Origin of the sequence: Rhizobium hidalgonense, assembly GCF_002914525.1 — a bacterium.
In the GTDB taxonomy this organism is placed as follows: domain Bacteria; phylum Pseudomonadota; class Alphaproteobacteria; order Rhizobiales; family Rhizobiaceae; genus Rhizobium; species Rhizobium hidalgonense.
Genome location: NZ_LODW01000063.1, coordinates 1 through 57,671 on the forward strand (window position 1 = coordinate 1; position 57,671 = coordinate 57,671).

Here is a 57,671-nt window from a genome sequence, read left to right on the forward strand (position 1 = left end):
TACGCTGAAACAGCTTCAGGATTCCGGTTATCGGATAACCAGCGTCCTCTGGGTGCAAGGAGAGGCGGACCTCGTTCTGGGCACCACTGCGGAGGCCTATCGGCAACGTTTCATGTCGATGGTTGGCACGCTGCGTCAGCACGGCGTCGAGGCACCCGTTTACATTTCGACCGCATCGAAATGCCTGGAACCGAGCAACGGCGGCTTCAAGGAGCATATTCCAGACAATCCAATCGTGCGGGCGCAGCTGGCCCTGTCAAAAAACGGCCACGGTATCCGAGAGGGGGTAAATTCTGACGCGTTGCTCGATCGGGATGACCGCTACGACGATTGCCATATCGGCGGCACTGGCGCGGAGAAAGTGTCGCGGGCCTGGCTGAACCTTCTGCGCGGGGGTAGCCGCCTGGAAGCCTCGCGATAGTCTTGCCTGAACCGGTTTCGCACCTTCGCACGCTTCGGCCCCATCCGCTATTCGGCACCTTCGGTTGTGATTGGTGTCACCTCGCTCTCCGACGGGGGGTGGACGGTGGCGAAGATGACGTCATTCAGCGCGCCAGTCTATCCGCCAGCAGACGCGGACGACTGAAAAGAAAGCGAGAACCCCGCCTGCTGACCTCGGCCGCGATTACCGTCGAATCAACCGCTGATGACGTCAACCCTCCGGAGGCGACACAAACCGGCCGGCATCGAATGGTCCTGCGGCGGCGACCGGAATGGCAGGCCCACCCGAGGTCGCGACAGTCGCCTGACGATGAACCGTGCGGGGCGAGACGCGAGGCGCGCTGAACCCGATCGCCTCGCCGGGGGAATGCAGCGCCCATTTTATCAGCGCCGCCTCGGACGTCGATCCCAAGAAGCCCGCTTCTTCCCAGGACGCAGTCATCGGCAGCGAGGCGATCATATCTGCGCCCCGCTCGGACCGCTCCTGTGCAGCAGCGAGGGGATGAAAACGGGCGTGAGCCGGCAATGCCGGCGGCCGTCGTTCCGGAAGCGCCTCGATCGGGCCGATCGACGCAGTCACCAGGGAGTCGTCCGCGCCCGCGTCTTGCGCAAGGGCGACCGGGCGCATCGCCGGTATCGGAATCGGCAAGGATGAAAGCTCGGGAGCGGAGCGTTTGTCGTCCCGCTCGGGCGCGCCGGTCTGCAGCTCTAGCGCATTCAATGCTCGGCTTTTCGGCGCAGGCAGAAGCGCCGTCACAAGTTTATTGTCTGTGGTGTCGCCGCCCGATCTGGTCGATGCACTCGCGTCCTCGTCTTCTCCAGCGCTGCTGGCGATCTGGATCGCGGCGCCACCGCTGCGTTTCTTGTAGTTCGCAACCGCCTGATTGTATCCCGGCAGCGGCCGGCCATCGGCCGGAAGATGCATCGTCTGCCCATTCGGGAATATGCGCGCGAGTTCCTGCCGCGACATGCGCGGCCAGGCCCGGACGTTGCCGACGTCGAGATGCACGAAGGGCGATCCCGAGGTCGGATAGTATCCGACACCGCCGACCTGCAACTGCATGGCCGTTGCCCGCAGCGTCGCAAGCTTCACGCCGGGAACGTAGAAATCCATCGCCTTGCCCAGCATGTGCTGGCTTTTCTTGGCGACACCGGTGCTGCGCGAGCGGTTGCGCAGCATGTTGTTGGTGGTAGGGGAACGATAGGCGGAGACGATATGGATATAATCCTTGCCGCCGCTGCGCTTATACACCTCCCAGACCAGGTCGAGCAGCCGGGGATCCATCCGCGTCGGCTCGTTCCGTCGCCAGTCGCGTAGAAACCGATTGATCTGGGCAAGACCCTTTGGATCGAACTTTCCGTCCCGCTTATAGGTAATCGTGGCCCTCTCGCCGGTATGGGTAAAGAACAGCTTCAGGGCCCGATCTTCCGCTGAGGCAAATGATGCAGAACCGACAAGTGCCGGCAGCGCAAACAGAGCCGGCAGAATGGTCTTAGCGACGAACCGTTCCGCACGCGACAGGAGGGTGGTTATTCCGCCCAAGGCTCCGCCCGACAAACCTTGCAGTGAATACTTCAACACGAACAAACCCGTCCTACACCAGACACTCGACGACGGGCGGGAACTCCGCATCCATCAGGCTCAGTAAAGCCAGCTTATGGTCAACAAATTGCTAACAAGCAGATGCGGGGGCTCGGTGAGAAGAGGATTGGAGCCAGTCTAGGCAGAAGCGGCCTTGCACCCACCCGTCATACGCTAAGCACAAATCGGCCTTTCCGCCGGTCAACCGGCAGGACGCTGGCCGAACGTGCCGGATGCGACAAAGTCGGGAAACGACTGTAGTGCGCCGGGAAGTACACATTAAGGAGAATTGACAGCGGTCCGAATTGCGGCTTTCCTAAATCAACCAGGCATGCGGTAGGGCAATCACGCTTGAGCAAACTCGCGAAGTACAGACACCGTCGAAAGCGGCAAGCATTTGAGCTTCAGGGCGGGCAATGCGGTATTTGCGAGGCCCCTATGGTTTTTCCTGGATTTCATAATAAGGATCGCAAACGCAATAGGCTCGCCACGGTCGCAAACTTAGCCACATGGGATCACATCAAGCCCGCAAGCCAAGGCGGAAACAGTTGCCTCGAAAATCTTCATCTTGTTTGTTTCGCCTGCAATCAGGAGCGTCGGACCAAGAAGGCCAAGCCGACCTGGCTGTCTACCAAAGCTAGATTGATGCGAGCTTTGGCGACTAGCGCCGCGACGTGCGTATAGCATGTGAAGTATGGCCCTCGCAGGAGCCGGAGCACCCCCAGCGGCGGACAAATCGACCCTCGCAAGCGCTGATGAGGACAAGAAGGCGCTAACGTGAGCTTACTCGAGCAGTGTGATGCCGCGATGTTTGACATATATCGTTGGGCCAAGGAGGAGGCGGGCTAAAACGCCTCTATGCTCTTGCAAATGCTGACCGCAGAAAGAGCTCGGCCACGGCGAAGCAGCTCCTCAACGCTTAAAAGCTGACGGCTAATCGTTCATTCGCTAGTCGGCGAGCACGAAGTTGACGAGACGCCCGGGGACGACAATTTCCTTCAGCACGGTCTTCCCCTTGAGCCTCGCCGCAACGTCAGCTTCTCTCGCAGCCAGCGCCACGAGTTCGCCATCGCTGATCGTCGGAGCGGCCTGAATCCTTCCCCGCAGCTTGCCGTTCACCTGGACGATAATTTCGCGGATACCATCGTCGGCGAGAGTGGGGTCGTATGTCGGCCAGGGTTCATGCGACAGACTTTGCGGATGCCCCAGCATTCGCCAGAGTTCCTCGGCAATGTGAGGCGCGAATGGTGCCAGCAGCAGAACGAAGGATTCGACTGCTGGCCGTGGCTTGATGTCCAGACCCGTCAATGCGTTTGACAGCTCCATCAGCTTGGAGATCGCCGTGTTGAAACGCAGGGCCTCGATGTCGTTGCCGACAGCCTTGATCGTTTTGTGAAGAACGCGCGCGATCTCTCGAGACGGCTCCGCGTCCAGAATCTTGCTCGACAACGTGCCATCCTCTCCAATTGCGATCCGCCATACGCGATGGAGGAAGCGGCTGACCCCGGCCACGCCGGACATTTGCCACGGCTTGGCAACGTCCAATGGTCCCATGAAGAGTTCATACAGACGCATGGCGTCGGCGCCGTATCGTTCGACAACCTCGTCAGGATTGACGACATTGAGCCTCGACTTCGACATCTTCTCGACCTGGCGCTCGACCTCGATTTCTCCGACATACCAGCGGCCGTCGCGCTCGGCCGCGTCCTCCGGGCGATAGTACCTTCCAGCCGCATCCTTGTAGCTGAAGGCCAGGATCATTCCCTGGTTAAACAGCTTGCGGAACGGTTCTTTGGACGTCACGACGCCGATGTCGAACAGGACTTTGTGCCAGAAGCGCGCGTAGAGCAGATGCAGCACCGCATGCTCGGCTCCTCCGACGTACAGGTCGACGGGCAGCCAGTATTTCTCCTTCTCGGGATCGATCGGCGCGGTCACGTTCCGAGGATCGGCAAAACGCAGGTAATACCAGCACGATCCCGCCCATTGGGGCATCGTGTTGGTTTCCCGCAGAGCTTCCATGCCGGACTTTGGATCGACTGTTCGAACCCAATCGCCCGCCCGTGCCAGCGGCGGCTCCCCGTCCGGCGTTGGTCTATATTCGTCCAGTTCGGGAGGCAGCAATGGCAGGGCGTCTTCCGGCAGGGGCACGATACTGCCGTCGGCGGCATGCAGAATAGGAAAGGGTTCTCCCCAGTATCTCTGCCGCGAGAACAGCCAGTCGCGCAGCTTGTACTCGATGCGCTCCACCCCAACGCCGTGCTCGGTCATCCACGAGATCGCTGCCGTTCTTGCCGTCTTCGTCTCCATTCCATCCATGAACCCGGAGTTGATCATCGAGCCTTCGCCCGTCCACGCGGCAGGCGGCACTTCGCCGGAGAGGGAGCCAGATGCCGACACGACTTCGACGACCGGCAGCCCGAACTCCTCAGCGAAATCGCGGTCGCGGTCGTCATGGGCGGGAACGGCCATGATTGCCCCTGTGCCGTAGTTCATCAGTGCGTAGTCAGCGATCCATACCGGAATCCGCGAACCATTCGCTGGGTTGATCGCAAACGCTCCGGTGAATACTCCGCTTTTCCGGGCTTGCGACTTCTCTATTGCGCTCATTGCCGCCGCGCGGACGCGGAGAGCGTCGACCTCTTCGCGTTGATCCACGGAAGCGATGGCATCGATAGCGGGGTGCTCGGGGGACAGGACGATATACGTCGCGCCGAAGATCGTTTCCGGACGCGTGGTGTAAATTGTCAGGGAACTCTCTCTATCCTCGACGGCGAAAGTCACTTCAGCGCCTTCCGATCTTCCAATCCAGTTGCGCTGCATCGCCTTGATGCCTTCCGGCCAGTCCAGCTCGTCCAGATCCGCGAGCAGACGGTCGGCATAGGCGGTGATTTTCAGCATCCACTGACGCATCGTGCGACGTTCCACCAGGTCTCCGGTTTCCACGTAGCGTCCGTCCTTCACTTCCTCGTTAGCGAGGACCGTACCTTGTGCTGGGCACCAGTTGACGGCAACGTCTGCCTGGTAGGCCAAGCCAGCCTTGTACATTTGCAGGAAGATCCATTGCGTCCATCGAACGAACTCGGGATCGGTGGTCGAAATCTCCCGGCTCCAATCGTAGGAAAAGCCCAGACGCCGGACCTGCTTCCTGAAATTCGAGATGTTGCTCCGCGTGGTGATCGCTGGATGGATGCCCGTCCGCAAGGCATACCGCTCGGCGGGCAGCCCGTAGGCATCCCACCCCATGGGATGCAGGACATTGCAGCCCATCATGCGCTTGTAGCGAGCCACCACGTCGGTCGCGGTATAGCCTTCGGGATGGCCTACATGCAGGCCGTCGCCGGACGGATAGGGAAACATATCAAGGACATAATATTTCGGGCGGCTTGTGTCGTCCTCGGTTTTGAACGTCTGGCTTTCTTCCCAGTATCGTTGCCATCGCGGCTCGATCGTCTTGGGGTCATATGGCATTGCGAATTCCCTTCTGTCTATTCGGACGGGTCCGGGCGGGGCCGGAAGCTGAATTTCTGACCGAAGAGGAATGGCAACAAAAAAACCCGCCTCTTCGGCGGGTTGCTGCATCTTAGAAACGCAAGCGCGTGCTAACCCACCATCGGAATGATGGCGAGTAGGAGCTGTGAGTTGGTGCGCGCAGCGTTCATGTCTTTTTTGATGCCACGGAACCGCTTTCCTGTCCAGACGCCGGCGGCGCGGTCAGTTTGACAATATGTTGATGGATTACGTCGAGCGCGTTCCTCACGAATTCTTTCGCCATGAAGGCACGATGCCGGGCGAGGACGCCTCTGAACGCCTTTTCAGGGGCCGTCGTAATCGTGGGAGGCATCGTCCTCGTAATCGAAGTCGCCTTCGATCTCGATGCCTGGCGGTCGTTGCCGCCCGTGCCTCATCTTGAGGATGACGACCTCGTCCTCGCCGACCTCATAGTCGACAAGGTAAGCGGAGCCTTTTCACGTCGTCAAGGAACTGCCGCGCCGCTCCTGGATGCTGCGCCTTGAGATATCTGCCTTCTGTCGTGATATATTCTCGTGCGTCGGGAGAGACCGTGACCTTCACGCCGCCGCGCCTTTGACGATACCTTCAAGCTCGTCGATGACATCGTCGAGATCATGTCCGTTTCCAGCTTCGAGGTCTCGCCGGGCGCGGTCGATTTCGATGATCTCCCTTCCTTCGGCGGCGAGATACGACTTCAGCGCCCGGACGAACACCCAGCTCCGGGTGCGGCCGCAGATTTCCGCAATTTCTTCGATCTCCGCAAGGACATCGGTTGGAAGGCGCATGGTGATCGGATCCGAAAGCTCTCGATTTGCCACGTCTTTTCACTCCTTTTGTAATACGAGAGTAAGCCATCGGGCGTCGATCGTCAAACTCGTTCCAGCTCTCCAGATCCACGCGGAGTCCAGCGCGCGTCGAAGCTACCGCGATCATATCGCGAATGTCCGCACTTATTAGCGATGGAGAGTAGGAGAAGTGGCGCACCCGACAGGATTCGAACCTGTGACCTTTGGAATCGGAATCCAACACTCTATCCAGCTGAGCTACGGGTGCATGCCGAAGGCGGTTTGAATCGCCTGTCCGATGGGTGGTTCTTAGCCTAGCTTGCAGCCGGCTTCAATCGCGAATTTCTTAGAAATACCGATGCTTGCGGTTTGGCACGGGTTTTTATCCGTCAGCCTGTGTGAACGGATAAAAAACTCCGCCGGCCTTGCGGGCGGCGGAGCTTGGTTGTCTGGGGCAGGGCCCCTGCGGCGCTCAGATCTGCATGGCGCCGGGGCCGGGGATGGCTTTCGGCGGCACCTTGCCGAGGATGATCATCCCCAGCACCTCATCCTTGGTCACGTCCTCGGTGCGGGCGTGGCCCACGAGCTGGCCGTTCTTCATCACCGAGACGCGGTCGGCGAGGTCGAAGACGTCGTGGATGTCGTGGCTAATGAGGAAGATGCCGATGCCTTCCTTCTTCAGCTGCTTGATCAGCTCGCCCACCTGTGCCGTCTCCTGGGGCCCAAGGGCCGCCGTCGGCTCGTCCATGATCAGAATGCGGGCGTTGAAGAGGATGGCGCGGGCGATCGCCACCGATTGCCGCTGGCCGCCGGAAAGCGCCTTGACCGGCTCCTTGAAGCGCTTGAAGTTGGGGTTGAGCCGCCCCATCACCTCGCGCGCCGAGGCTTCCATCGCCACGTCGTCGAGCGTGCCCCAACGGGTTTTCAGCTCGCGGCCGAGATAGAGGTTGGCGGCGGCGTCGACATTGTCGGCGACGGCAAGCGTCTGGTAGATCGTCTCGATCCCGTATTTCTTGGCATCGCGCGGATTGCGGATGTCGGCCGGCTCGCCATTGATCAGGATCTCGCCGCCATCGCGCTTGTAGGCGCCGGAGAGAATCTTGATCAGCGTCGATTTGCCGGCGCCGTTGTGGCCGAGCAGGGCCACCACTTCGCCGGGGTAAAGATCGACCGAGGCGTTGTCGACGGCGTGAATGCCGCCGAAGGAGATCGAGATGTTTTTCAGTTCCACGAGGGGAGTGCGTTGATCAGCCATATCTTTAGCTCCTCTCACTTGGCACGGGCGCGGTAGACGGTGTCGAGCCAGACCGCCACGACAAGGACGGTGCCGACGACGACGCTCTGCAGCGGTGTGTCGACATGCGCCAGCACCATGCCCGATTGCAGCGACTGCATGACGAGCGCGCCGAGCATGGCGCCGGCGATGGTGCCGGTGCCGCCTGCCAGCGACGTTCCGCCGATCACGGCGGCGGCGATGGTGTAGAGCTCGTCGAGCGTGCCCTGCGAGTTGGTCGCGGCGTTGAGGCGGGCGGTGGAAATCGCCGCTGCGATCGCGGCCAAAATGCCCATCAGCGCGAAGATGCGCACCGTCACCCAGCGGGTCTTGATGCCGGCGAGTTCGGCCGCTTCAGGGTTGCCGCCGATCGCGAAGACATAGCGGCCGAAGCGCAGCCTTGTGGCGATGAAGGTCATGATGATGCCGACGACGATGGCGATGAGCACCGGCACGGCGATGCCGTAGGGAATATCGAGGCCGGTTTCCGGCCAGGGGATATTGTTGGTCTCGGCATATTTCTTGGCGATGTTGATCGGCCAGTAATAGCTGTTGGCGATCGAGACGGCCCCGAGGATCAGGAAGCAGCTGAGGATGGCGAGGAAATATTCCGCCCAGAGCGGCCGGCGCGGAAAGCCGAAGCGGCGGCGCTGATGACGCGAGCCGATGATGCTGGCGATGACGAAGAGGCAAGCGGCGATGCCGACCACCCAGCTCCAGGTGGCGCCGATCGAGCCCTCGGCGCCGCCGCCCATGATGCGGAAAGTCTGGTCCATCGGGGCAACCGTCTGGCCGCTGGTGACGAGCCAGGTCGCACCGCGCCAGACGAGCAGGCCGCCGAGGGTGACGATGAAGGAGGGAACGTTGAGGAAGGCGATGATCATGCCCTGGAAGGTGCCGATCAGCGCGCCGGCAATGATGCCGATGAGCAGCGTGATCACCCAGGTGAACGGGCTGTCGAAGCCGATATATTCCGGCAGGATCTTCGCCTGGGTCACGCCCATGATCATGCCGCAGAGGCCGAGCACGGATCCGACCGAAAGGTCGATGTTGCGGGTGACGATGATCAGCACCATGCCCGTCGTCATGATCGCGATATCGGTCGTCTGGACCGAGAGGTTCCAGAGATTGCGCGGGGTCAGGAACAGGCCGCCGGTGATGATGTGGAAGCCGATCCAGATGATGACCAGCGCGCCGATCATGCCGAGCAGCCGCGTGTCGATCTCGGTCGCCCGGAAGAAGCGGGTGACCGGGCTGGCGTCCGCCGTTCGCGGTCCGCTCGATGTTGTGGATTTTACCATTTCGGCCATGGGTTTGCCGTTCCCCCATTCTTGTTTGGACGGACGCGCCGGCGTGCGAAGGGCTGCCAATGGCGTCATTAGTCTGTTCTTCAACTGACCATCGCAACGCTTCCGGAAGCCGGTCGCGTGGCGACGCGACGCTCTTCCGGCAGGGAATGCAAGTCCGCGATGGTGCGGCGAGGCGGAGAAAACTGCATCTTTGGAATTCTCATCCGCATGCGGCGCCGCAGCGGTGTTCCGCTGCGGCGCCGGTTATTCTAGTTCAACGCTGGCTTACTTGCAGGCAGCGACGGTGTCGGCCTTGACGCCCTGGCAGGCTTCAGCCTTGGAGATCCAGCCGGCGTCGATGACGACGTTGAGGTTTTCCTTGGTGATCGCCAGCGGCTTCAGGAAGACCGACTGCATTTCCACGCCCTTCGGGCCGCCCTTGAAGGCCTGAGCGCCGTCGACCTTGCTCATGTCCTTGCCGCCGGCGAGGTCGAGAGCGATTTCAGCGGCGCGCTTGCCGAGTTCGCGGCTGTCCTTCCAGACGGAAACCGTCTGCGTGCCGAGCGCGATGCGGTTCAGCGCCGCCTTGTCGCCGTCCTGGCCGGAAACCGGAACGGAGCCGGCGAGGCCCTGGGCGTCGAGCGCTGCGATCGCGCCGCCGGCCGTGCCGTCGTTGGAGGCGACGACGGCGTCAACCTTGTTGTTGTTGGCGGTCAGGAACTGCTCCATGTTGCGCTGGGCGTTCTCCGGCAGCCAGCCGTCGGTATAGGCTTCGCCGACATTCTTGATCTTGCCGGCGTCGATCGCAGCCTTCAGCACTTCCTGCTGGCCGGAGAACAGGAAGTCGGCATTCGGGTCGGAAGACGAACCCTTGATGAAGACGTAATTGCCTTCCGGCTTGGCCTTGAAGACGCCCTCGGCCTGCAGGCGGCCGACTTCCTTGTTGTCGAAGGTGATGTAGAAGGCAGCCGGATTTTCGATCAGGCGGTCGTAACCGACGACCGGGATGCCTTCGGCAGCGGCCTTTTCGATCGCCGGGCCGATAGCGTCGGAATCCTGGGCAAGAATGATCAGTGCGTTGGCGCCCTGCGAGATCAGCGATTCGACGTCGGTCAGCTGCTTGGCGGCCGAGGACTGCGCGTCAGCGGAAATATACTTGGCGCCCTTGGCTTCGAGAGCCTTCTTGATGGCGGCTTCGTCGGTCTTCCAGCGTTCTTCCTGGAAGTTCGACCAGGAAACGCCGACGACGAGATCGGCAGCCATGGCCGCGGTATGCACGGAAACGAGAATGGCCGCGCCTGCCATCAATTTCAAAATAGACTTCATAATGTCCTCCCGAGTGAGTTGCGACCGGCCCAGCCCATGCTTCCTCCGGCCACCGCGAAAAGCTGTCGAGGAAAATTCGGATTATTTTCTCGACAGTCGAGAAATTTGATGTCAGAGATTTTTTCGGCTGTCAACACTGGGCCGCCAGCTTATTTTCCTTGCGGAACGGCGGTCGGCGATGCAGTGGAAGCGAGGACGGAACAAGCATTGGGAAGAGGGCGGCTTTCATGCTGACCAAGTCGAGCACGGAGCTGGTCCGGCAGAGAAACAGCGTGCTCGTGCTGTCCGTGCTGCGCCGCCACGGTCAGCTGGCGCATACCGAGATGTCGGACTTCACCGGCCTTTCCTCGGCCACCATTTCGGCGATCACGGCCGATCTGGAACGCGCCCATATCATCGAAAAATCCGAGCAGCAGGCGGCAAGCGGCCGCGGCCGGCCACGCGTTCTTTTGCGCCAGCGCCGCGATTGCGGCTACTTGATCGTCGTCATCATCTCGTCGGATGCGGTGCAATATTCGCTGGTGGATTATGCCGGCAAGCTGATCGACCGCTTCAGCGAGGAGCGCTCGCAGGATCCCTCAGGGGCCGCCCGCTTTGTTCAGGCGGTGCGCGCCGGGCTGTCGCGCATTCTCGATCGCTCCAGAATCTCCCAGGAAAAGGTGCTGCTGATCTCGATCAGCAGCAAGGGTCTGGTCAATTCCACCGAGCCGGTGCTTGTCTGGTCGCCGATCTTCGGCAGCGACCAGATCGATTTCGAATCGGTGCTGCGGCCGGAATGGCAGGCCAAGGTCATCCTCGACAACGAGACGCTGTTGGTCGCCGCCGCCCTCGGGGCGCGTGAGGAGATCGCCAAGGGCGCCGATTTCCGCTCGCTGGCGGCGCTATCGCTCGGCCACAGCATCGGCCTTGGCATCGTCCGGCGCGGCAATCAGACCGGTCAGGAGATCGCGGCGCCCAATTTCGGCCACATGCTGCACATGGCGGGTGGCGGCCTCTGCCGCTGCGGCACCCGCGGCTGCATCGAGGCCTATGCCGGCTTCTACGCCATCCTGCGCAGCGCCTTCGAAGTGCCGCTCGATACCATCCCCGCCAAGTTCGTGCCGGTGTCGGAGTTGGACAAGATCGCCGCCAAAGCCCGCCAAGGTCACCGCACCTCCGCCTTCGCCTTCCGCCAGGCCGGCCTGGCGCTCGGCAACGGCCTGTCGCGCATGCTCAGCCTCACCGAACGCATGCCCATCGCCATCACCGGCCCCGGCACGCGCTACTACGACCTGCTGCGCCAGGGCATCGAAGAAGGCCTGGGCCAGTCCCATATCGTCCGCATGGAAGGCATGCCCGAAATCCGCGTCGTCCCCGACGAACCGATCCTCGTCTTCGAAGGCCATCTCAACCGGGCGCTGTCGGTGATCGACCAGGATATCGTGCTCTCAGGCGGGCAGGGCGGGGATTAGGGAGAAATCCTGCTGGCGCTTCGGCGTTGATGGCTGCCCCTCACCCTAACCCTCTCCCCGTAAGAACGGGGCGAGGGGACGTGCCCTGCGAGATGTGCGAGGGACGGAAAGGTCGCTGCATATCCCCTTCGCCCCGTATTTACGGGGAGGAGGTGGCGGCAGCCGGACGAGGGGCAGCACCGTCACAAATCGGCCAGCCCTGAGACAAGGCCAAGCACAGCCAAACGCAAATGGCCGGGCAAAGCCCGGCCATCTCACAGTCCACTCGGCAGAGACCTCTCAGCCGATCTTGACCAGCTTGCCTTCCCTAACCGACTGAACCGCGGCATCGGCAAGCGCCAGCGCTGCCAGGCCATCGGCGCCGGAGGGGGAAATCTTCGTGCCTTTTTCAATGGCGGCGATGAAGGCGGCTATTTCGTTGGCATAGGCTTCCGTGTAGCGGGTCATGAAGAAGTCATGCAGCGGCGGGCGGGTGTAGCCGTCGCCGTTGGCCACTTCGATCGAGACCGGGCGCTGGTTTTCGGCTGCCGCCATGCCCTTGGCGCCGTGCACCTCGATGCGCTGGTCGTAGCCATAGGTGGCGCGGCGGGAGTTTGAAATGACGGCCTGCTTGCCGGATTTGGTCTGCAGGATCACCGAGACGCTGTCATAATCGCCGGCTTCGCCGATCGCCTTGTCCACAAGCACGGCGGCGGTCGCCAGCACAGAGACCGGCTCTTCGCCGAGCAGGAAGCGGGCCATGTCGAAGTCGTGGATGGTCATGTCGCGGAAGATGCCGCCCGAGCGCTTGATGTAATCGACCGGCGGGGCGCCGGGGTCGCGCGAGGTGATCGTCACCATCTCGACATCACCGATCTTGCCGTCGTCGATCACCTTGCGCACCGCCATGAAATGCGGGTCGAAGCGGCGGTTGAATCCGACCATCAGCTTGGCGCCGGTCTCTTCCACCACCTTGATGCAGGCCTTGACGCGGGCGACATCGAGATCGATCGGCTTTTCGCAGAAGATCGCTTTGCCGGCGCGGGCGAAGCGCTCGATCAGGTCGGCATGAGTGTCCGTCGGCGTGCAGATCACGACTGCGTCGATATCTCCAGCGGCCTCGATCGCCTCGATGGTGCGGACTTCGCAGCCATAGGCTGATGCAATCGCCTCGGCCGCTTGCGGAAAGGCATCGGCGACCGCAACCAGCTTCGCATTGGCGTCGCCGCTGACGGCTTTCGCATGAACCTTGCCGATGCGGCCGGCGCCGAGAAGACCAAATCTCACTGTCATCGTAAACCTCCCTTGAATTCGGAACAAATGAACCGAATTGCCAAAAATCTGGAATTTTCATTCCACCATCTCTGCGCCGCGTCAAGCCCGCGGCTCTTTCACATTTGCAAGATTCGAACTAAAGACAAGCGCGGCGCAGGCCGAAGGCAAGCGGCGCGTACTAAAGGCACGTGCGACATATCCGACCGCGGAGCAGGAATGCAACTCATCGATCCGAATCATCCGGCATACCAGCGCCTTTGGGTGCGCATTGCCATCGTTGCTGTCTGCTTCGGCTGGGCCGGGGTCGAGCTCGTCACCGGCGATCCGTTCTGGGCGGTGCTGGCGGGGGGCGCGGGCGCCTATTCCTTCTATATGCTGTTCTTGACTTTCAAGCCGAAGCCGCCGGTCGCCGCGGCAGCAGCCGAGGCCGACGCCGCGGAAGAGAGTGACGCCGAGGAGACGTCTGCGGAGAAGCCTTCCAAGGACGGGCAGGCGGAATAATCAGCGCAACCGCCGCAGCGCCTCATCGATCAGCAGATTGGCCAGCATCATGCGCTTGGTCGCATTGTCGCGAAAGGGCAGGGCGACGCTATCGGGGTGATTGGCGCGGGCGAAGGCGCGGCGCTTTTCGCTGAGCGTCAGCGGTGTGTCGGCCGCCGAGATCGCCAGTTCGGCGGCAACTTCTTGCGGCGTCGTGCGGGTGAGATGATCCGGCATGACGGGCTCGGGCGGAAGCGCCGGCCCGGGTTGCTCGACGCCGGCGGGTTCGTGTTCCAGATTGTCGAAATAGGCCTGGCCGACGCGCTGCGAGGCGACCGAAACACCCTCCAAGACGTCGAAGGCAAGCCCGGTGCCGAGACCGGAGACGCGATGGCCGGCCGGCGCTTCGACCTCTTCGGCCGTCTCGTCCTCCGCCTTCAGCCGCTCGAGGACTGATTGAAATACCGACTGTCCGAACAGCATCCGCGTTCCTCAAGAGCATTGCGTTTTCTTCGAAACACCGACGTGCTCTAATTTTTCCTCGCAATTTCCGGACGCAAAAACCGCCGCGTCTTGTGCTGGAATTGCTCCGGCGTGCATTAAAGATGGGCAAGATGGCGCCGGGCTTGCGGATTTAATCGTTGGAGCATCATGTCGCCCGAAAACCGCTGACACTTTTCGGCATCATGCTCTCTAGCCCGCCTGCTTCAGGCTCTCCTCCAGAATGATGTCGTAGAGCAGCCTGGCGCTCGGCGGCAGGGCCCGTTCTCTGGCGGTGATCAGGCTGTAGGGTTTGACGTTGATGTCGAAATCGATCGGCAGCATGCGCACGTCGGAAGCCTTGGCGCTTTGGCTCGCCAGGAATTGGGCGACGTCGGTCGCGACAGGAGCGATCGCGTCGGTTCCGCAGACGATGGCGCAGGTCAGAAGCAGCGACGAGGTGTTGACGATATTTTCCGGCAGCGCCACGCCGCGCGACAGGAAAATATCCTCGATCGTCCGGCGCAGCAGCGTGCCCGGCGGCTGGAACACCCAGTCGTAATCCCTGATGTCGGAAAGGCTGCTGGTCTTTTTCTTTTTTAGCAGCGGATGGCGGTTGCGCACGATCAGGCAGGCGCGCTCGATGCCGATCTCCTTCACCTCGAACAGGCGCGGGTTGAGGTCGTCGGGGATGCGGCTGATGATGAAGTCGTGGCGGGCGGCGAGCAGCTCGCGGGCCAGCACATTGCTGGTCTCCACCTGGATGTTGATCTCGATGCCGGGATAGGCCTTGCGCACCCTGTTGATCGCCGGCACGACGAGGCTCATCGCCGGCGCCGTCACCGCGCCGATGAAGACCGGGCCGCCCTTGCCACTTTTCAATTCGCCGATCTCGCGGCTCGCCTCGCGCAGCTCCAGCAGGATCTTTCGCGCCCGCCTGGCGAGCGCCGCGCCGAAGGTGGTCAGCACCACGCCGCGGGCGACGCGCTCATAGAGCGTGGTCTTGGTGATCGATTCCATTTCGGACAGCATGCGCGACGCGGCGGGCTGCGAGATGTTCAGAACTTCCGCGGCAGCGGAAATTTGTCCGCTATCTTCGATTGCGACGATCATCCGCAGGTGATTCAGCTTAAGTCCTGCACGCAGAAGGCCGTCGTCGCCGAAACTATCGCTGTGGATATCGACGTGATCCATCGAAATTGGCTCTGAAACGATCGTCATGGTTGCAGCCTCCTCGCTGCGCTCCATCAAAAGTAATACTTTTTAACGATATACCAAAATTGTTATGCACTTTACCAGTTATTCTATTTGACAGTTATAGGAATCCATACCAGTTTGCCGCCGTGTGCTGGTTGGCACTCAACACGTGTGAGATCGTGGAGGAGACCTACTTCGTTTCTCACCATCTGAAGTAACTATCCAATACGGAACCTGCCACAGTTTCGGGGCGGGCGGTTTTTTCGTCCGCTGCACTATTAACAAGGGAGAGAGAAATGAAGTCCATTATCTCATTGATGGCTGCGGCTGCCTTCGGCGTCGCTTCGTTCGTTGCGCCGGCAATGGCTGCCGACAAGGGCACCGTCGGCATTGCAATGCCGACCAAGGCTTCGGCTCGCTGGATCGACGACGGCAACAACATCGTCAAGCAGCTCGAAGCTGCCGGTTACGCCACTGACCTGCAGTATGGCGACGACGATATTCCGAACCAGCTTTCGCAGATCGAAAACATGGTCACCAAGGGTGCCAAGGTTCTCGTCATCGCTTCGATCGACGGCACGACGCTTTCCGACGTTCTGCAGAAGGCTCATGACGCCGGCATCAAGGTCATCGCTTATGACCGTCTGATCCGCGATTCGGGCAATGTCGATTACTACGCGACCTTCGACAACTTCCAGGTCGGCGTTCTTCAGGCTAACTCCATCGTCGACGGCCTCGGCCTCAAGGATGGCAAGGGCCCGTTCAACATCGAACTGTTCGGCGGTTCGCCGGACGATAACAACGCCTTCTTCTTCTATGATGGCGCAATGTCGGTCCTGCAGCCCTACATCGACTCGGGCAAGCTGGTCGTGAAGTCCGGCCAGACCGGCATGGACAAGGTCGGCACGCTGCGTTGGGATCCGGCAACGGCCCAGGCCCGCATGGACAACCTGCTTTCGGCTAACTACACCGACGCCAAGGTCGACGCCGTTCTGTCGCCTTACGACGGTCTGTCGATCGGTATCATCTCCTCGCTGAAGGGCGTTGGTTACGGTACGGCTGCCCAGCCGCTGCCGATCGTCACCGGTCAGGACGCTGAAATCCCGTCGGTCAAGTCGATCATCGCTGGCGAACAGCACTCGACGATCTTCAAGGACACGCGCGAACTCGCCAAGGTCACCGTTGCCATGGTCGATGCCGTCATGTCCGGCAAGGAGCCTGAGGTCAACGACACCAAGACCTACGACAACGGCGTCAAGGTCGTTCCGTCCTATCTGCTGAAGCCGGTTGCCGTCGACAAGACCAACTACAAGCAGATCCTCGTCGACAGCGGTTACTACTCTGAAGACAAGCTGAAGTAAGACGTTAAGCAAGAGGCCGGAGCCCGCGCTTGCGGGTTCCGGCCTTCGATTTTATGATCGCCAAGCCGCTTGGCGGCGCAAGGCGCTGGAACTTTGACTATGGACAACACCATCCTCGAAATGCGGAGCATCACCAAGACGTTTCCGGGCGTCAAGGCGCTGGAGAACGTGAACCTCAAGGTTCGCAAGGGTGAAATTCACGCGTTGGTCGGCGAAAACGGAGCCGGCAAATCGACCCTGATGAAAGTCCTATCGGGCGTCTATCCCACCGGAAGTTATGACGGCGACATCGTCTATGAAGGCGAGACGCGCAACTTCAAGGTCCTGAAGGATTCCGAAGAAATCGGCATCGTCATCATCCACCAGGAACTGGCATTGGTGCCGTTGCTGTCGATCGGCGAAAACATCTTCCTCGGCAACGAGAATGCCAAGAGCGGCGTCATCAGCTGGGACGAGACGTTCAACCGCACCAAGCAGCTGCTCAAGAAGGTCGGCCTATCCGAATCTCCGAACACGCTGGTGACCGACATCGGCGTCGGCAAGCAACAGCTCGTCGAGATCGCCAAGGCGCTGTCGAAGAGCGTCAAGCTGCTCATCCTCGACGAGCCGACGGCTTCGCTCAACGAACGCGATTCCGACGCGTTGCTGACGCTGCTCATGGAATTCCGCAAGCAGGGCATCACCTCGATCATCATTTCCCATAAGCTGAACGAGATCCGCAAGGTCGCCGACCAGATCACCGTCCTGCGCGACGGCATGACGGTCAAGACGCTCGACTGTCATGCCGACGAGATCAGCGAAGACATCATCATCCGCAACATGGTCGGCCGCGATCTCGAGGACCGCTATCCCCCGCGTTCGGTGCCGATCGGCGAAACCATTCTCGAAGTGAAGAACTGGAACGCCTATCACCAGCAACACCGCGACCGTCAGGTCCTGCACAATATCAACGTCACCGTCCGCAAGGGCGAGGTCGTTGGTATCGCCGGGCTGATGGGGGCAGGGCGCACCGAATTCGCCATGAGCTTGTTCGGCAAGGCCTATGGCCACAAGATTTCGGGCGAGGCGCTGATGCACGGCAAGCCGGTCGACGTCAGCACGGTGCGCAAGGCGATCGACGCCGGTCTCGCCTACGTCACCGAAGACCGCAAGCAGCTCGGCCTGGTGCTCAACGACACGATCCTGCACAACACGACGCTGGTCAATCTGAAGGCGGTATCGAACGCCTCTGTTATCGACAGCGTCAAGGAATCCAGGGTTGCGACCGACTATCGGTCGAAGCTGCGCATCCGTTCCTCCAGTATCTTCCAGGAGACGGTCAATTTGTCCGGCGGCAACCAGCAGAAGGTGGTGCTGTCGAAGTGGCTGTTCTCCAATCCCGATATTTTGATCCTCGACGAGCCGACGCGCGGCATCGATGTTGGCGCAAAATACGAAATCTATACTATCATCAACCAGCTTGCCGCCGATGGAAAGGGCGTTCTGATGATCTCGTCGGAAATGCCTGAACTGCTTGGCACATGTGACCGCATCTACGTCATGAACGAAGGACGCATCGTCGCGGAACTGCCGAAGGGAGAAGCAAGCCAGGAAACCATCATGCGCGCTATCATGCGCTCAGGGGAGAAGAAACAATGACGCCGATCAATCAACCCATCGCTGAGCAGGGGCGTGTCGTCTCCATCGGAGACTACGTTCGCGGCAACATCCGCGAATACGGCATGTTTATCGCGCTCATCGCGATCATGGTGTTCTTCCAGATTTCGACCGGCGGTGTTCTCTTCAGGCCGCTCAACCTGACAAACATCATTCTGCAGAACTCGTTCATCGTCATCATGGCGCTGGGCATGCTGCTCATCATCGTCGCCGGCCATATCGATCTTTCGGTCGGCTCGGTCGTCGGTTTCATCGGCGCCATCGCCGGCGTGATGACGGTGCAATGGCACGTCAATTATGTCGTCGCAGGCGTCGTGTGTCTTGCCATGGGCGCGCTTGTCGGCGGCATCCAGGGATATTTCGTCGCCTATCACAAGATCCCGGCCTTCATCGTCACGCTGGCCGGCATGCTGGTCTTCCGTGGCCTGACGCTGTTCGTGATGACGGCATCAGGGACCGGCACCAGCATTGGTCCTTTCCCGCCGGAATTCCAGCTGATCAGCATCGGCTTCCTGCCGAACCTGTTCGACATGGGCGGCATCAACTCGACCTCGATCATCCTGACCGTCGTCGGTGCCGTCACCCTCTTCTATCTGGCGTGGCGCAAGCGCCTGTCGAACGAGAAGCATGGCAATGACGTCGAGCCGATGGGCTTCTTCCTCGCCCAGAACATTATTGTCTCGCTCGCCATCCTGGGGCTCGGCTACCAGCTGTCGATCTATCGCGGCTTCCCGAACGTGCTGGTCGTCATGCTCGTTCTCGTCGCAGCCTACGCTTTCATTACCCGCCGCACGACGGTTGGCCGGCGCATCTACGCCATGGGCGGCAATGAGAAGGCGACCAAGCTTTCCGGTATCAACACCGAGCGGCTGACCTTCCTGACCTTCGCGAACATGGGCCTGCTGGCTGGCCTCGCCGGCCTCATCGTTGCGCTGCGCCTCAACTCGGCGACGGCCAAGGGCGGTTTCGGCCTCGAGCTCGACGTCATCGCCGCCTGCTTCATCGGCGGCGCGTCGGCCCAGGGCGGCGTCGGCAAGGTGACGGGTGCGGTGATCGGCGCGCTTATCATGGGCATCATGAACAATGGCATGTCGATCCACGGTCTCGGCACCGACTCGCAGCAGATGGTCAAGGGTGCGGTGCTTCTCGCTGCCGTGTTCTTCGACGTCTACAACAAGAACAAGGGCTGAGCGCCTCAAGCGCAGCCCGGGCATTCGCAGTCATAAGAATGATCAACTCCGGCTCCCGAGGGAGCCGGACAGGCGGAGCTTTTTGTTAAGTCTCCGCCGGAACGAGAAGGATCAAAGTCGTGCTTATTTCCCAGATCAAAGGTGCCAACGGAGAGATCGTCGTCGCCGTGCGCGAGCAGGGCGGGGCGGCCAGGTCGGTGAAGAATGCCGGCAGCGTCTATGCGCTGGCGATGGAAGCCGCCGACGGCGGCAAGTCGCTTGCCGCTGTTATCGAGGCGCATGGTTACGGTGATGCCGTCGATCTCGATAAGGTCTATGCGGAAGGCCGCTTCCTGCCGCCGATCACCCATCCCGACGCCGCCCACCTGCATCTGACCGGCACCGGTCTGACGCATCTGGGTTCGGCCGCCACCCGCGATTCCATGCACAAGAAGACCAGCGAGGCGGCCGAGGAAACGCTGACCGACTCGATGAAGATGTTCAAGATGGGCCTCGAGAACGGCAAGCCGAAAACCGGCGAAAAGGGCGTGCAGCCGGAATGGTTCTACAAGGGCAACGGCTACGGCACGGCTGCCCCCGGCGCGCCGCTGGTCTCGCCTTCCTTCGCGCTCGACGGCGGCGAAGAGCCTGAAATGGCCGGCATTTACGTCATCGCCAAGGACGGCTCGCCGTTCCGCATCGGCTTTGCCCTGTCGAACGAGTTTTCGGACCACGTCACCGAACGGATCAACTATCTCTATCTGGCCCACTCGAAACTGCGCCCGGCCGCCTATGGTCCGGAAATCCGCATAGGCGCCGCACCCGACGATATTCGCGGCACCTCGCGCATCAAGCGCGGCGACAAGGTGATCTTCGAAAAGCCCTTCCTGTCGGGCGAAGCGAACATGTCGCACACCTTCGCCAACCTCGAATATCACCATTTCAAATACGGCATCTTCCGCGTTCCGGGGGATGTGCATGTCCATATGTTCGGCACGGCGACACTGTCCTTTGCCGACGGGATCAAGGCGGAAGAGGGCGATGTCTTCGAGATCGAAGTCGCCGAATTCGGCCTGGCGTTGCGCAATCCGTTGAAGGTCGCCGCCGAGGAAGAGATCGCCGTCAGGCAGCTCTGATTTTTGAGATCCGGCCGCCTTGGCGGCCGGATCATGATGTAAACGGTAAAGGAGGCTTGTTCAGCCCATGACCATTTATCAAAACCTGATCGCCGGCGAATGGGTCGGCACGAACGCGACGAAGAACATCAACCCGTCCGACACGAACGAAGTCGTCGGCCTCTATGCCGACGGCAGCGCCGAAGACACGAAGAACGCCATCGCCGCCGCCAAGGCGGCCTTCCCGGCCTGGTCGCGCTCGGGCATCTGGGAACGCCACGTCATCCTGAAGAAGGCCGGCGACGAGATCATGGCGCGCAAGGACGAGCTCGGCGCGCTGCTTGCCCGCGAGGAAGGCAAGACGCTGCCTGAGGCGACCGGCGAAGTCATCCGCGCCTCGCAGATTTTCGAATTCTTCGCAGGCGAAGCCCTGCGTCTGGCCGGCGAGGTCATCCCGTCGGTCCGCCCGAACATCGGCGTCGAAATCACCCGCGAAGGCCTCGGCGTCATCGGCATCATCACGCCGTGGAACTTCCCGATCGCGATCCCCGCCTGGAAGATCGCCCCGGCGCTCTGCTACGGCAACACCGTGGTCTTCAAGCCGGCCGAACTGGTGCCGGCCTGTTCGTGGGCGATCGTCGATATCCTCAACCGCGCCGGCCTGCCCAAGGGCGTGTTGAACCTCGTCATGGGCAAGGGCTCGGTCGTCGGCCAGGCCATGCTCGAAAGCCCGGACGTTCACGGCATCACCTTCACCGGTTCCACCGGCACCGGCCGGCGCGTCGCCGCCGCCTCCATCGAGCATAACCGCAAGTTCCAGCTGGAGATGGGCGGCAAGAACCCGATGGTCGTGCTCGATGATGCCGACCTCAACGTCGCCGTGGAGGCCGCCGCCAATTCCGGTTTCTTCTCGACCGGCCAGCGCTGCACGGCCTCGTCGCGCCTGATCGTCACCGAAGGCATCCACGACAAGTTCGTCGCAGCCCTCACCGACAAGCTGAAGACGCTGGTCGTCGACAATGCGCTGAAAGCCGGCACTCATATCGGTCCTGTGGTCGACGAGCGTCAGCTGAAGACCGATACTGATTATATCGAGATCGGCAAAAAAGAAGGCGCCAAACTTACCTTCGGCGGCGAGGTCATCTCCCGCGAAACGCCCGGCTTCTACCTGCAGCCGACGCTGTTTACCGAAGCGACCAACCAGATGCGCATTTCGCGCGAGGAGATCTTCGGGCCGGTGGTCTCGGTGATCCGCGCCAAGGATTACGACGAGGCGCTGGCCATCGCCAACGACACGCCGTTCGGCCTTTCGGCCGGCATCGCCACGACCAGCCTGAAACATGCGACGCATTTCAAGCGCAATTCCGAAGCCGGCATGGTGATGGTCAATCTGCCGACGGCAGGTGTGGATTTCCACGTGCCGTTCGGCGGCCGGAAGGGTTCGTCCTACGGTCCGCGCGAGCAGGGCAAATACGCCGCCGAATTCTACACAACCGTCAAGACCGCCTACACGCTGGCTTAAACAAAGTGTGATGACCCGGATCGTACGAGGCGGTCCGGGAATATGCTGAAGGACAGAGACGATGAAAAAGAAAGCCGAATGGCCGCGCAGGCTGAGGTCGCAGGAATGGTACGGGGGCACGAGCCGCGACGTGATCTATCACCGCGGCTGGCTTAAGAACCAGGGTTATCCGCACGACCTGTTCGACGGCCGGCCGGTGATCGGCATCCTCAACACTTGGTCGGATATGACGCCGTGCAACGGTCATCTCAGAGAGCTCGCCGAGAAGGTGAAGGCGGGCGTCTGGGAGGCCGGCGGCTTCCCGCTCGAGGTGCCGGTTTTCTCGGCATCGGAAAACACCTTCCGCCCGACCGCGATGATGTACCGCAACCTCGCCGCGCTGGCGGTGGAAGAGGCGATCCGCGGCCAGCCGATGGATGGCTGCGTGCTGCTCGTCGGCTGCGACAAGACCACGCCGTCGTTGCTGATGGGCGCCGCTTCCTGCGACCTGCCGTCGATCGTCGTCACCGGCGGGCCGATGCTGAACGGCTATTTCCGCGGCGAACGCGTCGGCTCCGGCACGCATCTGTGGAAGTTCTCCGAAATGGTAAAGGCCGGCGAGATGACGCAGGCCGAATTCCTCGAAGCGGAAGCCTCGATGAGCCGTTCGTCCGGCACGTGCAACACCATGGGCACGGCCTCCACCATGGCCTCCATGGCCGAAGCGCTCGGCATGGCGCTGTCCGGCAATGCCGCGATCCCGGGCGTCGATTCCCGCCGCAAGGTTATGGCCCAGCTCACCGGCCGTCGCATCGTCCAGATGGTCAAGGACGACCTGAAGCCCTCCGAGATCATGACGAAACAGGCTTTCGAGAACGCCATCCGCACCAATGCGGCGATCGGCGGATCGACCAACGCGGTTATCCATCTGCTCGCCATTGCCGGCCGCGTCGGCATCGATCTGTCGCTCGACGATTGGGACCGCTGTGGCCGCGATGTTCCCACCATCGTCAACCTGATGCCGTCGGGCAAATACCTGATGGAAGAGTTCTTCTATGCCGGCGGCCTGCCTGTCGTGCTGAAGCGCCTCGGCGAAGCGGGCCTGCTGCACAAGGATGCGCTGACGGTCTCCGGCGAAACGGTCTGGGACGAGGTCAAGGACGTCGTCAACTGGAACGAGGACGTCATCCTGCCGGCTGAAAAGGCGCTGACATCTTCGGGCGGCATCGTCGTGCTGCGTGGCAATCTGGCGCCGAAAGGCGCGGTGCTGAAGCCGTCGGCTGCCTCGCCGCATCTCTTGGTGCATAAGGGCAGGGCAGTCGTGTTCGAGGACATCGACGACTACAAGGCGAAGATCAACGACGACAATCTCGACATCGACGAAACCTGCATCATGGTCATGAAAAACTGTGGGCCGAAGGGCTATCCGGGCATGGCCGAAGTGGGCAACATGGGACTGCCGCCGAAGGTGTTGAAGAAGGGAATCCTCGACATGGTGCGTATATCAGACGCCCGCATGTCCGGAACGGCCTATGGCACCGTCGTGCTGCACACCTCGCCGGAAGCGGCGGTCGGCGGCCCGCTGGCGGTTGTCAAAAACGGCGACATGATCGAGCTCGATGTGCCGAACCGTCGTCTGCATCTCGACATATCAGACGAGGAACTGGCGCGGCGTCTCGCCGAATGGCAGCCGAACCATGACCTGCCGAAATCCGGTTATGCCTTCCTGCATCAGCAGCATGTCGAAGGCGCCGATACCGGCGCCGACCTCGACTTCCTCAAGGGATGTCGCGGAAACGCGGTCGGCAAGGACAGCCACTGAAGCGAGATTTCGGCGAAAGGCTTCTCGATCGGCTTGAGATCTGGGGCGTATCGCCGAAGAATGAATATCCGGGCGCCATCCCTGCCGATGGCGCCCGGATATCGTTGCCGCAAAACGCTGCACGGTTTTGCGCGACCTGCCTTAGCTGGTTATCCGCGGTGCGCTGACGATCTTCAGGAACAGGGCCTCCATGGCCTCTTCAATGCCGTCGGTTGGACTGACCGCAAAATAGAAGCCGGGGGTGGCGCACTCTTCCATTTTCGTGGCGATCTTGCTCTCGAAAGGCTTTACCCAATCGTTGTAAAAGCCGTTGTCGGGCAAGGGCAAATAGGTCGTATAGAGGACGGCGACTTTGATGCCGCGGTCTTTGAGCTTCTTGCAATAATTGGTGTCAATGGGTTCGATGCAGCGTCCGCCGTTTGTTCCCTTGGGGCTGGTGCATCCAGCCGGCTTGTAGCTATCCCCAACACCGTCAGCGACAAAAAACACGATCTTCTGGCGGTCGGCATTGCTGGTGCCCGCGCCGATAGTGCCCTTGATTTCGCCTTCAACACCTTCCAACGCTTTGTCAAAGCTCGTCTGCTGGTCGTTATAGTAGTTCTGAAAGGGAATGCTCATAAGATTGATCATGTCGGTGGCGACCGCCACGGCGCCAAGATCATAGTCCAGGTCGGAAACCTTGAAGAGCTTTGCGTTTTTGGCGTCCTGGGCAGTCTTGCCGAACGTGTATGCGGCGACCCGGAATTGGTTCGGCATGGACTGCGTGTCCTTTGCCTTGGCCATCAAGGCTTTGATGGCGGCGGCCACTACGTCGATACGAATGGTCACGTTGTTCTCGCGCGCGACATTGTAGTAGCTCTTCTTATCCTCCACGCCTTTTTCAGAAACAATGTGGCATGCGAACGCGCAGTTTTTATCTTTGCCGCCATCGTGGCCATTGGCGGTTGCTTTTTTCATGGCGGTGATGTCGTCAGTGGTGGCCGCAACACCCATTGATGGGGTGTTATCCAACAGCATGAAGAAATCCATGTAGGACGGGGTGTCATACTGCGCTGTTGCCGTCCCGGAAACGGGGATCTGCGGAAATCCCAACACCTGCATGAATGTCGTCGGCATCTGGGCGCTAAAGGATACGGTCGAGGTGAGAGTAGCGCCCTTTTTTTGAACGCTGATGTCGACAGCAACGGGAACGTCGCCCTGTTTTTTGGACATCTGCGAAAAGAAGATCTTCTGGGCTTCGGATTTTCCGAGCGTGAGCGATCCGTCGCCTGACATCGCGGCGGCTTGCGTTGCCGCATCTGAAGTCTGCGAAATGGATCCCACCGCGGCGGCGTCCGCAGCGGCGTACAATTCGGTCCGAAGCGATAGGGCAGTGCCAAAATCAATGGCCGTACCCGCAGCACCTAGCAGGGGTATGACGAGTAGCGCCGTCATAATTCCGAAATTACCGGATCGGTCAAAAATAAAACGATGCAACATATAAGGCCGCTCTTCCCGGTAGCCGTGTTCGTGGCTGCGTCGCAACCAAATAGCTAGAAGGGATCACTAGCAGGGGAGCATAAACCAAACGAAAACACGTATGGTTGCGTTCTCATTAAATCGCATTCCGGGTGAGGCTGAAGCCCGGGACTCCGGCGCTTCCGCGCGAGATGATGTCGGCGCCTCCGCGATCGAGCTCTCGCAACGAGGACATCCTTGACCCGCCCCTGAGAAACATAAGATAGAAATAATAGGCAGGTTTATTGATGAGGCCAGCAATCTTGTTTTCCCAGTGGGATATCGACGTGCAGAACATGCAGCCGACAAGGTCACTGGAATCCAGAATCTATTCCGTCTATGCCGGCTCGGCAATTCCTCCTATCCCGAAGCCAAACGCCAGTCTGCTTCGCCTTCCGCCGCCGGTCAGCTCTGGCTCTGGCTTTGCATCTGTCCGCCGTCCTCGACCTTTACGGTGACTGACAGCGTTTCGCCCGGCGTGCCGATGCGCATGCCTGAAATCGGGGCGGCGTCGCGGTAGCAGAGACCGGAGGCGATCCTGATGTAACGCACATCCGGGCAGATCTCGTTGGCTGGGTCGAAACCGACCCAGCCGAGGCCGGGAATATGGGCTTCGGCCCAGGCATGGGTCGCCGCCTGTTCGACCTTTTCCTCCATCATCAGATAGCCCGAGACATAACGGGCCGGCACCTGCAGGGCGCGGGCGGCGGCAATGAAGATGTGGGCATGGTCCTGGCAGACGCCGCTCTTCTTCTCCAGCGCCTGTTCGGCCGTCGTCTCGGTGTTGCTGGTGCCCGGTCTATAGGCGACCGACTCATGGATTGCCGCCATCAGCGCATGCATGCGGGCGAGCTCGTTGTCGCCGCCGATGCCCTTGATCAGTTCCTTGACCAGCTTGCCGCTCCTGGTCAGCGTTGTCTCCCGCAGGAAGAGCCAGAGCGGGCAGAAGCCGGTATGCGGGCCGGTGACGCCGTTATTGTCCGCCGTCTCGACCTCGCCTTCGGCCAGAATGCGCGTCACATGCTGGGCGCCTTCCAGCGAGACCAGATTGACGTGGTTGCCATACTGATCGTCATATTCCACCTCGGGGATAGCGCCCTCGACGTTCAGCGACCAGCTGAGCACTTTCTGGACGGCTGAGGTCGGCGGCGTCAGCCGCAGCCGTTGCAGCGAGAATTGCGCCGGTTCGTCGTAGCGGTATTCGGTGAGGTGGCTGATCTTCAGTCTCATGTTCTGATCCGCTTAAACGTAGAACCGGTAGCCGTCGGAAATTTCGGCGCCGAGCTGATTGTTGCGCGAGACGAAATCCTCAAGGAATTCATGCAGGCCTTGATCCATGATGTCGCGGATCGCCCGCGTCTGCAGTGTGGTACGGATCGCATCGGCCGTATCGTGGGCAGGCAGTCGCGCCTCATAATCCTGGGCGAGATAGCCAAGATTACTGACGATCTTCTCGTAACAATAGGCAAGCGAGCGCGGCATTTGGACGTTCAGCGTCAGGAAGTCGGCGATGTTCATCGCCCGGTATTCGCCGTCATAGGCCCAGCTATAGGCACGGTGGGCGGAAACCGAACGCAGGATCGATTCCCACTGGACGTTGTCGAGCGAGGAGCCGACCGCCGAGACTGAAGGCAGCAGGACGTAATATTTCACGTCAAGGATGCGGCTCGTATTGTCGGCCCGCTCGATGAAGGTGCCGATGCGGGCAAAATTATAGAGTTCGTTGCGCAGCGTCGAGCCATGAAAGGCGCCGCGGATGAGGCCGGCGCGACGCTTGATGGCGTCGATCACCTCCGGCATTTCGGCCGGCTTCACGCGCTTTTCGAGCAGCGACTTCAGGTCGATCCAGCATTCGTTGGTCGCTTCCCAGGTTTCCCGCGTCAGCGCCGTGCGCACCATGCGGGCGTTGTTGCGGCCGGACTCGATGCAGGACATGACGCTCGACGGGTTGGCCCGATCGCGCAGCAGATAGTCGATTGCCTCGGCATTGGTTAGCTTCGTATGGCTTTCGTCATAGGCCTCGCGCACGCCGGCACTTTGCAGCACGCCATCCCAGTTGTCGTCGCCGGCGCTGCTGCGGGTCAGCGACATGCGCAGTCCGGCATCGACCAGGCGGGCGATATTTTCGGCGCGCTCGATGTAGCGGAACATCCAATAGAGGCCGTTTGCAGTTCTTCCGAGCATCAGTCCTCCAATACCCAGGTGTCTTTGGTGCCGCCGCCCTGACTGGAATTGACCACCAGCGAGCCCTGCTTCAACGCGACGCGGGTGAGCCCGCCCGGAATGATCTGAACCTTGTCCGACACGAGCACATAGGGGCGAAGGTCGACATGGCGTGGCGCAATGCCCTTGTTGACGAGGATCGGCACGGTGGAGAGCGACAGCGTCGGCTGGGCGATATAGTTGTTCGGCTTGGCCTTCAGCTTCTCGGCGAAATCGGCGCGCTCCTTCTTCGATGCGGTCGGTCCCACAAGCATGCCGTAGCCGCCGGAGCCGTGTACTTCCTTGACGACCAGCTCTTCGAGGTGCTCGAGCACGTATTTCAGGCTTGATGGTTCCGAACAGCGCCAGGTCGGCACGTTTTCGAGCAGCGCCTTGCTGCCGGTGTAGAATTCGACGATCTCCGGCATATAGGAATAGATCGCCTTGTCGTCGCAAATGCCGGTGCCCGGCGCGTTGGCGATCGTGATATTGCCGGAGCGGTAGACATCCATGATGCCGGGGATGCCGAGCGCCGAATCGGCCCTGAAGGTCAGCGGATCGAGGAAATCGTCGTCGACGCGGCGATAGAGCACGTCGATCGCCTCGTAACCGCGGGTCGTGCGCATCTTCACCTTGCCGTCGATCACGCGCAGATCCGAGCCCTCGACCAGTTCGACGCCCATCATGTCGGCAAGGAAGGAATGCTCGTAATAGGCCGAATTGTAGATGCCTGGGGTGAGCACCGCGACGCGCGGCTTGCCGGCGCAGCCGGGAGGCGCGAGCGAAGCGAGGCTCTGGCGCAAGAGATAGGGATAGTCCTCTACGCGCTGCACCTTGTTCTTGTGGAACAGCTCCGGGAACATCTGCATCATGGTTTCCCGGTTTTCCAGCATGTAGCTGACGCCGGAAGGCGTGCGGGCATTATCCTCCAGCACGTAGAATTGATCCTCGCCGGTGCGCACGATATCGGTGCCGACGATATGGGTGTAGACGCCGCCGGGCGGGCGGAAGCCGATCATCTCTGGGATGAAGGTAACGTTGTTTTCGATCAGTTCGCGCGGCACGCGGCCGGCGCGGATGATCTCCTGCTTATGATAGATATCATCGAGAAAGGCGTTGAGTGCGATCACCCGCTGCTCGATGCCCTGGGCAAGCTTGCGCCATTCACGAGCGGAGATGATGCGGGGAATGATGTCGAAAGGAATGAGCTTTTCGGAGCTGTCGGCATGGCCGTAAACTGCGAAGGTGATGCCGGTCTTCCGGAAAATATTCTCCGCATCGCGGGACTTGGCAATCAGATGCGACCGGTCTTGACTGTTGTACCACTCAAAATATTTTTCATATGGCGGGCGAGGACTTTCGTCCCCGGTAATCATTTCGTCAAATGCCAAAGGTGCGGCTCCCCTTTTTTGTTCATTTGAATACAACGCAAATTGCAATGCAAGAACCATGCGCAGTTCGAGGAAAAGATTTTGCGTTGCGGGAAAAGGGGAGGATGCGGGCGTTTGAAGTGGTGCGGCGCAGTGGTTGTTCCGCAATGGCTGCGCAAAATGTGGGCAGGTGATGGTTTTTCGGTCGGTCGCGATGGTTAGGCTGGCGGAACCGCACACATCCTGTGACGAGGAGGGGGGCACACGGCGCGCCCGTTCTGCACTCGTCACAGGAACCGCGCCGGTTCCACTCGTCGCTCGTACCCACCCATCAGCTAAATTTCAAATAAGCATCAATGCTTCGCCTTTGACTGCGACTGCCGGGTGCGGCTATCAGCACGGCGAAACCTCCTCTTCCCGAGCAGCCTTATGTCCCTCGATCGCCTTGCCCCCGCTCTCTTCGTCCTACTCTGGTCCACGGGCTGGGTGGTGGCGAAATATGCGGCGCTGCATTCCGAGCCCTTCACCTTTCTTTCAATACGCTATGGGCTGTCGGCGCTCGCTTTCCTGGCGCTTTGCCTGGTGGCGCGGGCGCAATGGCCGAAGAGCCGGGCGACGGCGCTGCGTGCCGTCTATTCCGGCTTCTTCCTTCACGGTTTTTATCTCGCCGGCCTCTGGTGGGCGATCGCCAATGGCGTGCCGGCCGGCATATCGGGCATCATCGCCGCGCTGCAGCCGCTGATGACGGCGATGGCGGCGCCTTTTCTCGTCGGCGAGCGGTTGCAGCAGACACAGAAATTCGGCCTTGGCCTCGGCTTCATCGGCATTGCCATCGCCATTTCGCCGAAGCTGTTCGATTCGGCGACTGCCGATCTCACCCATGCCGCTCTGCCGCTGGCGATCAACCTTATCGCCATGGGTTCCGTCACCTACGGCACGCTCTATCAGAAGAAACACCTGCAATCCGGCGACCTCCGGACCATCGCGACGCTGCAATATATCGGCGCACTGATCCTCACTTTGCCGCTGTCGCTGATCTTCGAACACCAGTATTTCGACGGTACCGCGCGGGCCTATGGCGCGCTCGTCTGGTCGGTCTTCGGCCTGTCGATGGGTGGTGTCGGGCTGCTGCTTTATCTGATCCGCCGGGGGCAGGTCTCTCGCGCCGCTTCGCTCATCTACCTGATGCCGCCAGCCGTCGCGCTCGAAGCTTTCATCGCCTTCGGGGAGCCGCTGACCCTGCCTTTGATTCTGGGGACGGTGGTGGTGGTGACGGGCGTCTATCTGACCAACCGTAGGACAGTCGAGCGTAGGCCTGCCGAGGCGTAAGAAAAGGCCGGGACATGCCCGGCCTTTCCGATTTTCAGTCAACTGAGACTCACGCGCGTTCGCGACGCTGGCCACCGCCATTGCGGGCGCCGGAGCCGCCACGGCGATTGCCGCCGTTGCCGTCGCGGCGTGGTTCGCCGCCCTGGGCCTGTTGCGGGCCGCGGTCCTCGCCGTGCTTGCGGGCCGGACGGCCGTGGGCATGGCGGCCGTTGCCGCGGTGATGGCCGCTCGGCTCGCCATTGGCATGGTGGCCATTGGGGCCGTTATGGGCAGGACGCTGAGGCTTCGCCGAGGGGCGGAAGTCGGAGGTCGAGACCAGATCGTTGTCGGGGCCGAGATTCGGGGCGGCTTCGCCGCGGCGCTGGCCGCGGAAATCCTCATTGCGAGCCGTGCGTTCGGGCCGCGGACGGCGCTCTTGGCGGTTGCCGCGATGCTCGGAGCGACCTTCGCCGCCGCGGCCTTCGCCACCGCGACCCTCGCCGCCGCGACCCTGGCCGTTGCCGCGATTGCGGTTGTTGCCATTGCCGTTGGCGCGGCGCGGGCCGGCGGCGCCGATATGTGCCGGCGCTTCGCCGCTGGCGACCGTAATGTCGATGCCCATCAGGCGCTCGATGTCACGCAGCAGCCTGGCTTCGTCAGGAGCGCAGAACGCAATCGCGATGCCGTCGCGGCCGGCGCGCGCCGTGCGGCCGATGCGATGGACATAGGCGTCCGGCACTTCGGGCAGGTCGTAGTTGTATACGTGGCTGACGGCCGGAATGTCGATGCCGCGGGCGGCGACATCGGTGGCAATCAGCGTCTTGATGCTGCCATCACGAAAGGCTTTCAGCGCCCGCTCGCGCTGACCCTGGCTCTTGTTACCGTGGATGGAGGCGACGGAATAGCCGATATTCTCGAGATGCTTCATCAGCTTCTCGGCACCGTGCTTGGTGCGCAGGAAGACGATGGCGCGGCCGTCCGGGTTTTCGGTCAGCGACTTGCGGAGCAGTTCCGTCTTGTCGTTCTTGCCGCCGACGAAATGCACATACTGCTCGACCTTGTCGGCAGCCTTGCCGGGTGGCGTGACTTCGACCGTAACGGGATCGACCAGATACTCGCCGGCGAGATCGGCGATCGACTTCGGCATGGTGGCCGAAAACAGCATGGTCTGGCGCTTTTTCGGCACCAGCTTTGCGATCTTGCGCAGATCGTGCACGAAGCCGAGGTCGAGCATCTGATCGGCTTCGTCAAGCACGAGATAACGCACTGTCGTCAGCGTAATCGCACGACGGTTGACGAGGTCGAGTAGTCGGCCGGGCGTGGCGACCAGGACATCGGTGCCTTTTTCGAGCTGAAGCTGCTGCTTGTTGATCGAGACGCCGCCGACGACGACGTTGACGCGCAGATGCGACTTGCGGATAAACTTCTTCAGGTTTTCGGCGATCTGGTTCACCAGCTCGCGGGTCGGCGCGAGGATGAGGGTCCGCGTCGTGCGGTTGTCGGGACGGCGTTCGTCGGCGAGCAGCTTTTCGATGAGCGGCAGGCCAAAGGCGGCAGTCTTGCCGGTGCCGGTCTGCGCAAGGCCGATCAGGTCGCGGCCTTCAAGCAGGAGGGGAATGGCCTGTTCCTGGATCGGCGTCGGCGTTTCGATGCCGAGCTGGAACAAGGTGGCGACGATCGGCTTGGAGACACCAAGCGATTCAAAATTAGTCAAGGCATAACCTTTCGGGGCGCCACAACGACTAGCGCCGGAACGCACCATGCGATCCGGTTTCATTCTGGCGTCAAGAACCCCGCGTGAAGTGGGAACTTGCAAGTTGGAAAAAGCTTTCCAGCGCTTCTGGCCGCTCATTGGGAGTGCGGCGCTCTATCGAAATGCGCTTTTGTCCCTTCTTCCTGCGTTTCGTATTTTCTAGCAGGGGCACGCTCACGCGGCGGCCGGAAGGGTGAAAGCTGAGCCGCATTTGGGCTAGTTCGCTGGAAAAGTCAAGTGCAGTGCACAAAAAGCATTAGCTTCGTTCGGGCGAGGGCATTCTCAGGACGAAACTTTCCGATGCGCTTTCCGCGCCGTTGATCAGGATGGCGATGCGGTGTTCGCCGGGATAATAGCGCCGTGTCGTGATCGGGCGCATGGCGTGGCGGCGCTCGATTGCGTGGCTCTGCCCGGGTGCCAGTGTAACCGTCTTGCATTTGAAGACCTTGGGCGAAAGAGAGCCGTCGGCCTTCACGTGGTGGATGGCATAGTCGATCATCAGCGAGTGCGCGGTCTCGCCGGCATTCGTGACGCGGATTTCGAAATCCAGCCCCTCGCCGAACATCACCTCACCATTGAGGAGGCGCAACTCGCATGCAAGTGACGCGGCCGCACCGAAACCGAAATTGGCAAGCGCCCTCGCATGGCCTTTCTTCAGGAGAGTGCGAGAGGCATGTTTCAACAGCCGGCGGCGCTCGGCGGACGCGCCCACGATGTGGTCGGCGATGAAGGCGGCGACTAGGTCCGGATGATCTTTGGCGATATCGTTCAGGCTGTTGGCGACCGAGCGGCGCACATAATCCTCCGGATCATCCATCAGCGCGGTCAGGATCGGCAAGATCGGCGCCGGGTCCTTCACCAGCTGCGGCAGGCGTATGGCCCAGGGCAGGCGCGGCCGCGTTCCCTCGCTTGCCAGCCGGCGCACATGATAGTCGGGATCGTCGACCCAGGTGGAGATGGTGGCGAGCGCACGCTGCTGGTCGCGATGGATGAATTGCCGGATGCCGAATTCCGCGGTGAAATGCGGCGTCAGCGCCTTGAGGAGATCGAGGCCGAGATCGAAATGATCGGGGCCGTGGGCGGCAATGAACTGGTTGACCGGCAGCAGCATCCAGCCGGAAAGTCCGGGCTTGCCATCGGCGGGCAGGCTCGCCCTCAGGATGGCGGCGGCGTCGGTAAAATCATCAGGAAGCGTGGCGAACAGGGCGTCGCGGATCAAGGCGGAGCGCTCCATCAGTTCCAGTGCCCCGAGGCCATCGGTTGCCAGCGCCACAAAACGGCTTCTGTCGTAGAAGGGTGCGTTGGCCGCGATGCGATCGGCGATGTCGGCGATCAGCGCTTCATGCAACAGGTTCTTGAGCGGTTCCGGCATGCTGCCCTCTCTCCATTCTTCAGCGTGCCGGCGCTGTCGATTTCCTTGGAATGAGTGTCGGAGCCGATATTCGGATGCGGTCGTCGTCTGAATCGTCACCCGCAAGAAGATCTAGGGCGTTTGAGGCAATTTGCTCGAACGGCACACGCAACGTCGTGAGTGGTGTGGGGAGGTGACTAACGATCGGAATGTCGTTGTAACCGACGATCGAGATGTCCTGCGGCACGGAAAGGCCAAGTTTCGTCAGCCCCGACAAGGCGCCGATGGCGGTATTGTCGTTGACGGTGAAAATAGCGGTGGGGCGTGGGCTGAGGTTCATCAGAGTCTCGACGGCGACCGCGCCGGACTCGATGCCGAATGTCGAGGGGATGATGTAGGCGGGAGTCGCAGACAGCCCCGCTTCTTCCAGTGCCTGCTTGAAGCCCTCCACGCGGCCTCGCGAGCTGGAGGCATAGGATGGGCCGGCAATGACGCCGATCCTGCGATGGCCGAGATCAAGGAGGTGGCGGGCCGCCAGATAGCCGCCCAGCCTGTCATCGCCGACCGACGAGAGGCTGTGGCCATCGGTCCGTAGTGCCAGCACGTAGGGAATGCCGCGTTTGGCCAGGTCGTCCGGAAAGTCATCGTCTTCCCGTGCCGTCGAAAGGATCAGTCCGTCGACGCCGCGTTTCAGAAGAGACTCGGCCGCCAGCCGGTCCGCCTTCGGTTTGTCGTCTGTGGTGGCGACGATCGCGAAGCGCCCGGTACGGCTGCAAGCCTTGGCGAGCGCTTCATAAAGCATTGCCATGACCGTGTCGGTGAGCCTCGGCACGATCACTCCGATGGTCATGGTGTTGCCGCGCCGGAGGCTCGCTGCAGAAACGTCCCGGACATATCCAAGCTCTTTGGCTACTTTGCGCACACGGCGCGCGGTTTCGCTGTCGGAGCGCGGAAGCCGCTCATCCAGAATGCGGGAAACAGTGGACTTGGAGACGCCGGCTGCGGCGGCCACGCTGTGAATGGTGATCCGCGGCTGACCGAAAATCTCATCTGCTTTTGAATTCATTGAACCTTTTCCGTTCGAGTCGGCAATCGACGTCCATTTCCGAAGATGCACCAAAAAAGACATTGACTCCAGGGAATTCAAGAACGATAGTGGGAACGTTCCCGCTAACGATCCTAATGGCGATTGCGGTGAACGTCGAACGCATAAGGAGGAGACCAAGATGCAACCGATGGATTTGCGCGGGCTGAGCCCGGCCCCCGTTACCGCTTTCATCCGAGATGGCGAAGTCGATCACAAAGCCAACGCAAAAATCGCCAAATGGCTGGTTTCGATAGAGGGCGTCAAAAGCCTCGTCATCCTCGGCCATGCCGGCGAAGGCACGTTCCTCACCGAAGAGGAGCGCCTTGCTCTCATTCACACTTATGTCGATGCGGTTGACGGTGCTGTACCGATCATTGCCGGAATTACCGGTGAAGGCACGAAAGTCGCTGCTGAAGAGGCCAAGAAGTGCAAAGCCGCAGGTGCTACCGGCGCACTCGTCTATCCCAACCACGGCTGGCTGCGTTTCGGCTTTCAGAAGGGGGCGCCCCAGGATCGTTATAAGGCGATCTGGCAGGAGTCTGGCCTCCAGTGCATCCTGTTCCAGTATCCCGATGCCACCAAGGCGTCCTACGATCTCGATACGCAGCTGGCAATCGCCACCCAGGAAGGCGTCGTTGCCACCAAGAACGGCGTGCGCAACATGAAGCGCTGGTACGTCGAAATTCCCGAACTGAAGAAGGCCAATCCAAATCTGCAGGTCCTGAGCTGCCACGACGAATGGCTGCTGCCGACCATGTTCGACGTCGACGGCTTGCTCGTCGGTTATGGCAATATCGCGCCCGAGTTGCTGATCGACCTGATCAAGGCCGGCAAGGCGCAAGACTATCCCGAAGCGCGCAAGATCTTCGAGCGCCTTCTCCCGGTGACGCGTGCCGTCTATCACCGCGGCTCCCACATGGAAGGCACCGTGGCCTTGAAACTCGGCCTTGTGCACCGCGGTATCCTTGATCACGCGACGATCCGCGAGCCGCTGAAAAATCTTGGGGAAAAGGCCGAAGCGGAGATCTTTGCTGCCTTCGGCGCCGCCGGTATTGGTCGCGTTGACCAATTCCTGGCTGCCGAGTGACCGATTTGCCGCCCCTGCACATGTCGCAGGGGCGCATTCAGATGGGGAGCAGGGAACCCATGGGAGCCCGCAGATGCCGGCACGGCAGCGGGCAAGCTTGAACGTCTGTGAGGCACCGGCGTCAGCGGCCCTGGAGCCCATTGCCCTGATAGGACGAACCGACACGCAGCAGTAACCATCAAGCAGGAGCGCGCCTGGCCGGGAGAGTGGTAGGCTACGGGGCGAGAAGGAGGAACCAATGAATGTCATGCAGCCTATGCAGGCTGACACGGCGAATGTCGCTGATCGTCAGGCCGAAATCAGCGCTCGTCTGGAGCGCCTTCCCATCACCCGCGAGGTCTTCTGGGCGCGCAACATTGTCGGCGCCGCAACATTCTTCGACGGCTACACCGTCATTGCCATCGCTTATGCCATGCCCGTCCTCGTACGCGAGTGGGGCCTGAACCCCGCGCAGACCGGCATGATCCTGTCAATGGGCTATCTGGGACAATTGATCGGTGCGATCCTGTTCGGCTGGCTCGCCGAGAAGGTCGGCCGGCTGAAGGTTCTTTTGTTCACCATCCTGATCTTCGTCAGCATGGATGTCGCATGCCTGTTCGCGGCCGGGGCCGGCATGATGATGGCCTTCCGTTTCGTCCAAGGAATCGGCACCGGCGGCGAGGTCCCCGTCGCCAGCGCCTATATCAACGAGTTGATCGGGTCCAAGGGACGCGGCAAGTTCTTTCTCCTCTATGAGGTCATGTTCCTTCTGGGCCTCGTTGGCGCCGGGCTGATCGGCTACTTCATGGTACCGGTTTACGGCTGGAAGGCGATGTTCGTCGTCGGCCTCGTTCCCGCAATCCTCATGATCCCGTTGCGCTGGTTCCTGAAGGAGTCGCCGCGTTGGCTAGCCGCAAACGGCCGCTACGAAGAAGCAAATGCTATTGTTACCCGCATGGAGGAAAGTGCCCAGGCAGCCGGCAGGGAACTACCGGAACCGAAGCGCGTGCAGATATCGGCCCATCGCAAGTCTGACTGGCGTGAGCTCTTCCAGGGCATTTACCTGAAGCGGACGCTCTCCATCTGGGCGATGTGGCTCACGGCCTATACAGTGGCCAATGGGACGATCACCTGGCTGCCGACGCTATACCGTCAGGTCTTCAACCTCCCGCTTCAAACGAGCATCCTCTATGGGTTCTTGACTTCGCTCGGAGGCGTGATCGCCGCCGTCATCTGCGCGCTGCTCATCGACAGGGTGGGGCGCAAGCGCTGGTACACTGGCGCCCTGCTTCTCGCTCCCTTGCCGCTTCTGGCTCTCGCGTGGCTCGGAGCAACTTCCGCCTTGCAGGTTCTGATCCTTGGCGGCCTTGCTTACGCCATCGTTCAGACCGTCACCTTCTCACTTTATCTCTATTCGGCGGAGATCTATCCCACCCGTCTTAGGGCGATTGGGACGGGAGCCGGCAGCTCCTGGCTTCGCCTGGGATCTTCGCTCGGACCGATCATCGTGGGCACGCTGATGTCTTCCTTAGGCATCCAGTATGTCTTCGCGACCTTCGCCGCCATTCTGATCGTCGGCGCCATCGTCACGATGTTGTTTGCCGTAGAAACCAAAGGCCGGGTTCTGGAGGAGCTTTCCCCGTAACAGATGGAGTTCTGGTCGGAAGCATCGATCTGGCGGGTCAATGCCCGTCGGATCAATTGGTCGTAGTCGGCGGCCCGGCGCCGCCGGGAGGTCAAGCGGCGCCGGTGGCGGCTTTATTTATTCCGGGCAAACTTTGACGCGGTAGGGGTTACCCCAATCGTCGTGCCGCCATTCGATATGGCAATAGGACGGCCGGTAGTAGGTCCGGTAGACCGGATAGGGGCGATAAACGGGGTAGGCAGGATAAACAGGGTAGGCGGGGCGGGTGGCTTCGGACAGCAGGGCGCCGCCGACGACGCCGGCGGCAAGGCCGCCCCAGAAGGCATCGCGCGGACGGGCATCGGCGGTGGTGGCGGTGGCGAGCGAGGCGCCGGCAAAGGTCAGCGCGATCAGGCCCGTCGCCATGGTCTTATGAAGAACGGACATATGCTATTTCCTTTCTAGACTGGCTTCCATAAAGCCAGGTTCAGACTCCGCCCGGATCGCGGCGGCGCGATGGCCGCGCAAGTGCTTCCCGCATTAAATTTTCGTCATGATTTCAACAGATACCGGCGTGCCCGGCATGTGGGATTGCCTGTCATGGCAATGTTCATTCAGTCTCGTGGAGGCCCGGGCTGCCAATGTGACGTATCTTCTGCGTGTTGAGCCGGCCCGTAAAATTTCCCTGCTGAAATTTATGGTTAAAACCTTGTTAAAAGCCTTGGCCTTATAGTCTTTGTAGTTGATATTTCATTCATTGCGGGAGCGACCATTTCTTGAAATCAGCCGGGGACATTCTGGAATTGGCTTGCCGCCGGATCGCCGATCTGGACACCCCGGCCTATGTCAAGAACAGCGAACTGCGCTATGTCGCCGTCAACGAGGCCTATGCAGATTTCCTCGGCCGCGAGATTTCCGATTTCATCGGCAGGCGCAGCCGCGAACTCTTCGACCGTCCCGAGGAAGAGGAGCGCGAGGACAAGGAGCGCCGCGCGCTGGTGTTCGGCACCGAGGAAAACGCCATCTGTTTCGATGCCGCGGGCCTCGGCCATGAGCGCATCCAGATCGAAAGCTTCTCGCCATCGCCGGAGCGGATCTATGTGCTCGGCATCTTTGAGGCCCGCGAGCGCCGCGCCGTTACCAATAAGGAGACCGCCGACAGCTCTCGGACTGTAAACGATTTCGGAATTGCCGCCGATTTCGCCCAGCTGCGCGCGGCGCTGGAAAAACTCGATCATCCGATCGGCATCTTTGCCGATGACGGCCGGCAGCTGGTCGTCAATGCCGCTTATCGCGACGGTGGAAGACCTGCGCCCGCCGGCGATTCGGCCTGGGGTGAGAGCGTCAACGAACTGGACGTTCTACGCACCGTGCTCGAGGACCTGCCGGTTGCAGTCTTCGTGCGCGACGACAGGCATCGCCTGGTCTACGCCAACAAATATTACGACACCTTCAGCGGCCATAGCCGTTCCGAAGTCCTGGGACTGACCGAATATGAAATGTTCGGGCGGGAAGGTGGTGAAGCGATCTACCAGGAAAACCTGCTGGCGTTGAAGCACGGCACGTCGGTTGAGATCGAGAGCGAAATGCCGAGCAAGAGCGGCCACCTCTATCCCGTCATCTCACGTGTCAACCGCGTCATGACGACGGATGGGCGAACCTATGTGGTCGGCTCCTTTTCCGATATTTCGGCGCTCAAGGAGCGCGAGAAGGCGCTGATCGCGTCGCGCAAGCAGGAAGAAGTGCTGCATCGGGATATCGAGAGCATCCTGCGTTCGCTGCCGGTCGGCGTGCTGATCCTCGATAACGATCACCAGATTCTCTACGTCAACGACGAATTCTACAGCATCTGGGAGCTGCCGCTCGACGATCCCTTCGACGGCCGCCCCTTCATCGACGTCATTCGCCGCAATTTGGAGCTCGGACGTTACGACGGCACGCAGACGCCGGAGGAGATCTACTCCTTCCGCAAGCATCTGTTCGAGGCCGAAGTGCCCGAGCCGATCGAGCTCGGTTGGGCGGGCGGCAAATCCGTCATCTTCGACAGCCGCCGCATCTCCAAGGACCGTATCCTGCTCACCTATGCCGACATTTCGGCAGTGCGCGAGCGGGAAAAGGAAATCCACGAAACCCGCGCAGCGCTCGAGCGGGTCGGCGAGATGATGCGCGATGCGACGCATGCGATGTCGCAAGGTCTTGCCATCGTCCAGGACGGCATCATCAAGATGTCCAACGAGGCAATGGCCAATATCCTGCAGATCCCGCCCGCCTATATCGAAGCCGGGCAGGGCTGGCTCGGCATGTTCGAATTCTGTGCGGCGCGCGGCGATTTCCACGACGCGGCGGCCGAGATCCTGCAGGGCTGGCGCGACAATATTGCCGCCAGGCTGCCGATTTCCACCGTCTTCCATGTCGGCGGCGAGCGCTGGGTGAACATGGATGCGACGATCAGCGCGGGACAGCATTGGGTAGCGCTATTCACCGACGTGACCGAGCTCAAGAGACGCGAGGAGGAGTTGCGCCATCTCTTGTCGCGCGCCGAAGCCGCCGACCGCGCCAAATCCGAATTCCTCGCCAATATGAGCCACGAGATCCGCACGCCGATGAACGGCGTGCTTGGCATGGCGGAGCTGCTTGCCAAGACCAACCTCGACACGCGGCAGAAGACTTTCGTCGACATCATCGTCAAATCGGGCAATGCGCTGCTGACGATTATCAACGACATCCTCGACTTTTCGAAGATCGATGCCGGGCAGATGAAACTGCGCAAAGCCGCCTTCGATATCACCGAAGCGGTGGAGGACGTGGCGACGCTGCTCTCCTCGCATGCCGCCGAGAAGAATATCGAACTGTTGGTGCGGGCAGCACCGGATCTGCCCGCCGCCGTGATCGGCGATGCCGGGCGTTTTCGCCAGATCGTCACCAATCTCGTCGGCAATGCCGTCAAGTTCACCGAGCGCGGGCATGTCTTCGTCGATGTCGGCTTCCAGGCGGCTGCGGGCGGCGAGATCATGGCGAGCATTCGCATCGAGGATACCGGTATCGGCATCCCCAGTGAAAAGCTCGAATCTGTCTTCGACAAGTTCTCGCAGGTCGATGCCTCCTCGACCCGGCGGCATGAGGGAACGGGCCTCGGGCTGGCGATCACCGCCGGGCTCGTCGACCTTTTCGGCGGTTATCTCAACGTCGAGAGTGAATGGGGCAAGGGCTCGGTCTTCACCGTCAACCTGCCGTTTGCGGTGGCTGCGGCCCGGCTCGAGCCGAAGCCGCTGCCGATCAACGTGCAGGGGGCGCGCATTCTCGTCGTCGACGACAATGACGTGAACCGGCGCATCTTGACCGAACAGCTTTCGCTCTGGGGATTCGACGGCGTTGCCGCCGAGGGGGGCGGCACAGGTCTTGCGATCCTGGAGGCGGCGGCCGATCTCGGTATCACCGTCGATGCCGTCGTGCTCGACTATCACATGCCTGATATGAACGGCGCCGACGTCGCGCGCCGGCTGCGTGCCGATCGCCGCTTTGCCGAGCTGCCGATCATTTTCCTGACGTCGATGGATATTTCGGGGACGGAAAAGGAATTCGCGGCGCTGAACGGCCAAGCGCATCTGATGAAACCGGCGCGCGCCAACGTGCTGCGCAATACCGTCGTCGAAGTGGTGCGCGCCAGCCGCGTCAAGCAGGCTTCGGAAGCCGAGATTGCCCGGCTGCAGGCGCAAGCGGCCGCACCCGTACCGCCTCCTGCGCCTGCGCCGCAGCAGCGGGCGGCCGAATTCGTCGATGTGCTGGTCGCCGAAGACAATGAGGTCAACCAGATCGTCTTCACCCAGATCCTGCAGGGAACCGGCCTTTCCTTCCTCGTCGTCGCAAATGGCGAGGAGGCGGTCGCCGCCTGGGAGCGGCATACGCCGCGCATCATCATGATGGACGTGTCGATGCCCGTCATGAACGGCCATCAGGCGACCCAGACGATCCGCGAACGGGAAAAGGGACAGGGGCACCGCGTGCCGATCATCGGCGTCACCGCCCATGCGCTCGAAAGCGATCGCGAGCTCTGCCTCGACGCCGGCATGGACGACTATATGTCGAAGCCGATCAGCCCGGAATTGCTGGAAGAAAAGATCCGGCAGTGGCTCGGCAAGGACGAACAGCAGCCGGGGCGTACGAGCTACTGATTGGGGATAATTCGGCAGCGATGGTGGTGTCGAGCGTCAGCGCTTTGTGCCGCAGAGCATTTCGCGTTTGCCGGCAAAGCCCTGGCGGCGCTCGACGGCAAAACCCGCGGCGATGAGATTGCGGCGCACGAAGCCGGCCGCGGCATAAGTGGCGAAGGTTCCGCCCGTCACAGTCTTTTCGGCGACCTGTCGCATCAGTTCCTCCGACCACATGTCGCTGTTGCGCGATGGGGCAAAACCGTCGAGATACCAGGCGTCGAAGCCGGGCCTTGCGGCTGCAACGCCCTCAAGTGCTCGGCCGCAGACGACGCTGAGCCTGGTCTGGGCGTCGAGATCAAGCGAGACGGTATCGGCAGGCGTTTGCGGCCAGGCTGCTGTTAGCGCCTCGCGCTCGGCATCGATCTCCGGCCAGTGCGAGAGCGCCCGGCCGATTTCTTCGCCGCGCATCGGGTGGAGTTCGAAAGAGATGAAATGCAGATGCTGGCCAGCCGCGCGGTGCAGCTTCCATTGCCGCCAGGTCTCGGCGAAGTTCAGGCCGGTGCCGAAGCCGAGTTCACCGATGACGAATTTATGCCGGCCGTTCCAGCGTTCGGATAAACCGTTGCCGGCGAGAAATACGTGGCTGCATTCCAGCCGCCCATCGGTCTGGCAGTAAAAATGATCGCCAAAGGCGGTGGAATAGGGCATATCGCCGTCGCGCCATTCGAGTGGCTGCGGCGCGCCCGCGCCAATCTGATCGGGGTTCACGTCTGTCATGGGAAAAGCCGATAATCCTCAGCCGGTCTCAGGTCAATCATCCTCAGGACTGCTGATCGTCGGCGGCGGCATCATGGGCCTCTGGGCAGCCGTTCATGCCGAGCGCCGCGGCATCGATACCTTGATTGCGGATGCCGGCAGATTCGGCGGTGGAGCGAGCGGCGGCCTGCTCGGCGCGCTGATGCCGCATATGCCTGACCGGTGGTCCGAGAAGAAGCAGTTTCAGTTCGATGCATTGGTATCGCTCGAAGCCGAAATCGCCATGCTTGAAACGGCGACCGGGCTTTCCGCCGGCTATCGCCGTTCGGGCCGACTGATCCCGCTGCCGAAGCCGCATCTCAACAAAATCGCACGCGGCCATTGCGAGGACGCCGAACGCCATTGGCAAGCCGGCGACCGCCACTTCCACTGGCATGTGCTCGACGGCCCGCCGGTCAGCGGCTGGATCGACCCCTCTGCCGGCGAGAGCGGCTTCGTGCACGACACGCTCGCCGGTCGTGTTGCGCCCCGCTCGCTGATTGCGGCGCTCGTCGCCTTCCTGAGGCAGGCAAAACATGTGCGTATTCTGGAACATGCATCGGTTGTCGGCCTTGATCCCGATCGCGGCATGGCCGAGATAAACGGTGAAAGCATTGGGTTCGGGCATTGCATCCTGGCGGCCGGCCATCAGTCCTTTCCGTTGCTGCAGGGCCTGACGCCGGGGCTGAAGCGACCGCTCGGCCAGCCGGTCAAGGGACAGGCGGCGTTGCTGAAAGCCGACCTCGACCCGGCGCTGCCGACGATCTTTCTCGACGGGCTCTATGTCGTTGCGCACGAGGGCGGGCATGTGGCGGTCGGCAGCACCAGCGAGAACCGTTTCGACGATCCCACGTCGACCGATGCCCAGCTCGAGACACTGATCGAGATGGCGCGCTGCATCGTGCCAATCCTTCTCGACGCGCCTGTTGTCGAGCGCTGGGCCGGGCTTCGCCCGAAGGCGATCGACCGCGATCCGATGATCGGCCGCCATCCCGATCACCAACGCCTGATCGCACTGACCGGCGGCTTCAAGGTCAGCTTCGGGCTCGCCCATCGGCTGGCAGAGGCGGCGGTTTGTATCGCCAGCGATGCAGATTGCGGATTTTTGCTGCCGGAGAGCTTCGCGATATCAGGCCATATCGCGGCGGCTTCACGTTAAACGTGAATTCGTTGCAGCTTCGTTTCGTTATTCTGTCATGCAAATCACCTATTTGCTTGCGCATCGACAGCGCCTGAAATTACTGGCGCTGCTTTTCCTGATGGAGGAAATCGCATGCGCTATGCCATTTGCTTCACGCCTCCGGCGAGCGACCCGCTATCGCTCATGGCCGCCCATTGGCTTGGCCGAAACGCATTTTCAGGTGATATGCTGGAGCCTCCGGCAGTTCGTGGTCTGGGCATTCATGAGATCGCCTTCCATACGGCCGTGCCGCGACGCTATGGATTTCACGGCGTTTTGAAGGCACCGTTCCACCTGTCGTCGGATCTGTCCGAATCGCAACTCCTGCGCGATCTCATGCGTTTTTCCGGAACGGTCCTTCCCTTCCAGATTCCGCGCCTCGAAGTCGCCCGGCTCGGCAATTTCTACGGTCTGTTGCCGCACGTTCCCTGCGAGCAGATCCAATATCTCGCCTCGGTGATCGTGCAGGAATTCGACCGTTTCCGCGCGCCGCTCAGCGAGGCCGACATCGAACGCAGCGATCCGGATGGTTTGTCGGCGGCGCAGTTCTCAAACCTGCATCGCTGGGGCAATCCTTACGTTATGGAGGAGTTCCGCTTCCATATGCCGGTGACCGGCCCGGTCAACGCGATCGACATGCCGCGCATCGAGCCGGCGCTGCGGACGATTTTCGAGCCCGTGCTCAGGGAACCGGTCATGGTTTCGAATGTCGCGCTGATGATCGAGGAAGGCACCGGCGGACCTTTCCGGGTTCATTCGCTGCATCCCATGGGCAAGGTCAGCGCCCGCAAGATCGCTTGACTTCAGATGAGCTAACTTATTGCGCACAAAGGATAAAATTCCGCTGCGCAGTTTCCGTCTCGACATTCCGGCTGCGGATGCTACCGTTCTCCGTCTTTTCAGAAGGTGATTTGATGGTATCCGAGACTTATCCGCGCAATCTGGTCGGCTATGGGCGCCAGACGCCCGATCCGAAATGGCCGGGCGAGGCGCGCATCGCCGTGCAATTCGTCATCAACTACGAGGAGGGCGGCGAAAGCTGCATCCTCGAAGGCGACCCGGCCTCCGAAAACCTGCTGTCGGAGATCGTTGGCGCGGCCGCCTGGCCGGGGCAGCGCAACCTCAACATGGAATCGATCTATGAATATGGTTCGCGCGCCGGTTTCTGGCGGCTCTGGCGGATGTTCACCGGTCTCAAGGTGCAGGCGACCGTCTATGGCGTGACACTGGCGATGGCCCGCAATCCCGAGGCGGTCGCCGCTATGAAGGAAGCCGGTTGGGAAATCGCCAGCCACGGTTACCGCTGGCTGGAATACAAGGATTTTCCCGAAGAACTGGAACGCAAGCACATCCTCGAAGCTGTGCGTCTGCATACCGAACTCACCGGCGAGCGGCCCTATGGCATGTATCAGGGCAAGCCTTCCGACAATACGCTGCGGCTGGTGCAGGAGGAGGGCGGCTTTCTCTACTCCTCCGATTCCTATGCCGACGACCTGCCTTTCTGGGTCAAGGGCGTCGACGGGAAGCCTTTCCTGATCATTCCCTATACGCTGGAAACCAACGACATGCGTTTTGCCACGCCGCAGGGTTTCAACACCGGCGATCAGTTCTTCACCTATCTCAAGGACGCCTTCGATACGCTTTACGACGAAGGCAAGGACGGCAGCCCGAAGATGATGTCGATCGGCCTGCACTGCCGTCTCGTCGGGCGCCCCGGCCGGGCGGCAGCGCTGAAACGCTTCATCGAATATGTGCTGAAGCACGACAAGGTCTGGATCCCGCGCCGCATCGAGATTGCCGAGCACTGGCACAAGCACCATCAGCCGGACGCGATCTGATGCTATCGCGCGAGGATTTCGTTTCCCGCTTCGGCGGCGTCTTCGAACATTCGCCTTTCATCGCCGAGCGCGCCTATGACGCCGGCAGCGTGATCGAGCCGCTAACGGCATCAGGCGTGCATGCGGCGCTTGCCGCGGTCTTCCGCGCGGCAAGCCGGGAGGAACGCCTCGGTGTGCTTCGAGCCCACCCCGACCTTGCCGGGCGTCTTGCCATATCCGGCGAACTCACCGAGGACAGCCGCAGGGAACAGTCCGGCGCCGGTCTCGACCGCTTGAGCCCCGCCGAGCATGCCCGCTTCACCGAACTCAATTCGGCCTATGTCGAAAAATATGGCTTTCCCTTCATCATCGCCGTCAAAGGACTCGGCAAGGAGGATATCCTGGAAGCTTTCGAAACACGGATCGGCAATGGCCGGGACGAAGAATTTTCAACCGCGACCGCGCAGGTCGAAAAGATCGCGCTGCTGCGTCTGACCTCGATGCTGCCGGAGGCGCAATGAAGGAGAGGCGTGCCATCGACTATCTCAATGACATGCAAAAGGCGGCATCCGAAGCGCTGTCCTTCATCGGCGGAATGGATGAGGCGGCTTTCGCCGAGGACCAGCTCACTTTCAAGGCCGTGGCCTTCTGCCACTTCACCATCGGTGCTGCGGCATCCCGTCTACTGGTGACGCATCCCGAATTTGCCACCGAGCATCCCGGCCTGCCTTGGACGAAGATCTGCGGCACGGGCAATCGCATCCTCGACGATGTCTTCGATCTCGATCCCGCGGATATCTGGGAGGCGACCTATCGGACGCTGCCGGAGCTTCTTCGCGAGATCGATGCCGTCCGTAACTGGCATGCCCAAGGTGAGTGAGGCCATGCCCAAATTTCTCGACATACGCCCGCTCACCAGCTCCGCCTTCGCTCCCTTCGGCGAGGTGATCGAAGCCGATCCGGCCTCGATGCGGCTCATCAATGGCGGCACGACCGAACGGTTTCACGCGCTGGCCGCAGCGGAGGCGGCGGGCGAGGGCGCCCGCGTCATCATCAGCCTGTTTCGCGGCCAGCCGCGTTATTTCCCCTATGACGTCGACATGATGGAGCGCCATCCTTTCGGCAGCCAGAGTTTCTCGCCGGTTTCCGGCCATCCATTTCTCGTCGTCGTCTCCGAGGACGAGAGCGGACGCCCGGGCAGGCCGCAGGTGTTTCTGGCGCGTGGGGACCAGGGGGTGAACTACCGCCGTAACATCTGGCATCATCCGCTGATGGCGCTCGGGCAGGTCTCCGATTTCCTGGTCGTCGACCGTGACGGGCCTGATAATAATCTGGAGGAATTCTTCTTCGAAACCCCCTTCATCATCAGAGAGCCAGCCCTATGACCGGACTGACCACGCATGTTCTTGATACCGCCCTTGGCAAGCCGGCCGAACGGCTCAGGATCGATCTTTTTCAGCTCGACGGCGAGGTCCGCAGACATCTGAATACGGTCGAGACCAATGCCGACGGCCGGGTCGACGGCGGCCCTATTCTCGTCGGGGAAAATTTCCACGTCGGAACCTACGAACTTGTCTTCCACGCCGGCGATTATCTGCGCCGCACCGGCACGCCACTGCCGCATCCGGCCTTCCTCGATCTCGTGCCGATCCGCTTCGGCATTGCCGATGTCGCGGCGCATTACCATGTGCCGCTGCTGCTTTCGCCCTACGGCTACTCCACCTATCGAGGCAGTTAACGATGCGTTTTGCCGCGATCGCCGACATTCACGGCAACCATCTGGCGCTTGAAGCGGTGCTTGCGGATATTCAGGCGCAGGGCCTCGAGGAGATCGTCAATCTCGGCGATTTCTTCAGCGGCCCGCTGGAGGCCGCCCGGACGGCCGATATGCTGATGCCGCTTGGTCTGACCTCGGTCCGCGGCAATCACGACCGCTATCTGATCGAGCAGGATCCGGCCGCCATGCATGCCTCGGATGCGGTCGCCTACGGTCAGTTGACGCCATCCCATCTCGATTGGATCCGCAGCCTGCCGTTCGATGCCGTCTATCGCGGCGAGGCCTATCTCTGCCACGCGACGCCGAAGGACGACAATCTCTATTGGCTGGAAGCCGTCTCGCCGGAGGGCATCGTCTCCCTTAAGCCGATCGAAGCGATCGAGGCGCTGGCCAAAGGCATCGACCTGCCGCTGATCCTCTGCGGCCATAGCCATGTGCCCCGCGCCGTCCGCCTCTCCGACGGCCGGCTGATCGTCAATCCCGGCAGTGTCGGCTGCCCGGCCTATGACGACGTCCTGCCTTATTACCACAAGGTCGAAGCCGGCCATCCGCTGGCCAGCTATGCCATTCTGGAAAAGATAGCTGGGGGATGGACATGGCAGTTCAGGAACGTCGCCTATGACCATCTGGCGATGTCGGCACTGGCCGCCGAAAGGGGCCGTGCCGACTGGGCGAGCGCGTTGGCGGCAGGCTGGGTGAAATAGCCCGGGCTTGTCCGCGCTGCGATCACTCCTTCTTCGGTGCCGGCGGGATGATCGTCTGTGCCGGGGCTGCCGGCTTTGCCGAAGCCGTGGCTGGTATCGCAGGCTTTGCGGGAGCCGCGACCGGCTTTGCCGGTTTTGCGCTATCGAGATTTCCAAGGAGCGCTGAGATCGCGTTATCGCCGTCGAAGCCCGCTTCCCGCAGCAGTTTGTCGAGGATCGGCTTGTTGGCTTGGTATGCAAGCAACTGGCCGGCCAGTCCTTCGCCCATGCCGATGCCGCCTTCTCCGTTCGCGCCGTTTCCGCGGCCGAGCATGCCGCCAGTATCGAAGATCCTGATGTCGGAGATCTTCTCGATCGGCTTGACCGCCTCGGCAAGCGCCTCGGGAATGATGCGGATACGCTCGCGGGTGATCTCGAACTCGATGATGGTCTGGCTCAGCTTGTTGCGGGCTTCGTTGAGCAAAGCCTCGCTCTCAGCCTGAGCCCGACCGGTTTCGAGAACGCCCTTGGCCTTGATGATCGCCGCATCCGCTTCGGCGTTCGCCAGCGTCTTGATGGCTTCGGCCTGGTCGATCGCTGCCTGTTTCTCGGCCTCGGCGCCGACGGTGACGGCGGTCGCTTCGGTTTCGGCCTTCTTGCGCGCGTCGATCACGGCAATCTGTTTTTCGCGCTCGGCAATTTCGATCGCCTTGGCGGTGCCGACCTTTTCCTCTGCCGCGATCGCTAGCGCCCGGGCGGCTTCGGCGGTGGCCTTCGCCTCGGATTCCTCGCGGCTTTTATTGGCGACGGCGATCGCGCTTTCCTGCGCGACGATCTGAAGGTCGCGCTTGGCTTCGGTTTCGCGTTGCTGGACGGCGCGGGCCGCGTCGATGTTTGCGCTTTCGCGGGCCTGCTTGGCAGATGCCTCGCGTTCGGCGATCGCCTGTTCGGAGGCGATGCGGGCCTCCTCCTCGGCGCGTTTTGCCGCCTGTTCCTGCTGGGCGGTTTCGGCGCGGGTCGCTGCGGATTTGTTGGCGATGTCGCGTTCCTGGCTGAGCTCGGCTTCCCGCTTGGTCCGCTCAATGGTCAGCGATTGCTGCCGGGCTTCCAGATCTTTCTGGGCGATGGCGACTTCGGTGTCGCGAACGATCTCGTTGCGTTCCTTCTTGCGGCCCTCGGTGATGCGGGTCAGGGCGGCCAGACCTTGCGCATCGAAGAAGTTGTTGGCGTTGAAATGCTTGATATCGGTCTGGTCGAGGCGGGTCAGCGACACGGATTCGAGCTCGAGGCCGTTCGATTGGAGATCGGCGCCGACAGCTTCCTGCACGGCCTTGACGAAGTCCATGCGCTGTTCCTGCAGCGCGTCGAGGTTCATCGTTGCGGCCACCGAGCGGAGGCCGTCGACGAATTTCGCCTCGATCAGGATGCGGAGAGCCTCGGCGTCGTTGGTGCGATTGCCGAGTGTCTGAGCTGCCAGCGCAATCGAGGAAGCATCGGGTTTCACGCGCACATAGAATTCGGCGCCGATATCGACGCGCATGCGGTCCTTGGTGATCAATGCATCGCCTTCGCCGCGGCGAACCTCGAGCCGCAGGGTCTTCAGGTTGACCCGGGCGGTTGAATGGAAGATCGGCAGGACGACGGAACCGCCGTCGAGCACGACCTTCTGGCCGCCGAGACCGGTGCGCACATAGGCCTCATCGCGGCTGGAGCGCGTATAGAGAGAGGCGAGGACAAAGCCGATGCCGAAGATCAGAACGATGCCAATTCCGGCCGGCAGAATAATATCATACATCATGGCTTCTCCCTGAAAGATTGATTGTCCGCTGCGGCGGGGTCCGCCAGCGCGGGAATGGCGATAAATACATCTGCCGTGCGGTCGACGAGGAGAACCTCGGCGCCGACCTTGAGAGGCTCCTGATCTCTGGCGGCCTTGGCTCTCAGCACGTGCCAGTTTCCGTGCTGGTCCTTGACGCGCACGCGCCCGGGCAGCCCCTGATCGAGCGGGCCGAGCGAGACTTCGGCGGTCCGGCCGATCAGTGCGTCGAGATCGACGGCATAGGTCTCGTCGTGTGGAACGATCCGCGCCACCGTCCGGCTCGACGCCCTGACCATGGGGACGGCGACCAAGATGGCGGGAATGGCGGCGACGGTGGCAGGAAGCGGCGCCCAGAAGGCGTTGGCGACGGCCTGTATGGCAAAGCCCGTCATGGCGAAGAAGCCGAGCGCCAGCATGATGAGGATGAGCAGGGGAACGCCGCCGACATTGAGCCAGGATAGATAGCCCGAAAACCCGTCATGGCCATGGAAATCCGGTTTTCCCAGAAATTCCATGATCGAAAAACCCATGACGGTCGCGAGCATCTCGATCGCGGTCAGACCTGCGAGCACAGCGGCGGCGATGGCGAAGGGGGCACATTCGGGGGCGAAGAGAAGTGCCATCGGCGTTACCGGTTATCCGCCTTGAAGCGTGCGAGGCGCGCTTCGATCGCCTGTTCGCGGTGCAACCGGTCGAGTTCGTCCAATTCGGAACTATTAGCATGCTCACCCGAGGGAACGCCAGTCAGCCGCGAGACGGCCGCCGCAGCGCGGGCAGCATCGACACCTGGCGCGGGCCGGCTGTGACCGGGTGCGGCGTCTTCGGGATGCCTGGCGACGCTGCGCTTGAAGTCGGCAAGACGGGCGTCGGCCTCGCGGCGCGTGGCGAGCACGGCCTGCAGGGCTTTCTGACCTTCGTCCAGCTGTTGCCTGGCATCGGCCAGAGCCTTGTCGAGTGCGGCGATCTGGGATTCGAGATCGATCTGGCGGGCGACGCCAGCCTTTGCCAGGTCATCGCGTCCCGAAGAGACGGCGAGGCGGATCTTCGCATCGAGCGCGTTCATGTCTGCGACGATCTCGTCCCTGCGGCTCTGGATGCGATATTCCTCGGCGCGCGCCTTGCCGAGATCGGTGCGGGCTTCCTCCGCCGCCGCATCGATCTCGCGGATCGCCTGTTCGATGACGGCGATCTTGTTAACGCCTTCAGCCTTGTCGACCGCTGCATTGGCGATGCCCGCGATCAGGCGACCCATGCGGGAAAGAATGCCTTCATTCGTCATGTTTTCCTCCATCCGAGCGGAATTCGGCGTGACGCCGATGTGAATCTCGTAATGATCCTGGCCGGCCACAAGGTAGGCGGGAAAAATACTCTCCCACCCCTTGCTATAACCCGCGACATCGAAGGGCACGGCAACGCGTCCGTGCACCGTGGCGATGGTGAGGTCCGAGGGGCCCTTGATGGCGAAGAGTTTGTCATCGAGCGGCAGAAGCGGCGGATCGGCGGCCGCGCCGCGATTGGCAGCGAAATCGCGAAGGCCGAGCGTCACCAGCCGTGCCGGCAGGCCGGTCTCTACGCGGACGGTTTCATAGGCAATGTCATGCAGCACGACCAGATTGGCACCGGCTCTGTCGTCGATCAGTTCAGCCAGGATGTCGATCATCCTGCGATAGGCAGCGACAGTATCGTCCAGCGCCCGACGGGCATGATCATCCGGCGCCAGCGTGTAGCGCAGCAGCGAGGGATGCGGTGTTTTGCCTGTGTTCGCCATAGGGTAAACATAAAGCACCGCTTTAGTGCTTTCAAGATGGCGCGCTAAAAATACAACCTAAGTTTAACATGCAGTTAAAAGGAGAGAGCAAGTTGCGGCGATGGAACCGGCAGCGGTCGGCTCGCTCCCTATCGCGCGGCCGCCTGCGCCTCGCGAATACCGGCTCTGATGCGGTTGATGATGGTCCAGACGAGAAGCAGAGCCACCATTGCCCAAAGCCACGAACTCCATGGTGCAAACCTACCACCAACCGCGATAAAGATGCCGAGGGCGCCAAAAAGCACCGCACGGTCGCTCTTGCCCAGCGGCCCGTCGTAACGTCGGCTTGCGCCGACCGTTTGACCCAAAATGCCGGCAAATTCCGTCAGCGCCGAAAGGAATATGACTGCTATCGCCGGCATTACACCGTTCGGATCGATGAGCGCAAACGGCACATACAGTGCGACATCCGAGACGACATCACCGATCTCGTTCAGATACGCGCCCAAAATGCTCTTCTGCCCATGTTCACGCGCGAGCATGCCGTCGATCGCATTGAGGCCCATGCGCAGGAGAAACCACACAGGCACCAGCAGGAACCAATGCGGAAGTGGGGCGATGCTCAGGAAAAGGCCAAGTGCAACCGAGACGGCGGCGGCAACTGAAGTCACCTGATTGGCGGTGACGCCTCGTGCCGCGAGCGAGCGCACCAGAGGGCGAAGAATATTCTGAAACCGGGACTTCAATTGATAAACAGACATGCGACCTCAGTGGAATTTCGCGGCATTTGAACAGTCTATTCCGGCTCCGGCAGTGCAGATCGTCGTAACTGTGGGAAAGGCCGCAGTTCATATCGGTTCATGCAAAGGACTTATCATTTGCAACTAGACTTTTGCAATGAAAGCAACTCACTGTTGCCGCCAACGGATGCAACCTATCCACCGCTCAGAATTGGAGACGACCGTGCTGCAGACTGCCGATAGTGTGCAACCGTCCTCGACGGCCAGGCCAATGCATGAATCCGAATTCGCATCGCATGATGGCACTCGACTGTTTTATCGGATGTGGCCTGCGACCGGTGCTTCACCGAAGGGCGCAATCATTCTTCTCCATCGCGGCCACGAGCATAGCGGCCGCGTCGCCCATCTCGCCTCCGAGCTCGGCCTCGATGATTTTGCCTTTTACGCCTGGGACGCACGCGGTCACGGCCGTTCGCCGGGAGAGCGCGGCTATTCGCCATCCTTTGCAGCCTCGGCGCATGATCTCGATTGCTTCGTCCGCCATGTCAGCGAGACCAGCGGTACTGCTGTCGAAGACATCGCCGTTATTGCGCAGAGCGTCGGCGCGGTGCTAGCCACCACCTGGGTGCACGACTATGCGCCGCCGATCCGTGCGCTCGTGTTGGCCTCACCGGCCTTCAGCGTGAAGCTCTACGTGCCTTTTGCCAGGGAAGGCATTGCGCTTTGAGAAAAGCTCAAGGGAACATTCTTCGTCAATTCCTATGTCAAGGCGAGGTTTTTGACGCATGACCCCGAGCGCATCGCCTCGTTCGAAGCCGACCCATTGATCACCCGGCCGATTGCCTCCAACATTTTGTTGCAGCTCTATGAGGCGGCGGCCCGCGTCGTCGGCGACGCCCGCGCCATCACCGTTCCGACCCAGTTGCTGATCTCCGGCAGCGATTGGGTGGTGCGACATGCGCCGCAGCACAGATTTTACGAAAACCTCGGCAGCCGCATCAAGGAACGGCATGTGCTTGCCGGCTTCTACCATGATACGCTTGGCGAAAGGGATCGCGCGATTGCGCTCGCCGAGATTCGCCGCTTCATCGATGCGCGTTTCGCCGAGCCCCGGACGCCTGCTGACCTCAGTACCGCCCATATCCAGGGCTATACCAAGGACGAGGCTGACCGGCTTGCGAGCCCTCTGGACGCCGCATCCCCACGCGGCATCTACTGGGCGCTCAGCCGTCTCAATATCAGGCTCGGTGCGCTGGTCTCCGAAGGCATAAGGACCGGGGTCAAGACCGGTTTTGATTCCGGCTCGACGCTCGATTACGTCTACGAAAACAAGCCGCGCGGGCTCGGTCCTGGCGGGCGGATGATCGACAAGGTGTTCCTCGAGGCGATCGGTTGGCGCGGCATCAGGCAGCGCAAGCTGCACTTGCAGGAACTGATCGACCGTGCGCTGCAGCGCCTGAAGGCAGCGGGCCGCAGTACCCACATGCTCGACATAGCGGCCGGGCACGGCCGTTATGTTCTTGATGCGATCGAGATGGCAGCCGTGCGTCCCGATAGTGCGCGCCTGCAGGACTATTCCCCGATCAACGTCGATGCCGGTCGCAACAGCATTGCCGCGCGTGGACTGGGTGATTTCGTCAGTTTCCGCCAGCAGGATGCCTTTGACGGCGAGGGGCTGGCTGCAATCACGCCGGCTCCGGATCTGGCGATCGTCTCCGGCCTTTACGAGTTGTTTTCCGACAATGCGATGATCACCGCTTCGCTCGACGGGATCGCCCGCGCGATGCGGCCCGGTGGTCTGCTCGTCTACACCAACCAGCCATGGCATCCGCAATTGGGGATGATCGCCCGTGCGCTGACTTCTCATCGCGGCGGCGAGGCATGGGTGATGCGGCGGCGCACGCAAGAAGAAATGGATCAACTGGTCGCGGCAGCCGGTTTCCGTAAGATCGAACAGCGCATCGACCAGTGGGGCATTTTCACTGTCTCCCTGGCCGAGAGAATCTGAGGGCAAAGGGTGGAGAAGGCACGTTCTACCTTTTTGCAACCAGGGCCCGTCCCGAAGCGGGCGGCGCTCTGGCTCGTCTTCCTGGGGCTGTTCTTCTATCTGAGCTATGGCGGCGCCAATTGGCTGGCATCGCAACACGCTCATGTGCCGAACGTCGCCTTCGCATGGGAAAGCGCCATTCCGTTCTTCGGATGGACGATCATTCCCTATTGGTCGATCAATCTGTTCTACGCGCTCTGCCTGTTCATCAACACGACGACACGCGATGTCGATGTGCTGGCGAGACGCTATCTGACGATCCAGATAATAGCCGTCACCTGCTTTATCGCGTTTCCGCTCGAAGCAATCTTCGTGCGGCCGGCAACGAGTGGCCTGCCCGGTTTCATGTTCGCCGTGCTCGGCGGCTTCGACAAGCCGTTCAACCAGGCGCCGTCGCTGCATATCGCGCTGCTGGTGGTGATTTGGGACCATCTGCGCGGCCGGTTGCCGCGCGGGGCACGGCTGCTCTGGCACGCCTGGTGCTTCCTCATCGGCGCCTCCGTGCTGACGACGTGGCAGCATCACGTCATCGACATACCGACCGGCATGCTGCTCGGCCTGTTTGCCGCCTGGCTTTTTCCGCGCGATGCCGGTTCGCCTCTTGCGAATTTTGCAGCGAGGGGCGATCCGAAGTCGCGCCGTCTCGGTATCTATTACCTTTGCAGCGCCGTCGCATTTCTCGGCCTTGCAGCGCTCTGCACTCCGCTGTCGGCCGCAGCGCTGCTGCTGCTCTGGCCGGCTGTTGCGCTGGCGATCGTTGCGCTCGGATATTTCGGCGCCGGCCCGCAGATATTCCAGAAACGCGCCGATGGCCGGGCAACGCTTGCCAGCCGCTGGCTGCTGGCACCCTATCGGCTCGGCGCCCACATCAACATCTGGCTCTGGACTTGGAGAATGCCGGCATCGGTGGCGATCGCCGACGGCGTCCATCTCGGCCGTTTTCCGCGCCGCGATGAGGTCGACCGTTTTGCCACGGTCATCGACATGACCGGCGAACTTCAGCGCCCAAGTGGAACATCAACGCGCTGGTGCAGCTTCCCGACCCTTGACCTTACGGCCATCGACAAGACCCAGACGCTCGCCGCGGCGAACCTCATCGAGGCTGCGCGCCAGCAGGGACCGGTTCTCGTCTGCTGTGCGCTAGGCTTCCAGCGGAGCGCTGGCGTCATCGTGCGGTGGCTGCTCATCAGCCGGTGTTGCGAAGATCCAGCCGAAGCCGTGCGGCTGATCGAACGGGCCGGACGGCGGGTTCATCTGCCGGCGGAAAGCATCCACGCCGTGACGGAGGGCATGCAATGACGGAGTGGAGTAGCACCGCCTCGGCGGTTGCGCGAAATCTCGGCCGCAATTCGATCTTCTGCGGGCTGACAGCGCTGTTGCCACTGATTGCCGGCCCGATCACCGCGGGATATCGCGGTTTCGCTCCGTCGCTCGGCTGGCTCTTGATGCTCGTTTTCTGCCTGATTGTCCTTGCGCTGGCGGTCCATCTTCTCTTCGATGCGCTGTTGTTTCGCCTCGCGTCGAGCCACGAGACCGAGGCCGCCGGTCTTGCCGCCGTCGACAACCTGCTGTCCCGGATGCAGCTTCGCAAGCCAGAGAAGTCGCCGGCTGGCCTGGAGAGGCGGATTGCCGGATCGCGCCGTATCGTCTGGCGGCAGCGTTTTGCACTCGCCGCCTGTCTCGTGATTTTCGCGATCCTGCTGTTCAATGCGGGTGACGGCCAGCCGCTGTGCTGAATTGCATGCTACTGCGTATATCGCAGGTTCGGCCGACGCCGTCTGCCGTTCAGCCCGCGCCGATTTCTCTCAGCCTCGTCCTGATATGATCGACGCGTTCACGTGGTTGATGTCGCGCTTGCCGCAGAGCGCCATGGTGATGTCCATCTCCTTGCGGATGATGGAGAGCGCCAGCGTGACGCCTTCCTTGCCCATGGCGCCGAGCCCATAGAGGAAGGGACGGCCGATATAAGTGCCCTTGGCGCCGAGCGCCACGGCCTTCAGCACATCCTGGCCAGAGCGGATGCCGCCGTCGAGGTGGACTTCGATGCGGTCGCCGACGGCGTCGACGATAGCGGGCAGCATGCTGATCGAGGAGGGTGCGCCGTCGAGCTGGCGACCGCCGTGATTGGAGACGACGATCGCATCTGCGCCGGTGTCGGCGGCGGCCCTCGCATCCTCCGGATCGAGGATGCCCTTGATAATCAGGGGACCGCCCCATTGTTCCTTGATCCAGGCGACATCGGCCCAGGAGAGCCGGGGGTCGAACTGCTCGTGCGTCCATACGGCCAGTGAGGTGATACTGGAGACGTTTTTGGCGTGGCCGACGATATTGCCGAAGGTGCGGCGCTTGGTCTGAACCATCTCCAGGCACCAGAAGGGCCGAGTCGCCATCTGCCAGAGATGTTTCGGGGTGAATCTCGGCGGCGCCGACAGGCCGTTGCGCAGGTCCTTGTGGCGCTGGCCGAGGATCTGCAGATCGGCCGTCAGCACCAGTGCCGAACATCCGGCCGCCTTGGCGCGGTTGATCAGCCCGAGGACAAAATCCTTATCCCGCATCACATAGAGCTGGAACCAGAAGGGGCGCGTCGTCACCGAAGCGACGTCCTCGATCGAGCAGATGCTCATCGTCGAAAGCGTGAAGGGAACGCCGAATTCTTCCGCCGCGCGCGCCGCCAGCATTTCGCCATCGGCATGCTGCATGCCGGTCAGGCCGGTCGGGGCGAGAGCCACCGGCATCGACACAGTCTGGCCGATCATCGTCGTTTCCAGCGTGCGGTCGGTCATGTCGACCATCACCCGCTGGCGCAGTTTGATCCCGCTGAAATCACTCTCGTTCGCCGCGTAGGTCGACTCCGTCCAGGCGCCCGAATCCGCATAGTCGAAAAACATCTTCGGCACACGGCGTTGCGCGCGCTTCTTCAGATCGGCGATCGTGAGCGGAGTGGCCATGAATTGAACTTTCACATCTGAATGCGGCTACCGGCCATAACATGAACTGCAAAAGGAGCGTTATGGGAAACTAGCCGCGTCGGACGGCTTTCGCGTTCCGCTCTGGCAGCGGCCGAGATCGTCAAAGCCTTGCTTTCAAAGCAATACCGGCCACATAGGTCTCAGCGACCGCTCGATCGTCGCCCATCGTTTGCAGCAGGAAGAGTTCCTCTGGCAGCGTCTTGACCACCTCCATCTTCAGCGCCATGGCCGGGGTGGCCGCAGCATCGAGGACGACGAGGTCGGCTTCGGTGCCGGGTTCCAGCGTGCCGATCCGGTCCGAAAGCGACAGTGCCTCGGCGTTGCCGCGGGTCATCAGGTAATAGCTTTCCAGCGGGTTCAGCCGCTCGCCGAGCAGCTGCTGGATCTTGTAGGCCTCGTCCATGGTCTTCAGCATCGAATAGCTGGAGCCGCCGCCGATATCGGTGGCGACACCGATGCGGACCGGCTTTTCGCGGCGCGCCAGCGCCTTCAATGGGAAAAGGCCGGAGCCGAGGAAGAGGTTGGAGGTGGGGCAATGGACGGCGACGGAACCCGTCTCGCTCATGGCATCGGCTTCACGCTCGGACAGGTGGATGGCGTGGCCGAAGAGGCTTTTCGGCCCGAGCAGGCCGTAGCGGGCATAGATGTCGGTATAGTCGATCGCGTCCGGATAGAGTTCGCAAGTGAATTTGATCTCGTCGTGATTTTCCGAAAGATGCGTCTGGATGTGCAGGTCGGGAAATTCGCGGGCGAGCGCTGCTGTCGCTTCCATCTGCGCCGGCGTCGAGGTGATGGCGAAACGCGGGGTGATGGCGACGTGGTTACGACCCTTGCCGTGCCAATCTGCTATCACCTGGCGGGTCTCGTCGTAACCCATCTCCGGCGTGTCGAGCAGACCCTGCGGGGCGTTACGGTCCATCATTACCTTGCCGCCGAGCATGCGCATGTTGCGTTTCATCGCCTCGGCGAAGAAGGCGTCGGCCGAGGTCTTAT

48 protein-coding genes, 1 tRNA gene and 1 pseudogene (1 of these 50 running past the window's edge) are annotated in these 57,671 nt (G+C 61.4%); 25 read left to right on the forward strand and 25 right to left on the reverse strand.

All coding sequences use genetic code 11. The annotated features are described in order from the left end of the window. Positions 1-421: sialate O-acetylesterase (locus tag ATY29_RS20420; protein WP_146053995.1), on the forward strand; the 421-nt coding region annotated here is incomplete at its 5' end. A gap of 231 nt (positions 422-652) precedes the next feature. Here ATY29_RS20420 and ATY29_RS20425 read toward each other — a convergent pair. Beyond that, positions 653-2,074: a peptidoglycan L,D-endopeptidase MepK gene (locus ATY29_RS20425; protein WP_097537179.1), complete on the reverse strand. Its 1,422-nt coding sequence runs from the start codon at positions 2,072-2,074 to the stop codon at positions 653-655. A 387-nt stretch (positions 2,075-2,461) separates the two neighbouring features. Here ATY29_RS20425 and ATY29_RS38530 point away from each other — a divergent pair, with 387 nt between their 5' ends. Further along, positions 2,462-2,707 carry an HNH endonuclease gene (locus ATY29_RS38530; RefSeq protein WP_097537180.1) on the forward strand — a complete coding sequence of 82 codons (246 nt, stop codon included), beginning with the start codon at positions 2,462-2,464 and terminating at the stop codon, positions 2,705-2,707. Between the two features lie 264 nt (positions 2,708-2,971). On the opposite strand, the gene leuS is transcribed toward ATY29_RS38530, so the two are convergent. The 6 genes from leuS to xylF form a co-directional block, all read right to left on the reverse strand. Beyond that, positions 2,972-5,494: a leucine--tRNA ligase gene (gene leuS / locus ATY29_RS20435; RefSeq protein WP_097537181.1), complete on the reverse strand. Its 2,523-nt coding sequence runs from the start codon at positions 5,492-5,494 to the stop codon at positions 2,972-2,974. 599 nt (positions 5,495-6,093) lie between these two features. Then, positions 6,094-6,321: a CopG family ribbon-helix-helix protein gene (locus tag ATY29_RS20445; RefSeq protein ID WP_037091668.1), complete on the reverse strand. Its 228-nt coding sequence runs from the start codon at positions 6,319-6,321 to the stop codon at positions 6,094-6,096. Between the two features lie 191 nt (positions 6,322-6,512). Beyond that, positions 6,513-6,589, reverse strand: a tRNA-Arg gene (locus tag ATY29_RS20450). A 204-nt stretch (positions 6,590-6,793) separates the two neighbouring features. After that, positions 6,794-7,576 (reverse strand): ATP-binding cassette domain-containing protein, encoded by a 783-nt coding sequence (locus tag ATY29_RS20455; RefSeq protein ID WP_003565759.1) that lies wholly within the window; start codon positions 7,574-7,576, stop codon positions 6,794-6,796. A gap of 14 nt (positions 7,577-7,590) precedes the next feature. Next, positions 7,591-8,904 (reverse strand): sugar ABC transporter permease, encoded by a 1,314-nt coding sequence (locus ATY29_RS20460; protein ID WP_097537182.1) that lies wholly within the window; start codon positions 8,902-8,904, stop codon positions 7,591-7,593. 264 nt (positions 8,905-9,168) lie between these two features. Then, positions 9,169-10,209: a D-xylose ABC transporter substrate-binding protein gene (gene xylF / locus ATY29_RS20465; protein ID WP_003565756.1), complete on the reverse strand. Its 1,041-nt coding sequence runs from the start codon at positions 10,207-10,209 to the stop codon at positions 9,169-9,171. 227 nt (positions 10,210-10,436) lie between these two features. Here xylF and ATY29_RS20470 point away from each other — a divergent pair, with 227 nt between their 5' ends. Further along, positions 10,437-11,660 carry an ROK family protein gene (locus ATY29_RS20470; protein WP_003565754.1) on the forward strand — a complete coding sequence of 408 codons (1,224 nt, stop codon included), beginning with the start codon at positions 10,437-10,439 and terminating at the stop codon, positions 11,658-11,660. 279 nt (positions 11,661-11,939) lie between these two features. Here ATY29_RS20470 and iolG read toward each other — a convergent pair whose 3' ends face one another. Then, a complete protein-coding gene (gene iolG, locus ATY29_RS20475; protein ID WP_025416808.1) occupies positions 11,940-12,932 on the reverse strand; it encodes an inositol 2-dehydrogenase in 993 nt (330 codons plus the stop codon). Positions 12,933-13,130: 198 nt separating this feature from the next. Between iolG and ATY29_RS20480 the strand changes: the two genes are divergently transcribed. Then, positions 13,131-13,415, forward strand: a complete 285-nt coding sequence (locus ATY29_RS20480; RefSeq protein WP_003565750.1) for a hypothetical protein — start codon at positions 13,131-13,133, stop codon at positions 13,413-13,415. Here ATY29_RS20480 and ATY29_RS20485 read toward each other — a convergent pair whose 3' ends face one another. Next, positions 13,416-13,877, reverse strand: a complete 462-nt coding sequence (locus ATY29_RS20485; RefSeq protein ID WP_097537183.1) for a hypothetical protein — start codon at positions 13,875-13,877, stop codon at positions 13,416-13,418. Between the two features lie 210 nt (positions 13,878-14,087). After that, a complete protein-coding gene (locus ATY29_RS20490) occupies positions 14,088-15,095 on the reverse strand; it encodes a LysR family transcriptional regulator (protein ID WP_003565746.1) in 1,008 nt (335 codons plus the stop codon). Between the two features lie 272 nt (positions 15,096-15,367). On the opposite strand from ATY29_RS20490, the gene chvE reads away from it, so the two are divergent. The 6 genes from chvE to araD all read left to right on the forward strand — a co-directional run bounded on the left by chvE (position 15,368) and on the right by araD (position 23,695). After that, positions 15,368-16,432, forward strand: a complete 1,065-nt coding sequence (chvE, locus tag ATY29_RS20495; RefSeq protein WP_003565744.1) for a multiple monosaccharide ABC transporter substrate-binding protein — start codon at positions 15,368-15,370, stop codon at positions 16,430-16,432. A gap of 99 nt (positions 16,433-16,531) precedes the next feature. Beyond that, a complete protein-coding gene (gene mmsA / locus ATY29_RS20500) occupies positions 16,532-18,070 on the forward strand; it encodes a multiple monosaccharide ABC transporter ATP-binding protein (protein WP_003565742.1) in 1,539 nt (512 codons plus the stop codon). Beyond that, on the forward strand, positions 18,067-19,278 hold the full coding sequence (mmsB, locus tag ATY29_RS20505; protein WP_025416807.1) for a multiple monosaccharide ABC transporter permease: 1,212 nt from the start codon (positions 18,067-18,069) through the stop codon (positions 19,276-19,278). Before mmsA ends, mmsB begins: the two co-directional genes overlap by 4 nt. Before the next feature lie 119 nt (positions 19,279-19,397). Next, positions 19,398-20,393 (forward strand): AraD1 family protein, encoded by a 996-nt coding sequence (gene araD1 / locus ATY29_RS20510; RefSeq protein ID WP_097537184.1) that lies wholly within the window; start codon positions 19,398-19,400, stop codon positions 20,391-20,393. A gap of 67 nt (positions 20,394-20,460) precedes the next feature. Continuing rightward, positions 20,461-21,894, forward strand: coding sequence for an aldehyde dehydrogenase family protein (locus ATY29_RS20515; protein ID WP_003565735.1), 1,434 nt, complete (start codon positions 20,461-20,463; stop codon positions 21,892-21,894). Positions 21,895-21,955: 61 nt separating this feature from the next. Beyond that, entirely contained in the window at positions 21,956-23,695 is a 1,740-nt protein-coding gene (gene araD / locus ATY29_RS20520) for an L-arabinonate dehydratase (protein WP_003565733.1), read from the forward strand. A 141-nt stretch (positions 23,696-23,836) separates the two neighbouring features. Here araD and ATY29_RS20525 read toward each other — a convergent pair whose 3' ends face one another. The 4 genes from ATY29_RS20525 to ATY29_RS20545 all read right to left on the reverse strand — a co-directional run bounded on the left by ATY29_RS20525 (position 23,837) and on the right by ATY29_RS20545 (position 28,785). After that, the gene (locus ATY29_RS20525) at positions 23,837-25,174 is read right to left on the reverse strand and encodes a TadE/TadG family type IV pilus assembly protein (protein ID WP_003565732.1); all 1,338 of its coding nucleotides are present in this window, start codon (positions 25,172-25,174) and stop codon (positions 23,837-23,839) included. A 423-nt stretch (positions 25,175-25,597) separates the two neighbouring features. Beyond that, on the reverse strand, positions 25,598-26,422 hold the full coding sequence (locus ATY29_RS20535) for a transglutaminase family protein (protein ID WP_097537185.1): 825 nt from the start codon (positions 26,420-26,422) through the stop codon (positions 25,598-25,600). Between the two features lie 12 nt (positions 26,423-26,434). Continuing rightward, the gene (locus tag ATY29_RS20540) at positions 26,435-27,376 is read right to left on the reverse strand and encodes an alpha-E domain-containing protein (RefSeq protein WP_003565726.1); all 942 of its coding nucleotides are present in this window, start codon (positions 27,374-27,376) and stop codon (positions 26,435-26,437) included. After that, positions 27,376-28,785: a circularly permuted type 2 ATP-grasp protein gene (locus tag ATY29_RS20545; RefSeq protein WP_003565724.1), complete on the reverse strand. Its 1,410-nt coding sequence runs from the start codon at positions 28,783-28,785 to the stop codon at positions 27,376-27,378. The genes ATY29_RS20540 and ATY29_RS20545 overlap by 1 nt, the downstream gene beginning before the upstream one ends. A 408-nt stretch (positions 28,786-29,193) precedes the next feature. Here ATY29_RS20545 and ATY29_RS20550 point away from each other — a divergent pair, with 408 nt between their 5' ends. Next, a complete protein-coding gene (locus tag ATY29_RS20550) occupies positions 29,194-30,093 on the forward strand; it encodes a DMT family transporter (protein ID WP_003565722.1) in 900 nt (299 codons plus the stop codon). A gap of 49 nt (positions 30,094-30,142) precedes the next feature. On the opposite strand, the gene ATY29_RS20555 is transcribed toward ATY29_RS20550, so the two are convergent. From ATY29_RS20555 to ATY29_RS20565, 3 genes are all read right to left on the reverse strand, one after another. Then, positions 30,143-31,834 (reverse strand): DEAD/DEAH box helicase, encoded by a 1,692-nt coding sequence (locus ATY29_RS20555; protein WP_097537186.1) that lies wholly within the window; start codon positions 31,832-31,834, stop codon positions 30,143-30,145. A gap of 247 nt (positions 31,835-32,081) precedes the next feature. Further along, on the reverse strand, positions 32,082-33,197 hold the full coding sequence (locus tag ATY29_RS20560) for a DNA alkylation repair protein (protein WP_097537187.1): 1,116 nt from the start codon (positions 33,195-33,197) through the stop codon (positions 32,082-32,084). A 19-nt stretch (positions 33,198-33,216) separates the two neighbouring features. After that, positions 33,217-34,242: a LacI family DNA-binding transcriptional regulator gene (locus ATY29_RS20565; RefSeq protein ID WP_097537188.1), complete on the reverse strand. Its 1,026-nt coding sequence runs from the start codon at positions 34,240-34,242 to the stop codon at positions 33,217-33,219. Positions 34,243-34,402: 160 nt separating this feature from the next. Here ATY29_RS20565 and ATY29_RS20570 point away from each other — a divergent pair, with 160 nt between their 5' ends. Both ATY29_RS20570 and ATY29_RS20575 read left to right on the forward strand, forming a co-directional pair. Further along, positions 34,403-35,350, forward strand: a complete 948-nt coding sequence (locus ATY29_RS20570) for a dihydrodipicolinate synthase family protein (RefSeq protein ID WP_165779446.1) — start codon at positions 34,403-34,405, stop codon at positions 35,348-35,350. A gap of 238 nt (positions 35,351-35,588) precedes the next feature. Beyond that, positions 35,589-36,974 carry an MFS transporter gene (locus ATY29_RS20575; protein ID WP_097537189.1) on the forward strand — a complete coding sequence of 462 codons (1,386 nt, stop codon included), beginning with the start codon at positions 35,589-35,591 and terminating at the stop codon, positions 36,972-36,974. A gap of 117 nt (positions 36,975-37,091) precedes the next feature. Here the strand turns inward: ATY29_RS20575 and ATY29_RS20580 are convergent, their stop codons facing one another. After that, positions 37,092-37,400: a hypothetical protein gene (locus ATY29_RS20580; protein ID WP_003565710.1), complete on the reverse strand. Its 309-nt coding sequence runs from the start codon at positions 37,398-37,400 to the stop codon at positions 37,092-37,094. Positions 37,401-37,729: 329 nt separating this feature from the next. On the opposite strand from ATY29_RS20580, the gene ATY29_RS20585 reads away from it, so the two are divergent. Then, a complete protein-coding gene (locus ATY29_RS20585) occupies positions 37,730-41,125 on the forward strand; it encodes a response regulator (RefSeq protein WP_097537190.1) in 3,396 nt (1,131 codons plus the stop codon). 36 nt (positions 41,126-41,161) lie between these two features. Here the strand turns inward: ATY29_RS20585 and mnmC2 are convergent, their stop codons facing one another. Beyond that, positions 41,162-41,881, reverse strand: coding sequence for a tRNA (5-methylaminomethyl-2-thiouridine)(34)-methyltransferase MnmC2 (gene mnmC2 / locus ATY29_RS20590; RefSeq protein WP_025416798.1), 720 nt, complete (start codon positions 41,879-41,881; stop codon positions 41,162-41,164). On the opposite strand from mnmC2, the gene ATY29_RS20595 reads away from it, so the two are divergent. From ATY29_RS20595 to ATY29_RS20630, 8 genes are all read left to right on the forward strand, one after another. Continuing rightward, the gene (locus ATY29_RS20595; protein ID WP_025416797.1) at positions 41,880-43,058 is read left to right on the forward strand and encodes an NAD(P)/FAD-dependent oxidoreductase; all 1,179 of its coding nucleotides are present in this window, start codon (positions 41,880-41,882) and stop codon (positions 43,056-43,058) included. The two genes, mnmC2 and ATY29_RS20595, sit on opposite strands and share 2 nt — an antisense overlap. Positions 43,059-43,172: 114 nt before the next feature. Continuing rightward, on the forward strand, positions 43,173-43,880 hold the full coding sequence (locus tag ATY29_RS20600; protein ID WP_097537191.1) for a DUF1045 domain-containing protein: 708 nt from the start codon (positions 43,173-43,175) through the stop codon (positions 43,878-43,880). Between the two features lie 113 nt (positions 43,881-43,993). Continuing rightward, the gene (gene puuE, locus ATY29_RS20605; RefSeq protein WP_003565700.1) at positions 43,994-44,917 is read left to right on the forward strand and encodes an allantoinase PuuE; all 924 of its coding nucleotides are present in this window, start codon (positions 43,994-43,996) and stop codon (positions 44,915-44,917) included. Next, complete coding sequence (gene uraD, locus ATY29_RS20610; protein ID WP_025416796.1) at positions 44,917-45,417, forward strand: 2-oxo-4-hydroxy-4-carboxy-5-ureidoimidazoline decarboxylase; 501 nt, start codon at positions 44,917-44,919, stop codon at positions 45,415-45,417. Before puuE ends, uraD begins: the two co-directional genes overlap by 1 nt. Further along, the gene (locus ATY29_RS20615; protein WP_003565696.1) at positions 45,414-45,776 is read left to right on the forward strand and encodes a HepT-like ribonuclease domain-containing protein; all 363 of its coding nucleotides are present in this window, start codon (positions 45,414-45,416) and stop codon (positions 45,774-45,776) included. Before uraD ends, ATY29_RS20615 begins: the two co-directional genes overlap by 4 nt. A gap of 4 nt (positions 45,777-45,780) precedes the next feature. Further along, on the forward strand, positions 45,781-46,281 hold the full coding sequence (locus tag ATY29_RS20620; RefSeq protein WP_003565694.1) for an ureidoglycolate lyase: 501 nt from the start codon (positions 45,781-45,783) through the stop codon (positions 46,279-46,281). Beyond that, on the forward strand, positions 46,278-46,634 hold the full coding sequence (gene uraH / locus ATY29_RS20625) for a hydroxyisourate hydrolase (protein ID WP_003565692.1): 357 nt from the start codon (positions 46,278-46,280) through the stop codon (positions 46,632-46,634). Before ATY29_RS20620 ends, uraH begins: the two co-directional genes overlap by 4 nt. Positions 46,635-46,636: 2 nt before the next feature. Next, a complete protein-coding gene (locus ATY29_RS20630; protein ID WP_003565690.1) occupies positions 46,637-47,377 on the forward strand; it encodes a metallophosphoesterase family protein in 741 nt (246 codons plus the stop codon). A 22-nt stretch (positions 47,378-47,399) separates the two neighbouring features. Here the strand turns inward: ATY29_RS20630 and ATY29_RS20635 are convergent, their stop codons facing one another. From ATY29_RS20635 to ATY29_RS20650, 4 genes are all read right to left on the reverse strand, one after another. Next, positions 47,400-49,154 carry a flotillin family protein gene (locus ATY29_RS20635; protein ID WP_003565688.1) on the reverse strand — a complete coding sequence of 585 codons (1,755 nt, stop codon included), beginning with the start codon at positions 49,152-49,154 and terminating at the stop codon, positions 47,400-47,402. Further along, positions 49,151-49,798 carry an OB-fold-containig protein gene (locus tag ATY29_RS20640; protein WP_003565686.1) on the reverse strand — a complete coding sequence of 216 codons (648 nt, stop codon included), beginning with the start codon at positions 49,796-49,798 and terminating at the stop codon, positions 49,151-49,153. Before ATY29_RS20640 ends, ATY29_RS20635 begins: the two co-directional genes overlap by 4 nt. A 5-nt stretch (positions 49,799-49,803) precedes the next feature. Continuing rightward, positions 49,804-50,961, reverse strand: coding sequence for a PspA/IM30 family protein (locus ATY29_RS20645; RefSeq protein WP_097537192.1), 1,158 nt, complete (start codon positions 50,959-50,961; stop codon positions 49,804-49,806). Positions 50,962-51,071: 110 nt separating this feature from the next. After that, positions 51,072-51,683, reverse strand: coding sequence for a CDP-alcohol phosphatidyltransferase family protein (locus ATY29_RS20650; RefSeq protein WP_097537193.1), 612 nt, complete (start codon positions 51,681-51,683; stop codon positions 51,072-51,074). Between the two features lie 202 nt (positions 51,684-51,885). On the opposite strand from ATY29_RS20650, the pseudogene ATY29_RS20655 reads away from it, so the two are divergent. The 3 genes and pseudogenes from ATY29_RS20655 (at position 51,886) to ATY29_RS20665 (ending at position 55,445) form a co-directional block, all read left to right on the forward strand. Then, positions 51,886-53,670, forward strand: a pseudogene (locus ATY29_RS20655) (bifunctional alpha/beta hydrolase/class I SAM-dependent methyltransferase). A gap of 9 nt (positions 53,671-53,679) precedes the next feature. Next, positions 53,680-55,008: a phosphatase PAP2/dual specificity phosphatase family protein gene (locus tag ATY29_RS20660; RefSeq protein ID WP_097537194.1), complete on the forward strand. Its 1,329-nt coding sequence runs from the start codon at positions 53,680-53,682 to the stop codon at positions 55,006-55,008. After that, complete coding sequence (locus tag ATY29_RS20665) at positions 55,005-55,445, forward strand: hypothetical protein (protein WP_025416790.1); 441 nt, start codon at positions 55,005-55,007, stop codon at positions 55,443-55,445. Before ATY29_RS20660 ends, ATY29_RS20665 begins: the two co-directional genes overlap by 4 nt. Positions 55,446-55,514: 69 nt before the next feature. Here ATY29_RS20665 and ATY29_RS20670 read toward each other — a convergent pair whose 3' ends face one another. Then, positions 55,515-56,657: an alpha-hydroxy acid oxidase gene (locus ATY29_RS20670; RefSeq protein WP_097537195.1), complete on the reverse strand. Its 1,143-nt coding sequence runs from the start codon at positions 56,655-56,657 to the stop codon at positions 55,515-55,517. 121 nt (positions 56,658-56,778) lie between these two features. After that, positions 56,779-57,671, reverse strand: the 3' portion of a protein-coding gene (guaD, locus tag ATY29_RS20675) for a guanine deaminase (protein ID WP_097537196.1). Its footprint extends 415 nt past the window's final position; 893 of the gene's 1,308 nt are visible here — the last part of the coding sequence; its start codon lies beyond the right edge, outside the window; the stop codon is at positions 56,779-56,781.

Coding starts and splice junctions, on each gene's coding strand:
- ATY29_RS20630 (WP_003565690.1), top strand. CDS start 46,637: ATGCGTTTTGCCGCGATCGCCGACATTCACGGCAACCATCTGGCGCTT.
- uraH (WP_003565692.1), top strand. CDS start 46,278: ATGACCGGACTGACCACGCATGTTCTTGATACCGCCCTTGGCAAGCCG.
- mmsA (WP_003565742.1), top strand. CDS start 16,532: ATGGACAACACCATCCTCGAAATGCGGAGCATCACCAAGACGTTTCCG.
- ATY29_RS20650 (WP_097537193.1), bottom strand. CDS start 51,683: ATGTCTGTTTATCAATTGAAGTCCCGGTTTCAGAATATTCTTCGCCCT.
- ATY29_RS20575 (WP_097537189.1), top strand. CDS start 35,589: ATGAATGTCATGCAGCCTATGCAGGCTGACACGGCGAATGTCGCTGAT.
- ATY29_RS20620 (WP_003565694.1), top strand. CDS start 45,781: ATGCCCAAATTTCTCGACATACGCCCGCTCACCAGCTCCGCCTTCGCT.
- chvE (WP_003565744.1), top strand. CDS start 15,368: ATGAAGTCCATTATCTCATTGATGGCTGCGGCTGCCTTCGGCGTCGCT.
- araD (WP_003565733.1), top strand. CDS start 21,956: ATGAAAAAGAAAGCCGAATGGCCGCGCAGGCTGAGGTCGCAGGAATGG.
- ATY29_RS20425 (WP_097537179.1), bottom strand. CDS start 2,074: ATGCGGAGTTCCCGCCCGTCGTCGAGTGTCTGGTGTAGGACGGGTTTG.
- xylF (WP_003565756.1), bottom strand. CDS start 10,209: ATGAAGTCTATTTTGAAATTGATGGCAGGCGCGGCCATTCTCGTTTCC.
- ATY29_RS20570 (WP_165779446.1), top strand. CDS start 34,403: ATGCAACCGATGGATTTGCGCGGGCTGAGCCCGGCCCCCGTTACCGCT.
- mmsB (WP_025416807.1), top strand. CDS start 18,067: ATGACGCCGATCAATCAACCCATCGCTGAGCAGGGGCGTGTCGTCTCC.
- ATY29_RS20635 (WP_003565688.1), bottom strand. CDS start 49,154: ATGATGTATGATATTATTCTGCCGGCCGGAATTGGCATCGTTCTGATC.
- uraD (WP_025416796.1), top strand. CDS start 44,917: ATGCTATCGCGCGAGGATTTCGTTTCCCGCTTCGGCGGCGTCTTCGAA.
- ATY29_RS20665 (WP_025416790.1), top strand. CDS start 55,005: ATGACGGAGTGGAGTAGCACCGCCTCGGCGGTTGCGCGAAATCTCGGC.
- ATY29_RS20600 (WP_097537191.1), top strand. CDS start 43,173: ATGCGCTATGCCATTTGCTTCACGCCTCCGGCGAGCGACCCGCTATCG.
- ATY29_RS20460 (WP_097537182.1), bottom strand. CDS start 8,904: ATGGCCGAAATGGTAAAATCCACAACATCGAGCGGACCGCGAACGGCG.
- ATY29_RS20455 (WP_003565759.1), bottom strand. CDS start 7,576: ATGGCTGATCAACGCACTCCCCTCGTGGAACTGAAAAACATCTCGATC.
- ATY29_RS20515 (WP_003565735.1), top strand. CDS start 20,461: ATGACCATTTATCAAAACCTGATCGCCGGCGAATGGGTCGGCACGAAC.
- leuS (WP_097537181.1), bottom strand. CDS start 5,494: ATGCCATATGACCCCAAGACGATCGAGCCGCGATGGCAACGATACTGG.
- iolG (WP_025416808.1), bottom strand. CDS start 12,932: ATGACAGTGAGATTTGGTCTTCTCGGCGCCGGCCGCATCGGCAAGGTT.
- ATY29_RS20470 (WP_003565754.1), top strand. CDS start 10,437: ATGCTGACCAAGTCGAGCACGGAGCTGGTCCGGCAGAGAAACAGCGTG.
- ATY29_RS20595 (WP_025416797.1), top strand. CDS start 41,880: ATGGGAAAAGCCGATAATCCTCAGCCGGTCTCAGGTCAATCATCCTCA.
- ATY29_RS38530 (WP_097537180.1), top strand. CDS start 2,462: ATGGTTTTTCCTGGATTTCATAATAAGGATCGCAAACGCAATAGGCTC.
- ATY29_RS20640 (WP_003565686.1), bottom strand. CDS start 49,798: ATGGCACTTCTCTTCGCCCCCGAATGTGCCCCCTTCGCCATCGCCGCC.
- mnmC2 (WP_025416798.1), bottom strand. CDS start 41,881: ATGACAGACGTGAACCCCGATCAGATTGGCGCGGGCGCGCCGCAGCCA.
- ATY29_RS20540 (WP_003565726.1), bottom strand. CDS start 27,376: ATGCTCGGAAGAACTGCAAACGGCCTCTATTGGATGTTCCGCTACATC.
- ATY29_RS20555 (WP_097537186.1), bottom strand. CDS start 31,834: ATGGTGCGTTCCGGCGCTAGTCGTTGTGGCGCCCCGAAAGGTTATGCC.
- ATY29_RS20485 (WP_097537183.1), bottom strand. CDS start 13,877: ATGCTGTTCGGACAGTCGGTATTTCAATCAGTCCTCGAGCGGCTGAAG.
- puuE (WP_003565700.1), top strand. CDS start 43,994: ATGGTATCCGAGACTTATCCGCGCAATCTGGTCGGCTATGGGCGCCAG.
- ATY29_RS20480 (WP_003565750.1), top strand. CDS start 13,131: ATGCAACTCATCGATCCGAATCATCCGGCATACCAGCGCCTTTGGGTG.
- ATY29_RS20560 (WP_097537187.1), bottom strand. CDS start 33,197: ATGCCGGAACCGCTCAAGAACCTGTTGCATGAAGCGCTGATCGCCGAC.
- ATY29_RS20670 (WP_097537195.1), bottom strand. CDS start 56,657: ATGGCCACTCCGCTCACGATCGCCGATCTGAAGAAGCGCGCGCAACGC.
- ATY29_RS20565 (WP_097537188.1), bottom strand. CDS start 34,242: ATGAATTCAAAAGCAGATGAGATTTTCGGTCAGCCGCGGATCACCATT.
- ATY29_RS20615 (WP_003565696.1), top strand. CDS start 45,414: ATGAAGGAGAGGCGTGCCATCGACTATCTCAATGACATGCAAAAGGCG.
- ATY29_RS20445 (WP_037091668.1), bottom strand. CDS start 6,321: ATGCGCCTTCCAACCGATGTCCTTGCGGAGATCGAAGAAATTGCGGAA.
- ATY29_RS20580 (WP_003565710.1), bottom strand. CDS start 37,400: ATGTCCGTTCTTCATAAGACCATGGCGACGGGCCTGATCGCGCTGACC.
- ATY29_RS20535 (WP_097537185.1), bottom strand. CDS start 26,422: ATGAGACTGAAGATCAGCCACCTCACCGAATACCGCTACGACGAACCG.
- ATY29_RS20550 (WP_003565722.1), top strand. CDS start 29,194: ATGTCCCTCGATCGCCTTGCCCCCGCTCTCTTCGTCCTACTCTGGTCC.
- ATY29_RS20525 (WP_003565732.1), bottom strand. CDS start 25,174: ATGTTGCATCGTTTTATTTTTGACCGATCCGGTAATTTCGGAATTATG.
- ATY29_RS20490 (WP_003565746.1), bottom strand. CDS start 15,095: ATGACGATCGTTTCAGAGCCAATTTCGATGGATCACGTCGATATCCAC.